Annotated in this window: 42 protein-coding genes and 1 tRNA gene (2 of these 43 only partly in view); 28 read left to right on the forward strand and 15 right to left on the reverse strand. The window is 40.6% G+C overall.

Translation table 11 applies throughout. The features are described 5' to 3' along the window. The 3 genes in view from G0Q07_RS02150 to G0Q07_RS02160 are tightly spaced (at most 58 nt apart) and all read left to right on the forward strand, a layout consistent with a single transcriptional unit that may run on beyond the window. On the forward strand, positions 1–136 hold the final stretch of the coding sequence (locus tag G0Q07_RS02150; protein ID WP_163344533.1) for an ABC transporter permease. 2,240 nt of this gene lie to the left of the window's left edge; 136 of the gene's 2,376 nt are visible here — the last part of the coding sequence; its start codon lies off the left edge, out of view; it ends in the stop codon at positions 134–136. A 58-nt stretch (positions 137–194) separates the two neighbouring features. Further along, positions 195–380, forward strand: a complete 186-nt coding sequence (locus G0Q07_RS02155) for a GxxExxY protein (protein WP_163344534.1) — start codon at positions 195–197, stop codon at positions 378–380. Between the two features lie 23 nt (positions 381–403). Then, on the forward strand, positions 404–1,069 hold the full coding sequence (locus G0Q07_RS02160; RefSeq protein ID WP_163344535.1) for an ABC transporter ATP-binding protein: 666 nt from the start codon (positions 404–406) through the stop codon (positions 1,067–1,069). Positions 1,070–1,296: 227 nt separating this feature from the next. On the opposite strand, the gene G0Q07_RS02165 is transcribed toward G0Q07_RS02160, so the two are convergent. The 6 genes from G0Q07_RS02165 to G0Q07_RS02190 form a co-directional block, all read right to left on the reverse strand. Next, entirely contained in the window at positions 1,297–2,160 is an 864-nt protein-coding gene (locus G0Q07_RS02165; RefSeq protein WP_163344536.1) for a helix-turn-helix domain-containing protein, read from the reverse strand. Between the two features lie 589 nt (positions 2,161–2,749). Then, entirely contained in the window at positions 2,750–3,679 is a 930-nt protein-coding gene (locus G0Q07_RS02170; protein WP_163344537.1) for a hydroxypyruvate isomerase family protein, read from the reverse strand. Positions 3,680–3,786: 107 nt separating this feature from the next. Beyond that, the gene (locus G0Q07_RS02175; RefSeq protein WP_163344538.1) at positions 3,787–5,361 is read right to left on the reverse strand and encodes a sulfatase; all 1,575 of its coding nucleotides are present in this window, start codon (positions 5,359–5,361) and stop codon (positions 3,787–3,789) included. A 9-nt stretch (positions 5,362–5,370) separates the two neighbouring features. Next, complete coding sequence (locus tag G0Q07_RS02180) at positions 5,371–6,807, reverse strand: arylsulfatase (RefSeq protein ID WP_163344539.1); 1,437 nt, start codon at positions 6,805–6,807, stop codon at positions 5,371–5,373. Between the two features lie 15 nt (positions 6,808–6,822). Then, entirely contained in the window at positions 6,823–9,261 is a 2,439-nt protein-coding gene (locus tag G0Q07_RS02185) for a DUF4982 domain-containing protein (RefSeq protein ID WP_163344540.1), read from the reverse strand. Between the two features lie 307 nt (positions 9,262–9,568). Beyond that, the gene (locus G0Q07_RS02190; RefSeq protein WP_163344541.1) at positions 9,569–11,653 is read right to left on the reverse strand and encodes a tetratricopeptide repeat-containing sensor histidine kinase; all 2,085 of its coding nucleotides are present in this window, start codon (positions 11,651–11,653) and stop codon (positions 9,569–9,571) included. A gap of 222 nt (positions 11,654–11,875) precedes the next feature. Here G0Q07_RS02190 and G0Q07_RS02195 point away from each other — a divergent pair, with 222 nt between their 5' ends. Then, positions 11,876–13,312 (forward strand): MltF family protein, encoded by a 1,437-nt coding sequence (locus tag G0Q07_RS02195; protein WP_163344542.1) that lies wholly within the window; start codon positions 11,876–11,878, stop codon positions 13,310–13,312. A gap of 200 nt (positions 13,313–13,512) precedes the next feature. Here G0Q07_RS02195 and fbaA read toward each other — a convergent pair whose 3' ends face one another. Next, positions 13,513–14,589, reverse strand: a complete 1,077-nt coding sequence (gene fbaA, locus G0Q07_RS02200; protein WP_163344543.1) for a class II fructose-bisphosphate aldolase — start codon at positions 14,587–14,589, stop codon at positions 13,513–13,515. A gap of 633 nt (positions 14,590–15,222) precedes the next feature. On the opposite strand from fbaA, the gene G0Q07_RS02205 reads away from it, so the two are divergent. Beyond that, positions 15,223–18,477, forward strand: a complete 3,255-nt coding sequence (locus tag G0Q07_RS02205; RefSeq protein WP_246223017.1) for a ligand-binding sensor domain-containing protein — start codon at positions 15,223–15,225, stop codon at positions 18,475–18,477. A gap of 97 nt (positions 18,478–18,574) precedes the next feature. Here the strand turns inward: G0Q07_RS02205 and hcp are convergent, their stop codons facing one another. Beyond that, entirely contained in the window at positions 18,575–20,230 is a 1,656-nt protein-coding gene (hcp, locus tag G0Q07_RS02210; RefSeq protein WP_163344545.1) for a hydroxylamine reductase, read from the reverse strand. A gap of 88 nt (positions 20,231–20,318) precedes the next feature. Then, entirely contained in the window at positions 20,319–21,200 is an 882-nt protein-coding gene (locus G0Q07_RS02215) for an ATP-binding protein (RefSeq protein ID WP_163344546.1), read from the reverse strand. A gap of 78 nt (positions 21,201–21,278) precedes the next feature. Here G0Q07_RS02215 and G0Q07_RS02220 point away from each other — a divergent pair, with 78 nt between their 5' ends. The 9 genes from G0Q07_RS02220 to efp all read left to right on the forward strand — a co-directional run bounded on the left by G0Q07_RS02220 (position 21,279) and on the right by efp (position 32,034). Then, complete coding sequence (locus G0Q07_RS02220) at positions 21,279–21,956, forward strand: Crp/Fnr family transcriptional regulator (RefSeq protein ID WP_163344547.1); 678 nt, start codon at positions 21,279–21,281, stop codon at positions 21,954–21,956. Continuing rightward, the gene (gene pgeF / locus G0Q07_RS02225; RefSeq protein ID WP_163344548.1) at positions 21,949–22,689 is read left to right on the forward strand and encodes a peptidoglycan editing factor PgeF; all 741 of its coding nucleotides are present in this window, start codon (positions 21,949–21,951) and stop codon (positions 22,687–22,689) included. The genes G0Q07_RS02220 and pgeF overlap by 8 nt, the downstream gene beginning before the upstream one ends. 103 nt (positions 22,690–22,792) lie before the next feature. Continuing rightward, on the forward strand, positions 22,793–25,870 hold the full coding sequence (locus G0Q07_RS02230; RefSeq protein ID WP_163344549.1) for a protein O-mannosyl-transferase family: 3,078 nt from the start codon (positions 22,793–22,795) through the stop codon (positions 25,868–25,870). Between the two features lie 27 nt (positions 25,871–25,897). Beyond that, positions 25,898–27,166 carry a phosphoribosylamine--glycine ligase gene (gene purD / locus G0Q07_RS02235; RefSeq protein WP_163344550.1) on the forward strand — a complete coding sequence of 423 codons (1,269 nt, stop codon included), beginning with the start codon at positions 25,898–25,900 and terminating at the stop codon, positions 27,164–27,166. A gap of 83 nt (positions 27,167–27,249) precedes the next feature. Then, complete coding sequence (locus tag G0Q07_RS02240) at positions 27,250–28,251, forward strand: DUF6427 family protein (RefSeq protein WP_163344551.1); 1,002 nt, start codon at positions 27,250–27,252, stop codon at positions 28,249–28,251. Next, a complete protein-coding gene (locus G0Q07_RS02245; RefSeq protein ID WP_163344552.1) occupies positions 28,244–29,893 on the forward strand; it encodes a carbamoyltransferase C-terminal domain-containing protein in 1,650 nt (549 codons plus the stop codon). The genes G0Q07_RS02240 and G0Q07_RS02245 overlap by 8 nt, the downstream gene beginning before the upstream one ends. 33 nt (positions 29,894–29,926) lie before the next feature. Next, positions 29,927–30,640 carry a tRNA (adenosine(37)-N6)-threonylcarbamoyltransferase complex dimerization subunit type 1 TsaB gene (gene tsaB, locus G0Q07_RS02250; RefSeq protein WP_163344553.1) on the forward strand — a complete coding sequence of 238 codons (714 nt, stop codon included), beginning with the start codon at positions 29,927–29,929 and terminating at the stop codon, positions 30,638–30,640. Further along, a complete protein-coding gene (locus tag G0Q07_RS02255) occupies positions 30,637–31,371 on the forward strand; it encodes a DUF3108 domain-containing protein (RefSeq protein WP_163344554.1) in 735 nt (244 codons plus the stop codon). The genes tsaB and G0Q07_RS02255 overlap by 4 nt, the downstream gene beginning before the upstream one ends. Positions 31,372–31,464: 93 nt before the next feature. Further along, positions 31,465–32,034 (forward strand): elongation factor P, encoded by a 570-nt coding sequence (efp, locus tag G0Q07_RS02260; protein ID WP_163344555.1) that lies wholly within the window; start codon positions 31,465–31,467, stop codon positions 32,032–32,034. A 216-nt stretch (positions 32,035–32,250) separates the two neighbouring features. On the opposite strand, the gene G0Q07_RS02265 is transcribed toward efp, so the two are convergent. Continuing rightward, complete coding sequence (locus G0Q07_RS02265) at positions 32,251–32,697, reverse strand: hypothetical protein (protein WP_163344556.1); 447 nt, start codon at positions 32,695–32,697, stop codon at positions 32,251–32,253. Positions 32,698–33,115: 418 nt separating this feature from the next. On the opposite strand from G0Q07_RS02265, the gene G0Q07_RS02270 reads away from it, so the two are divergent. Continuing rightward, positions 33,116–33,976 (forward strand): alpha/beta hydrolase, encoded by an 861-nt coding sequence (locus G0Q07_RS02270; RefSeq protein ID WP_163344557.1) that lies wholly within the window; start codon positions 33,116–33,118, stop codon positions 33,974–33,976. Positions 33,977–34,089: 113 nt separating this feature from the next. Here G0Q07_RS02270 and G0Q07_RS02275 read toward each other — a convergent pair. From G0Q07_RS02275 to gldA, 4 genes are all read right to left on the reverse strand, one after another. Beyond that, a tRNA-Met gene (locus G0Q07_RS02275) sits at positions 34,090–34,162 on the reverse strand. A 153-nt stretch (positions 34,163–34,315) separates the two neighbouring features. Continuing rightward, a complete protein-coding gene (gene metK / locus G0Q07_RS02280; RefSeq protein ID WP_163344558.1) occupies positions 34,316–35,569 on the reverse strand; it encodes a methionine adenosyltransferase in 1,254 nt (417 codons plus the stop codon). Between the two features lie 220 nt (positions 35,570–35,789). Beyond that, a complete protein-coding gene (locus tag G0Q07_RS02285) occupies positions 35,790–36,785 on the reverse strand; it encodes a glycosyltransferase family 2 protein (RefSeq protein ID WP_163344559.1) in 996 nt (331 codons plus the stop codon). A 28-nt stretch (positions 36,786–36,813) separates the two neighbouring features. Beyond that, on the reverse strand, positions 36,814–37,719 hold the full coding sequence (gene gldA, locus G0Q07_RS02290) for a gliding motility-associated ABC transporter ATP-binding subunit GldA (RefSeq protein ID WP_163344560.1): 906 nt from the start codon (positions 37,717–37,719) through the stop codon (positions 36,814–36,816). 88 nt (positions 37,720–37,807) lie between these two features. On the opposite strand from gldA, the gene ispG reads away from it, so the two are divergent. From ispG to G0Q07_RS02315, 5 genes are all read left to right on the forward strand, one after another. Next, positions 37,808–39,667: a (E)-4-hydroxy-3-methylbut-2-enyl-diphosphate synthase gene (ispG, locus tag G0Q07_RS02295; protein ID WP_163344561.1), complete on the forward strand. Its 1,860-nt coding sequence runs from the start codon at positions 37,808–37,810 to the stop codon at positions 39,665–39,667. Positions 39,668–40,266: 599 nt separating this feature from the next. Beyond that, positions 40,267–40,854, forward strand: coding sequence for a flavin reductase family protein (locus tag G0Q07_RS02300; protein ID WP_163344562.1), 588 nt, complete (start codon positions 40,267–40,269; stop codon positions 40,852–40,854). A 141-nt stretch (positions 40,855–40,995) separates the two neighbouring features. Continuing rightward, the gene (locus G0Q07_RS02305) at positions 40,996–43,086 is read left to right on the forward strand and encodes a M3 family metallopeptidase (RefSeq protein ID WP_203532652.1); all 2,091 of its coding nucleotides are present in this window, start codon (positions 40,996–40,998) and stop codon (positions 43,084–43,086) included. A 286-nt stretch (positions 43,087–43,372) separates the two neighbouring features. Continuing rightward, complete coding sequence (locus tag G0Q07_RS02310; RefSeq protein WP_163344563.1) at positions 43,373–43,798, forward strand: hypothetical protein; 426 nt, start codon at positions 43,373–43,375, stop codon at positions 43,796–43,798. A 98-nt stretch (positions 43,799–43,896) separates the two neighbouring features. Continuing rightward, entirely contained in the window at positions 43,897–44,415 is a 519-nt protein-coding gene (locus G0Q07_RS02315; protein WP_163344564.1) for a nitroreductase family protein, read from the forward strand. Positions 44,416–44,469: 54 nt separating this feature from the next. Here the strand turns inward: G0Q07_RS02315 and G0Q07_RS02320 are convergent, their stop codons facing one another. Continuing rightward, the gene (locus G0Q07_RS02320; RefSeq protein WP_163344565.1) at positions 44,470–46,851 is read right to left on the reverse strand and encodes a transglycosylase domain-containing protein; all 2,382 of its coding nucleotides are present in this window, start codon (positions 46,849–46,851) and stop codon (positions 44,470–44,472) included. Positions 46,852–47,064: 213 nt separating this feature from the next. Here G0Q07_RS02320 and topA point away from each other — a divergent pair, with 213 nt between their 5' ends. The 8 genes from topA to porK (G0Q07_RS02360) all read left to right on the forward strand — a co-directional run. Continuing rightward, positions 47,065–49,398: a type I DNA topoisomerase gene (gene topA, locus G0Q07_RS02325; protein WP_163344566.1), complete on the forward strand. Its 2,334-nt coding sequence runs from the start codon at positions 47,065–47,067 to the stop codon at positions 49,396–49,398. A 53-nt stretch (positions 49,399–49,451) separates the two neighbouring features. Next, positions 49,452–50,603 (forward strand): arginase family protein, encoded by a 1,152-nt coding sequence (locus G0Q07_RS02330; RefSeq protein ID WP_163344567.1) that lies wholly within the window; start codon positions 49,452–49,454, stop codon positions 50,601–50,603. A gap of 117 nt (positions 50,604–50,720) precedes the next feature. After that, a complete protein-coding gene (locus tag G0Q07_RS02335) occupies positions 50,721–51,665 on the forward strand; it encodes a PorP/SprF family type IX secretion system membrane protein (RefSeq protein WP_163344568.1) in 945 nt (314 codons plus the stop codon). A gap of 110 nt (positions 51,666–51,775) precedes the next feature. After that, positions 51,776–53,122 carry a T9SS ring complex lipoprotein PorK/GldK gene (gene porK / locus G0Q07_RS02340; protein WP_163344569.1) on the forward strand — a complete coding sequence of 449 codons (1,347 nt, stop codon included), beginning with the start codon at positions 51,776–51,778 and terminating at the stop codon, positions 53,120–53,122. A gap of 30 nt (positions 53,123–53,152) precedes the next feature. Then, positions 53,153–54,058 (forward strand): type IX secretion system motor protein PorL/GldL, encoded by a 906-nt coding sequence (porL, locus tag G0Q07_RS02345; protein ID WP_163344570.1) that lies wholly within the window; start codon positions 53,153–53,155, stop codon positions 54,056–54,058. 12 nt (positions 54,059–54,070) lie between these two features. Next, positions 54,071–55,681, forward strand: coding sequence for a type IX secretion system motor protein PorM/GldM (porM, locus tag G0Q07_RS02350; protein ID WP_262887986.1), 1,611 nt, complete (start codon positions 54,071–54,073; stop codon positions 55,679–55,681). A 6-nt stretch (positions 55,682–55,687) separates the two neighbouring features. Next, on the forward strand, positions 55,688–56,539 hold the full coding sequence (gene porN, locus G0Q07_RS02355; RefSeq protein WP_163344572.1) for a type IX secretion system ring subunit PorN/GldN: 852 nt from the start codon (positions 55,688–55,690) through the stop codon (positions 56,537–56,539). Positions 56,540–56,647: 108 nt separating this feature from the next. Continuing rightward, positions 56,648–57,671: the 5' portion of a T9SS ring complex lipoprotein PorK/GldK gene (gene porK / locus G0Q07_RS02360; protein ID WP_163344573.1), read on the forward strand. Its footprint extends 338 nt past the window's final position; the window shows 1,024 of its 1,362 coding nt (coding positions 1–1,024); its start codon is at positions 56,648–56,650; its stop codon lies beyond the right edge, outside the window.

The following is a 57,671-nucleotide window of genomic DNA, read 5'->3' on the forward strand; positions in this document are numbered from 1 at the left end:
CTACAAAACCAATGTGAGTTGGTGGATTTTTGCACTGGCAGGAATAATGGCTTTGGGAATTGCATTACTTACCGTTAGCTGGCACAGCTGGCGTGCTGCAACACGTAACCCGGTAGAAGCGTTAAGGTATGAATAGAAAATGTATGAATCAGGATATGCAGGATTTTAAGATTAACAAGATTTAAAAGAGGAAAATGACGAAGATAGATGATGACTTGACATACCTTGAAGATGTTCATCTTGCTCAGGGCTTAAATTACCTGTCAGCCTATAATCTTGAAACTGGTTTGTTAATTAATTTCGGTTCGACCAGCCTGCAAGCTAAACGACTTTTCAAAAAAACATTAATCCAGCTAATCTTAAAATCCTGCATATCCTGATTCTGACAATTAATTAAAATTATATGATACAACTTAAAAACATCGACAAATACTACGACGCAAAGTTTCAGCGTACGTTTGTTTTAAAAGGAGTAAATCTTGATATTAAACAAGGTGAATTTGTTTCCGTAATGGGCCCAAGTGGCGCCGGTAAATCAACTTTGCTGAATATTATTGGTTTTCTGGATGAACTCAGTGAAGGAGATTATTTGTTCCTTGATCATCCGGCTAACAAGCTAAAAGAGAAACAAAAAGTGCAATATCACCGTAGTCACATCGGCTTTATTTTCCAGGCTTTTCACCTTATTGAAGAAATGAATGTATACGAAAACATTGAAACACCTTTGATTTATCGTGGTGTAAAAGGAAAAGAACGCAAAGCCATGGTTGCCGATATGCTCGATCGCTTTAATATTGTTGCTAAAAAAGATCTGTTTCCAAGTCAGTTATCTGGGGGACAACAGCAACTGGTTGCAATTGCACGAGCCATTGTTGGTAGTCCCAAACTTTTATTGGCCGACGAACCCACCGGAAACCTGCACAGCGAGCAAGGACAAATGATAATGGAATTGCTGAAAAAACTAAATGATGAAGGAATGACCATTATTCAGGTAACGCACTCGGAAGAAAATGCAAAATACGGGAATCGTATCGTTCGTTTAAAAGATGGTTATTTGAAAGAAGATTAGCTGTTTATTGCATGTCATGCTAAAATTGTTCCGCATTTCCTGTAAACAAGATTTCGAAACAATTTAGGAATGACGTGTCTATGGTTTAAACCGGTGAAAATTAATTATGAACTTCAAAGTCGAACACAGGTTATTACAGACTTGCGCAGGCTTTTGAGTGCAACTGTTACTTTCATCGCAATTTTGCAGCTTTGGGAATGACACTATTTGCAGTTTAAGAATTTTCTTTATTCGATATTGGATTTGTGCTTTTCTCGAAATTTACCCGGAGTAGTACCTTCAATGTCTTTAAATACACGCGAAAATGATGCAACAGAGCCAAATCCGGCTTGTTGAGCAATATATTCCATGGTGTATTTATTATTGGTTCTGGCAAATAAAAGTTGCTTAGCTTTTTCAACCCGGTACTTATTTACAAACTCATTAAAATTCATTTCAAATTCGTCGTTAATCAACTTCGAAATGTAGGTACGGTTAGTATGAAGTGATTTGCAAACAGTGCTGATCCTTAAATCGTTCTGCTGGTATATTTTCTCCGATTCAAATAAATTCAAAAGGCGTCCTTTTAAATCTTCTTTAGAAGAAAACGTTATTTCTTCTTTTGATTTATCAATTTCCGGTTCATACAGGGGAACCAAAATTTGACGCTGCATGTTTCCTTTGTATCCAACCAGAAAAAATATTGTTGTGAAAAAAACAGAGGGTATTAGAAGTGAAAGGTTGTGATGTATAAAATAGCTCCTGCCAAGCAGTGCAAAAATAATCGCCGCAATCGATATGGCAAAGGCAATGACGCTTAGATTTCTTACCCAATTAATCTTCTTCCCTTCGGTGTTTGAAAAGTAGTTATTAATTACTTTATCGTGTTTAACGGCAATACGAATAATGAGAATCAGATAAATGATTGTTTGCAGAATAAAAATGATTCGGCTGAATAAAAAATTCCATCCTCTAATTCCGGGCAAAGTGCTAAAGTTAACTCCTTTCAGGTTTGTATCTATAAGAATATGTTCGACATACAAAATACGTTCTTCGGGCGTAAGTATTAGTGTTAAAATTAAAGTAGATAATCCAAAAATAATGCTCGGCAAGAAATGAAACAGATGTTGTGGGAATTTAAGACGTATGGTCGTTAATTGTAATATGTAGGTGTAAAAAATAGGATAAAGTGACAATGCGGCACATAAGTAGATGCTTTCGAAAAAAGCATAAAAGTGGTCGAATCGTGAGAAAAAAATAACATGAGAAACATATAATAAGCACGCAAAAAGTAAAAAAACACCAAGTGTCCAGCGAGGAAGATTAGCCGATTTTTTTTGAAATACAAAGTTTAAGCCCCAAAAGAGGGTGACGTAAACAGGCGATAATAATGCGATGGCTTGTATCATTATTAAATTGTAATAAAATGGCTTGAGTGTAAAATTACTAATTTATGTTACATATGTTTACTTTTTACAATTTTGAGTTTGCTTTTTACGATTTGCAGATACCATTAAAAATGATAACCCGATCTTCGCAAAACGTTCAGAGTAGTACATAGAAAAAATGAGTAGAAAATATTTGGCGGTTCTTTGGTAATATTTGTTGCCGAAAACTGCCCACCTCCTCTAAGAATAAAAATAACTGAAAAAAGGTGGTTTGCTAACAACCACCTTTTTCAGTTATTTATGGATTTTACTTTTAAGCTTCAAAAGAATCGGCTTTCCGGTACGCTTCAATAAAAGCTATTTCGCCTTCTTTTCCGGGAATACTTTTACCATGTTCGGCGCAAATTGTTCCGTTATATCCTTTATCGTACATATGTTTGAAGATATTGACAAAGTTAATCTCTCCGGTTCCGGGTTCTTTACGTCCTGGGTTATCGCCACAATGAAAGGCTCCAATATAATCCCAGCAGATATCCATATTCATAATGAGATTGCCTTCGGTAATTTGCTGGTGGTATAAATCATCAACGATTTTACAACTTGGATGATTTACGGCAACACAAATCATTTTTGCCTGTGGCATTTTTGTAAGGAATAATTTTGGATGGTCAACCTGGTGGTTTAGTGGTTCCATAACTAAATCCAGTCCGCTTGTTCCGGCAACATCACAACAAGCACGCATATTTTTAATTACATTAATGGTTTGATAGTCCCAATCCATTTTCTCGTCGTATATACCGAATGTTATCAATCCTGTTTTTGCACCTGTTCTTTTTTGAACGTCAAGAGCTTCTTCGGTTTTAGTTACCAACATTTTAGTAACTTCAGGATCGTCAGTAACACCGTATTTGGCGCCATGATCGGCATAAACGATAAACGGGCCAATATCGAGTCCAAGACGCGCTGCTTCGTTGCCAATCTTTTCCTGCATTTCTGCTGGTTTCCACATCAATCCGTTATCAAAAAATGCAGTGAAACCCTGATCGGCAATAAACTTCAGGTTTTCAATCGGATCTTTTCCAACATGTTCGCGGAAGGTTCCAAGTCCCGGCGCGTATTTCAACTTAAATTTAGCCGAATTTGATACTTTTGAATCAGAAACTGATGCAGCTGCAATGCCTGATATACTACTGAATGCCAGCGTTCCCGCTGCCGCGTTACGAATAAAATTTCTTCTTTCCATGGTTATGTGGTTTAAATTATTGCTGTTTTGTCTGTTGTCCTTTAGACATAAAAAAATATGTTCTCTTTAACATGACGTAAAAGATATGAAATATGACTATATTTTGCTTAGTCAATAGTGATTTTACTTCCCCACCAATCATTGCCCGGATTGAAATCCTCTGAGAGCATCCAAAGCCGTTCTTTTTCCAGTGCGGGCCATTTATTATCGATTACTTTTTGCCGATGCGCCTTTTCGCGCTCCGCTGTCCATGTTGGATCTTGTGTTGGATAACGAGCCCCCATTTCCTGCAGCATTTCAAAAAGTTGTCGACTCATGTCTCTCACTTTGTCGGGATTTTCAATAGCCAGATCGTTTTGCTCACCCAAGTCGTTCTTCAAGTTGTATAATTCCTCACGGCCATCTTCGTAATAATGAATGAGTTTCCAATCGCCCAAACGGATAATGGATGAGGGTTCGCCTCCCTGGTTTCCGTAATGCGGGTAATGCCAGATTAAAGGGCGTTCTGCAAGCGATTGGCCTTTTAAAAGTGGAACAAGACTAACTCCGTCCGTGTGTTCTTCCGGTTTTAAATCGGCTCCGCAAAGTTCAAGAATTGTGGGGTAGAAATCAGTTCCTGTAACAGGTGTGTTGCATTTCTGACCATTACCCACGTCGGGAACTTTGATAAAAAATGGTTCGCGAATACCGCCTTCAAATTGATATCCTTTTCCGCCACGCAGCGGTTTATTCGAGGTAGCAAATGCATCGCCGGCTGCCACGCCACCATTATCGCCGGTAAAACAGATTATGGTATTTTCGGCTAAACCTAGTTGGTCTAATGCATCCAGCACATAACCCACGGCATCGTCGGTGCTTTCCACCAGCCCGGCATAAATAGGGTTGTCCTGGTGTTGGCGGATGGGTAGAAAATGGCCCATTTCAAATCCTGTTTCCGCTATTCCCATTGCTTCTGCTTTGTCGCGGTATTTTGCCCATTTTTTCTGTGTGGTTTGTATGGGACCGTGCACGGCATAAAACGACAGGTAAGCAAAAAAAGCAGTGTCTTTGTGATTTTCTATAAAGTTGACGGTTTCTTTTGCCAGTCGCATGGTGAGGTTTTCGCCATCGGGGCCACTCGGTAAGTTTGGATTTGTCCATGGAGAAAAATAACCGCCAATTGGACTACCAACATCCCAGCCGCCTTTATTGATGTCAAAGCCATGATCTTCGGGCCACGATCCTTTTTCGCCCAAATGCCATTTGCCGGCAAAAAAAGTTTTATAACCAGCTTCCTTCATTGCTTCGGGCAATGTGGTATAACTGTGCTGAAGATGATGGACATACTCAGGAGGAAGCAGTTTTGTGGCCCTGCCTGTATTGCTCCATTCTTCGCCGGTTTTTGCGCCGATCCAGTCGGTAATACCATGCCGCGCCGGGAATTTTCCACTTAAAATACTGGCTCGCGACGGGCTGCAAACCTGACAAGCTGCATAGCCGTCGGTAAATAGCATCCCTTCTTGTGCAATACGGTCGATGTTGGGTGTTTCGTAGTATTTGCTGCCCATTACACTGCAGTCGGTGTAGCCATAATCGTCAACCAGAATAAAAAGAACATTGGGTAAGCCAACCTCTTGTTTTTTCGGTTCACATGAAAATAATGTAACCGCAATTATAACCAGAAAGGTGATTTTGTTATTCATAATGTTAGTTTATTCTTCATTTCCGAATTTGAAAAGATCAGATTTGGTGTGTGATTTCTCGATAAGAGCACTTAGCTCTTCGACCAACTCCGGATGATCGCTGGCAACATTGTTCTCTTCGCCCACGTCGGTGGTAAGATTGTATAATTCGGTAGTCGTCTTCTCGGGTGTAAAAACGTTGTAACGCACGAGTTTCCAGTCACCCTTTCTAACCGCCTGTCTTCCTCCTTTTTCATGGAATTCCCAGTATAAATAATCGTGTTGCTCCGCTTGTTTCTCTCCAAGCAGAGTGGGTAAAAACGAAATTCCGTCAATCGAATCGGGAGTTGAAATGCCTGTAACTTCCGCCACGGTTGGAAATACATCCCAAAATGCAGAAATGTGATCGGTTGAACTGGCAGCTTTAATTTTTCCGTCCCACATTGCAATCATCGGTACACGAATACCACCTTCGTACAAGTCGCGTTTGTAACCTTTCAAAGGTTCGTTTGAATTGAAATAATCAGGATCGGCTCCACCTTCCAAATGCGGACCGTTATCTGAGGTAAATATGATCAAGGTGTTTTCGTAAATTCCCAGCTCTTTCAGTTTGGCAACGATTTCGCCAACCTGCATATCCAGATAGTCAACCATAGCAGCAAATGCTGCGTGTGTCTCCTGTTGCGAACCGTATCCGCCTTGTTTATAATTTGGTCCATCATCAACTCCTATGTAAGCTTTTTCAGGCTCAAGTTTTCCTCTGTATTTGGCAATGTACTCATCAGGAGCAAACAATTCAGCATGCGGAATTATTGACGGATAATACATAAAAAACGGTTGATCTTTGTTGTTTTCGATAAAACGAATCGCTTCATTGTGGATCAGTTCCGGTCCGTAAGCTTCTGTTTTTTTTCCGGAATTACCTTCAAGAACAACCTTTTCCTGATTATGCCAAAGGTGATAGGGGTAATAATTGTGTCCCATTCGCTGGCAATTGTATCCATAAAACTCGTCAAATCCCTGCATGTTCGGATCACCTTCCGAACCCGGATAACCCAATCCCCACTTGCCAAAAGCGCCGGTTGTGTATCCGGCTTCTTTTAAGGCTTCGGCAATGGTGACTGCATCAGGCACTATTGGAAATTGTCCTTCAGGCTGCCACTCTTTGTTGCCTCTTATCGGTGTGTGCCCGGTGTGTTGTCCGGTCATTAAAGCCGAACGTGATGGAGCACAAACCGTTGAGCCCGAATAATGCTGAGTGAACAGCATTCCGTTTTCGGCCAGTTTATCGATATTGGGCGTTGAAAAATGAGTTTGTCCATAACAACTCAGGTCCCCATAACCCAAATCATCGGCCAAAATGTAAATAATATTTGGCTTGGCAGGCTGTGTCTCTGTCGTTTTTGTTTTTGGCTGACAAGCCAGCAGCAGTATGCCAAAAATAGTTGGTAAGATTAATTTTCTCATAGTTAGTTAATCGTATTAAATCTGTTTTGTTTTAATCGAAATTGTTGCAGGCTCAAGTCCTTCTCCACTTACTTCCAGTTGCATTTCTCCGGCCTCTTCAACCGATTGAACGGTTACCACCAGTTTGCCGCTAAAGGCTTTCATTGTCGGCAGGTGGAACAACTCGAGCGAAGTAGCATCGCCATTACAAACAGCTTTGTATTTTCCGGCACCGCTAACTTTAAAATTTAGTTGATTGGTGGCAGTGGGGCAAATGTTTCCGTCTTCGTCAACAACCGAAACGGTAATGTAGCTGAGGTCGTTTCCGTTAGCAGTAATCTCATCGCGATCGGCTGATAATTGCAGGTGATGAGGAGCTCCCGCAGTACGAATTTCCTGTTCTGCAACGGCATTTCCGTTGTTGTCGAAAGCAACAACTTTAACGGTTCCGGGTTCGTATTTTACATCCATCCACATCAGGCGGTTTCTGTTCAGCAAGGTCTCTTTGCTTTTCTTTTGAACACCCTGACTTTTGCCGTTAACGAACAATTCGGCACTGTTGTAATTGGTGTAAACAAAAACGGGCGTTGTTTCACCTTCGCGGCCTTCCCAGTTCCAGTGCGGAAGAATGTGCAGGGTTTCGTCTTCAGTGTTCCAACGGCTGCGGTACAGGTAGTAGCGGTCTTTGGGTAAACCTGCCAGGTCGCAAATGCCAAAATACGAACTGCGCGATGGCCACGCTTCGTTGTAAGGTGTTGGTTCGCCGAGATAATCGAAACCGGTCCAGACGAACTCACCAATTACCCAATCAAAATTATCCTGCCAGTAAAAATCTTCATCAGGAATGTTCGACCACGAGCAAGCTTCCAAATCGTATGATGAACTTTGGAAATCATCGTAACGTTTCATTTTCGCCTGTTCAACCGGGAACTTGTAAATTCCGCGGGAACTTACTGTAGAAGCTGTTTCAGATCCCAGAATAAATCCTTGCGGAAAACGTTCGTAAGCTTCATCGTATAGATGCAAACGGTAATTTAAACCGGGAATATCCATAATAGCGCCAAATCCGTTTTTCAGGGTGTTGCCAACCTGGTCCATTCCAACGGTAACAGGCCGTGTCGGGTCTTCTCTGTGAAAAATATCCTGCAACCATTTTGCCAGCTTAACGCCCTCGGTGCCCCACTGATCGGGAACTTCATTTCCCGAGCTCCACATAACAATGCTGGGGTGATTGCGAGTTGCGCGAACGAGATTTACCACGTCTTTTTCGGCCCAGTCGTTAAAATAAAGATTGTAACCGTTTTCAACTTTAGGTTTTGCCCATTCATCAAAACTTTCGGCCAGAAAAAGAAATCCCATTTCGTCGCAAAGTTCCAGTTGTTCCATCGACGGCATATTGTGCGACGAACGGATGGCATTACAACCCATATCTTTTAAAATGGTAAGCTGGCGTTTTAATGCCGCTTTGTTAACAGCTGCACCAAGTGGCCCCAAATCGTGGTGAAGACACACGCCTTTAAACTTGGTAACTTTGCCATTCAGCACCAATCCTTTTCCACGTTCGTATACCACACTTCGTACGCCAAAACGAATGTTTTGTTCGTCTTTTAACGTGTTGCCTTTGTACAATTTCATGTTAGCCGTGTATAAATAGGGCGATTCGGTATCCCAGAGTTTTGGATTGGGAATGGCTATGTTTTGTTCTGTTTTTGTACCAAAAACTTCGTCGGTGGTGTTTGTTGCCACTATATTTCCTTCGGCATCTCTTATTTCGGTAACTACGTTAATGTTGCTTCCGTTAACTTCGGCTTTTAAATTTACCTGCGCCAGTTCGTTCGATACAAAAGGCGTGGTAATAAACGTTCCCCATTGTTTAAAATTAACCTCATCTTTTACAATTATCTGCACTTTGCGGTAAATTCCGGCACCGGGATACCAGCGCGATGATGATTCTTTATTTTCAAGGCGAACAGCTAACAAGTTTTCTTCGCCGGCGTTCACGAAGTCGCTAATATCAAAATAAAAATAGCTGTAGCCGTATGGGCGGTTACCAACTTTTTCCCCGTTGATGTATACCTCGGCGTTACTCATGGCGCCATCAAAAACAAGGAGGGCTTTTTTCCCGGGGCCAAAATCAGGGAGTTCGAAAGTTTTTCGGTACCAGCCAATTCCAATATGTGGCAATGCCCCGGTGCGTCCGGTGCGCAGGCGGGCTTCGTCCTCCATATCTTGTGCAACCCGTACTTTCTGGGCATCAATTTGTTTGTCGAATGGTCCTTTAATGGCCCAATCGTGTGGAACTTTTACATCTTCCCAGCCATCAACTGCGGTTGCCGGAAGTTGAGCGTCAGTAACTTCCTGGTTAATGAACTTCCAGTCTTTTTCAAGTGTTTGTTTACTTCGTGTTTCGTTGTCTGTTTCAGCACAAGCCGAAAAAAGGAAGAGAATAATGAATAAAGAAAATAAAGATTTCATATGGTATTAATTGTTTGTTTTTAGCAGATTTTAATGCGACACCTATTCATACCGTTAAAACTTACACTTTAATGGTTATTTTATTTGCCATATTGTTTTGCCCTTTCATTAAAAGAATTTCAAATGGTACCTACTATTATAGATGCATTCATGTTTATTCATACATATGTTTTCAGTAAAATATTTGTTGCCGTAAGTTATAATTCTACTGGTAGGTACTGGTATGGTACAAATATGCAAAGAAAACCAATCATCTGTATCATTTCAGAACCTATCGTGCAACACAATATTTTTAGAAAAAGAGCAATTAAGATAGCGAGAGTGGCAGACTGAATTGAAAGCTGCTGCCTTTGTCTTTTTCGCTGTCGACCCAAATGTTGCCACCATTTATTTTAACAAATTCCTGGCAAAGAATTAAGCCTAAACCTGTACCTTTTTCTTTGGCGGTGCCTTCGCGTTGCACTGAATTTTCAATTTTAAACAGGTTTTCTATCATTTCCGGGGTCATTCCAATGCCATCATCTTTTACCGTAACAAGAAGCATTTCGCCATCCTTTTTGGCAAACAGTTCAATGTTGCCGTTTTTATTCGAGAATTTTATGGCGTTGTTCAGCAGGTTTCGAACAATAAAGTTTACCATATCGTAATCGGCATAAACCATGGCTTTCTTTTCAGACACCTCAATGGTGACTCCTTTTGCTTTGGCAACTTCAAGGGTTAGTTCTTTGTTGGTTTCAAAAACTTTATGAATAAAAAACGACTGTGGCTCGAATTTAATGGTGCCGGTTTGTGTGCGCGACCATTCTAAAAGGTTTTCCAGCAATTTGTATCCACTGGTGGCTGCCTGGTACATACCGTCGATAAGAACACCAAAATCATTGGAATTTTGTGCCTCCTTTTCATTTCGAAGCAAATCGGAAATACCTATTAGAACATTAAACGGATTTTTTAAATCGTGTGCAATAATCGAGAAGAATTTGTCTTTTGTAGCATTTAGCTTTTTTAAGTTTTTTTCATCCTCGGCAAGTTTCACGAGGTTTTCTTCGAGCAATAATTTTTGGCGGTTTATGGTGTTGTAATTGGCTTTTAGTTCATCGGTATGTTTTTTTCGGAGAATGAGGAAAAAACTAAGTGCCACCAGAATTATCAGTAGAGCAATAATTGCAAAGGCGGCTTTTACACGAAATTTAAACTGATCGCTTTCGGTTTTGGCCGTAGCCAGTTGTTGTTCAAGTATTATTTTATTTCTTTCGGCCCGACTGGTTTCGTCGGCTTCGAAATTTCCTAATGCTTCTACTATTTCATCCGGCTTTAATACCTCAAATGCTTCTTTTGCTTTTGAAATCATTTCGTAAGCTTTCTCGTATTGCCCAAGACCGGCATAGGCTTCTGCTTTTTCGTTAAAATAGTCGGAGAGGTAGTCGTATTTCTCTAGTTTCCGACTCAGCGCAATGGCCTTATCGTAGTAAATTATTGCTGTTCGGAAGTCTTTCTTTTTTAGGTGGTACTTTCCGTTTACGTAATTTATTTCAACGGCAAGCTTTGTAAATTCATTTTGATCGGTGTAATCGGTTATTTTATTACTATAAGTTTCTGCTTCCTCCAGATCTCCTGTTTCAAGGTAATAATTAATAAAACCAAGTATCACTTCAATTTCGCGTTGTTTATCGATAACTTGTGGCAAAAGTTTCCGGGCTTCGTTCAAATGGAAAAGCGCTTCTTCGTGCCGGTTTAATTTCAAGTAATTATTGCCTAGCGAAGTGTGGCTTAGGCTTTGGTTACCAATGTTTTCTGTTGCTTTGTCAACTTCCAGTGCTTTTTCGTAATAACGCAGACTATTGCGGTATTCTTTTAAGTATTCGTAGTACGAAGCAATATTGCCATATGCTTCAGAAAGGGCATAATTCTCGTTGGTTTCTTCGCAAATATTCTTTGCTTTAATAATGTATTTTAGCGCCTGAACCTGGTCTTTTCCGTAGGAATATAAAACGCCAAGGTTTAAATAACATCCTATCAATGAGAGTGAATCGTTGGTTGCGGTAAATATATCAATTGCTTGTTCGAGGTTGGATATCGCAGGCAGCCAATCTCCCAACTGGTCGTAAACATAACTGATTAAGAAAAGTGCAGTTCCTTCGCCGTATTTATAGTTTATTTTTTTTGATAGATCCAGGGCTTTTTCAGCATACTTAAGCGAGCTGTCGGCATTAAAGTAACCGTATAAATCAGACAGATTGAGGTAAATATTTACAACTATCTCCGCATTGGTTTCGGTTTTTACCAATGTTTTCAGCGAATCAATTTGGGATGTTTCGTTACCAAAAACAGATGAAAAACTAAAACTAAAAACGAACAATAAACTCAGTAATATATGTTTTTTATGAATTCTCATAGGTTTGCACAGTTATGCAAATATAATTAAATCAAAAGTATACAGTTAGAATTATAGATTAGATGTTCTTAATTTAATGAGTTATTTTTATGTTATATAGCTGGTTGTGTCGTTATAAAATGAATGTACATGAAGACAGGCCATAAAACTGATAAATTTCATATTTCTAATTCTTTTTATACCTTGTCGGCGTAAGATCAGACATTATAAAACCTAAAATGTATGTTGAAACATTCCTTTGGTATTATTTGCATCGTCTTGCTTTTTATGGTAGCGGCATGCTCCTCAAACAAAAATTCAAAAGACACAGACAAAAAAGATCACCCAATTATTGATCGTGATTTACCTGAGATTTTGGAAGATGGAGTATTAAATGTTGTTACCACATACAGCAGTACCAGTTATTTCTTGTACCGCGGGCAGCCCATGGGCTATGAGTACGAATTGCTAAAACGTTTTGCCGAACATATTGGTGTTGAATTTAGAATTGTGATCTCGAATGACTTTGAAGCCATGCATCAAATGTTGATGAATGGCGAAGTTGATCTCATTGCACATGGATTAACTGTTACCGGCAAGCGAAAGGAGTTGGTACAGTTTACCGATTACTTGTATCTGACACACCAGGTTTTGGTACAAAAAAAGCCCGATAACTGGAGGAGGTTAAGATGGAGCAAATTGCAAAAATCGTTGCTCCACGATGCTATTGATTTGATTGATGATACGGTTTCGGTGCGGGCCAACTCGTCATATTTAAACAGGGTAGAAAACCTGATGGACGAAATGGGCGGAAAAATATATGTAGATACCCTGCCAGGCGATTTATCGACTGACAAAATTATTGAAATGGTAAGTAACGGCGAAATCAAGTATACGTTTGCCGATAACAATATTGCCAGCATTAATGCATCGTATTATCCCAATCTCGATATTCGCGTACCGGTTAGTTTTTCGCAGCGTATGGCCTGGGCTATCAGGCCCGAGTCGGATCAGTTACTTACGGAGCTAAACGGTTGGATCGACTCGATGAAAGACGGGGTGGCTTATTACGTTATTTATAATAAATACTTTAAAAACGAACGGTCGTTTAAACGTCGAGAGAACAGTGTTTTCTATAGTATAAATCATAGTCGGATTAGTGAATATGACGACTTAATACAAACGTATGCGGATACACTGAATTGGGACTGGCGATTGCTTGCTTCGCTGATATATCAGGAATCAAGATTTAATCCGGTGTCCGAATCGTGGGCTGGTGCAAAGGGGCTTATGCAAATGATGCCACAAACAGCCGAGCGGTATGGAGTAAGCGACAGAACTGATCCCGAACAAAGTATTGAGGGAGGAACCACAGTGTTGAATGTGTTGTGGAAACGGTTTATTGATATTCCCGATTCTGTTCAGCGTATTAAGTTTACCATGGCTGCTTATAACAGTGGTTACAGCCATGTGGTTGATGCCCGAACGCTGGCAGAAAAGGAAGGAATTGACAGTTATCGCTGGGACGAATGCGTTGAAGAATCGATGTTGAAATTAAGCTACCCCGAAAATTATAACAAACCGTTTATAAAATATGGTTATGTGAGAGGGATTGAGCCTGTAAGTTACGTAAAACAGATTTTTAGTCGCTACGAGCATTATTCCCAGTTGTTGGAATAAAAATGTCATTCTAAAAACTCCTTGTTAGTTTTAAATAATTTCATTCAAACATTCATAATTTCTCGAAATTAATAACAGGGATGAAAGGAAAACCGCTTTTATGTTGCGCTACAAAAAATGGAGAGTGTTGAGGGACTTTCATAAAAAAACCGCTTCTCAATCGAGAAACGGTTCTTATTATTATTTATCGTAAATTGTACTTACTGAACGTCGATAGCATTTAAATCCTCGAATGCCACTTTCAAACGGGCAATCATTGCTTCTTCTCCTTTACGCAACCAAACACGTGGGTCATAGAATTTTTTGTTTGGTTTTTCGTCGCCCTCAGGGTTACCGATTTGTGCTTGAAGGTAATCGTGGTTGGCAGCTTCAAATGCACGAACGCCATCCCAGTATGCCCACTGTGTATCGGTATCGATGTTCATTTTAACAACACCGTATGAAATCGCTTCACGAATTTCTTCGTGTGTCGAACCTGATCCTCCGTGGAATACAAAGTTCACTGGTTTTTCATCAGTTCCCAGTTTTTCCTCGATGTATTTCTGTGAGTTATCAAGAATTTTTGGAGTGAGTTTTACGTTACCCGGTTTGTAAACACCGTGTACATTACCGAAAGAAGCGGCAATAGTGAAGTTTGGCGATACTTTGCTCAACTCTTCGTAAGCATAGCAAACTTCTTCTGGCTGAGTGTACAATTTTGATGCGTCAACATCGGAGTTGTCAACACCATCTTCTTCGCCACCGGTAATACCCAATTCAATTTCCAGTGTCATGCCCATTTTTGACATGCGCTCCAGGTATTTTTTGCTGATTTCTATGTTTTCTTCAATTGGCTCTTCGCTAAGGTCTAGCATGTGCGAACTGAAAAGTGGTTTGCCTGTTTCTTCGAAGTGTTTTTCGCTGGCATCTAACAAGCCGTCAATCCAGGGCAACAGTTTTTTTGCTGCGTGGTCGGTATGAAGAATCACACGTACACCGTATGCTTCAGCTAAAGTGTGAATATGTTTTGCTCCTGCAACAGCTCCTAAAATGGCCGCTTCATGGCCTTCAAGTTTTAACCCTTTACCAGCGTTAAATGCAGCTCCACCATTCGAAAACTGAATCATAACAGGAGCGTTTACCTCCTTGGCTACTTCCATAATTGCATTAACAGAAGAAGAACTCACAACATTTACTGCCGGCATGGCAAATTGATTGGCTTTGGCTTCTTCGAAAATAAATTGTACGTCAGCACCGGTAACAACTCCCGGCTTAACGTTTTCGGCTATTTTTCCCATAATTAAATCGTTTTACTTTTATATGAAATAGAATTAGAACACAAAATTAAGATTTGAGTTTAGGTTAACCAATTTTTCCTTGTTAATGATGATTAAAACCGACAAAATTATCTGAAAATTAACGCTGTAACTTTATCTTGTTTAAGGTTAAATATTGTTTTGGGTAATTATCCAACTTCTACTCAGGCATTGTTTTTTATTCATTATCATGTCATAAAAAATAAAAATCATTGATTAATACGCAAAACAAGGTCAGAAAACCAGGTGAGTTCTATCCAGGGAAATACTTGGCATTTGGCCGCGACTTGTTGAAAGAGATGTACAAGCATAAAAATTAAAACGTTTTGGATGAAGCAGAAATAGCTTAAGAAAGTTATTCTACCGACAGTAAAACGACGGTTTCAAACCATTGTTTTTTATTGCTTAAAAATGGTGATAAGTGGATTATTATGTTACGTGAGATAGTATAGGTGCAAAATAAATCAGCAAATTTATGGTGGGTAAAAATATATTTCTTAAGTTTGATTTCTCGTAATACCTCTGATACACAATAGGAAGTGAATTCCGGATCAATCATCTAAGTCGTCCTTGTTGAAGAATTGTGTTGTTGCAAATTTGGTTTTGTGAGTTGTGATGATAGTAGAACAAGGGTATATAGGTATTATCGGGGTCATTCTGATTTTTTCTTTTCAGATTAATTTTGCATTTGCTCAACCTGATTATCTTCCTTTAAATAATTTAGGAACCGATGAGGGGTTGTCTTCATCTATCATAACCTGTATCAATCAGGATCAGAACGGGTTTATCTGGATAGGAACAAGAAAAGGCCTTAATCGTTTTGATGGTAATCGTTTTAAAGTTTATCAGAAGGATGATAGTGAGGCTGGGAAAAATTCGTTACCCGATGATTTGGTTTTGGCATTATGTCTGGATAATAATAACCGTTTGTATGTTGGAACCAACGATGGACTAAGTTTTTATGATCCGGAGCTGGATAAATTTCACAACTTTAAATCCGATTCAACTTCTTGTTTATTCGATATTACTATTCAAGCCCGAGCTTTGGCTGTTGACAATAATGGCTCGGTGTACATTGCGTGCACTGATGGGATCATTTATTTTGATCCTAAAAAGAATATCATTCAGCATTTACTCGCAAATGAAAATGGCAAAAACAGATTGGTAATCGATGATGTATATCTTGACTCCGATAGGCGGCTTTGGTTTGGCTCTGCTTCCGGACTTGCTGTGCTCAACACTAAAACAAAAGAAATAAAGCAAGTAATAAAAGGTGAAAATAATGAAGATTATTCCAATGTCAGAATTAATAAAATAATTGAAGATCATTCAGGAACGATTTGGGCTGCCAGTTATTCGCAGGGGCTTTTTAAGGTTTTGCTGAACGATGATGGTGAAGAGCGGTTAAGGAACTTTAAACACGATCCGAACGATCCTGCTTCCATTTCGACAAACCGCCTGCTTAGCCTTGCAGTGGATAAAAATAATAACCTTTGGGTAGGGGCTGAAAATGATGGTATTTATTGCCTGGACAAAAATAGAGAGCGTTTTGAACACTATCTTTCCTCTAAAACCGATCCCTTGGTTACTAAAACCTACTCAGGCGAATGTCTGTTTATTGATAAAAGCAACAACCTGTGGATAGGTACTTATTCAAACGGAATACAAATAGCTCCTGAGAACGGTGGTGCCATAATTTCTTTCAGTCAGTTTAAAGGGGGAGATTTAAGCAATACCAATAATATGGTAAATGCTTTTTTTGAAATGAACGACAGCATAATTGTATTGGCTACCGATGGTGGCGGAGTTAATATAATGAATAAAGGAACAGGTTCTTTTACTAATTTTAATACCACAAACTCAAACTTGCCCAATGATTATGTGTTGTCGATAGCTAAAGGAGAAGATGGTGACATCTGGTTGGCAACATGGGGATCAGGATTAGTTCGTTACAATGAGAATAGTGATAAATTTACAGTCTATAATACAACGAATTCTTCTATTCCTGATAATAACCTACATCATATTTGTCGGGGAAATCAGTCAGATTTATTAATTGCCACATTTAGTGCCGGAGTGGCGCGCTTTTTTCCAAAAGAAAACAAGTGGGAAGTGTTCAATACCGGCAACAGCGATCTTTCCGTTAATAATGTTAATGTAATTCGCAGAGCTGGCGAGGAATCCTTTTTTGTGGGCACAAACTCAGGGTTGATGAGGTTTTACCCCGAAAATAATACAATTGAAGATTGCGCGTTGAAGAAAGAAATAGAGACACTTAGTACAGTACATATTTACGATGTTTTTGTTGAAAACCCAACTTCGGTTTGGGTGGGCAGCCTGTCTGGTTTATATCATTTTAATCCGAAAACAGGAGATAATAAAACCTATACCGTAAATGATGGTTTGCCAAACAACACGGTAAATGGCATTGTAAAAGACCCCGAAGGATTGCTATGGTTTTCAACCTCAGGTGGATTGTGCAGATACAATGTCAACCAGGATAAATTTGATTGTTTTTACAGTGATGACGGACTTCAGAGCAATGAATTCCGCCCGCGAAGTGTGCTGATCGACTCCGATAACAATTTGTATTTTGGAGGCATCAACGGCTTTAGTATTATTTATCCGGAAAAGCTGAAAAAGAATCTTCAGATTCCGCTTGTTAAATTTACCGAACTGGAGATCTTTAATAAAGTTGTATACCCAAATGAACCGGGCTCACCACTTAATAGGATAATTTCTGAGGTGGATGAAATAAAATTACCGGAAAAGAAAGCGGTTTTAACCTTTCATTTCAGTGTTTTGGATTATGCCAGTCCGGCAAAAAACCAACACGCTTATATGCTTGAAAACTTCGATGAAGAATGGATTTATTGTGGATCACGGCGGCAGACAACCTACACAAATCTTGATCCGGGAAAGTATATCTTAAGAGTGAAAGGAGCCAATGGCGATGGAGTGTGGAACGAAGCGGGAATTGCATTGAAGATAACCATCATTCCTCCATGGTGGAAAAGCTGGTGGTTTATGTTGATACTGTTTGTAGTATGTGTTGGTATATTTTTATTTGTCAACCATTTACGTATCAAATCTCTCGAACAACAGAAACAAAAACTGGAATTGGCTGTGGCAAAAAGAACAAACGAACTTGCAGAACTTAATGCGACCAAGGATAAATTGTTTTCTATTATTGCCCACGATCTTCGAAATCCGTTTAACGTAATTCTGGGTTATACTGATGTTTTAATTGAAGGGTACCATAAATTTGACAAGAAAATGATGGATCAGATTCTGGAAAATCTGAAAACGGCAGGAGACAATGCGTTTACCTTGCTCGAAAATTTATTGAACTGGTCACGGTCGCAGCGGGGAGTGATCGAGTTTTCTCCAAAATCAATTCTGCTGGATGATGTTATAGCAGTTGCACTTTTTGAGATTGAAGCAGTTGCAGAGAAAAAAGGAATTACGATTGAAAACCATATTCAAGACAATTCAATCCGAGTTTTTGCTGATTATAATATGCTTTTGCTCATCTTCAGGAATTTGCTCACCAATGCAGTAAAATTTAGTGATCCCAGAGGAACGGTTTCTTTTGTTAGTGGTGAGTTGAACAGGAATTTTATAACACTGGGAATTCAGGATGGAGGTATTGGAATAGACCCAACAAAAATGAAGTTTTTATTTCAGCCGGGGAAACAGGAAACGATGCAGGGAACAAAAGGCGAAAAAGGCAGTGGCCTGGGATTAATGCTTTGCAAAGAGTTTATTGAGAAACATCATGGGAAAATATGGGTGGAGAGCATGCCCGGTGAAGGTTCCGTATTTTGGATTAAAGTTCCCACAAGCAGTATGGTGTTTGACAAATTGTAGGTTTAAGAAATGGCACCCGCTAGAAAGCAGATGCCATTTTAATCCTCCAACCAATTTGTCCTTCAGCGGAAGAACTGTCCCTCTCTCACTTCAACTTCTATTCTGCGCTCATAAATTGTTCTAAATCTTTTTCAGCCTCAGTAATACCTGCAATTCCGAAATTTTCAACCAATACATTTACTACGTTTGGCGAAAGGAATGCGGGAAGTGTTGGCCCCAGGTGTATATTTTTAACGCCCAGTTGCAACAGTGCCAGTAATACAATAACAGCTTTTTGCTCGTACCAGGCAATGTTGTAGGCAATTGGTAGTTCGTTAATATCGTTCAGTTCAAATACCTCTTTCAGTTTTAAAGCAATTACTGCCAGCGAATACGAGTCGTTGCATTGTCCCGCATCAATTACACGTGGAATGCCACCAATATCGCCCAGTGGTAATTTGTTGTAACGGTATTTTGCACAACCTGCGGTTAATATTACTGTGTCTTGTGGTAATTTGTCGGCAAACTCGGTGTAATAATCGCGGCTTTTCATACGTCCGTCGCAGCCGGCCATTACAAAGAATTTTTTGATAGCTCCTGTTTTTACAGCGTCAACAATTTTATCGGCTAAAGCAAAAACCTGTGCGTGGGCAAATCCACCAGTAATCTCTCCGGTTTCAATTTCCTGTGGTGCAGCACATTTTTTGGCGTGCTCAATAATGGCACTGAAATCTTTCATCTTGCCATCTTTACGATCCGGAATATGGATAGCACCAGCAAGACCCGATGCACCGGTTGTGTAAATTCTGTTGGTGTAAGTTGCCGAATCTTTTGGCGGAACAATACAGTTTGTAGTGAACAAGATTGGCCCGTTAAAACTTTCGAATTCAGTGTTTTGTTTCCACCATGCATTTCCGTAATTACCTACCAGGTGTTCGTATTTTTTGAAAGCCGGATAGTAGTGTGCCGGCAACATTTCGCTGTGTGTGTACACATCTACTCCGGTTCCTTCGGTTTGTTTCAGCAACTCTTCCATGTCTTTCATATCGTGACCGGAAATCAGAATTGCAGGATTATTACGTACCCCGATATTTACTTTTGTAGCTTCAGGATTTCCGTAAGAACCTGTGTTGGCAGCATCTAACAATGCCATTACATCAACACCAAATTTACCGGTTTCCAAAGTAAGTGCAACAAGTTCGTCAACACTTAAATCTTCGGTCGTAGCAACTAACGCACGTTGCATAAATTGGAAAATCTCATCTTTTTGGCTGCCCAAATTGTAAGCATGTTCGGCATAAGCTGCCAGCCCTTTCACTCCGTAAATAATCAACTCGCGTAGCGAGCGAATGTCTTCGTTTTCAGTACTCATTACACCAACTTCTTCGGCTTTTGCTTCAAACTCTTCGGTAGTACTTCCTGTCCACGTTGCAATAGCCGGTAATTCTTCGGGTAAAGCTACACCTGCTTCTTTGCTCAGTACATGCAATTCGTTTCTCAACTGAAGTGCTTTTATAATTCGTTTTGTAAATACCGCCGCATCGAAATTGGCATTGGTAATGGTGCTAAACAAACCATCAAAAACAAGTTTATCTACTTTTTTAGGGTTGGCGCCAACATTTCTAAGTTTTTCGTTGTACCAGCAAATTCCTTTTAGCACATATAATAATGTATCTTGTAAATTAGCTACATCGCTGGTTTTTCCACATACTCCTGCAATTGTGCAACCGGTTCCTTTGGCTGCTTCCTGACATTGAAAACAAAACATGCTCATTTTTCTATTTTTTTAGTTTGTTATTACTTTTTATTTGAATGATTAGGGTGCTGATTTTATCACAACTTAATTGGGTAAGTTCGTCGGTTTATACCCACTCTTCGCTTAATACATCGCCCTTAATTCCGATCACAACTTCTTTAACGGGTACCTTTCGCGATGCCATTTGGGTGGCCATTTTTACCATTTGCGATAATCCTCCGCAACAGGGAACTTCCATAATTACTACGGTTATTGTGTTTACTTTCGATTCGTCAATTAGTTTTATCATTTTTTGTACGTAGATGTCTGTTCCCTGGTCGAGTTTTGGGCAGGCAATTACCATTTTGCGTCCTTTAATAAAGTCGTTATGGAAATTACCATAAGCAAAACCTGCACAGTCGGCAGCTACCAATAAATCGGCGCCCTGGAAATAGCTTGCCGCCGGATTAATCAAGTGCATTTGCACCGGCCACTGTGAAAGTTCCGATGGGGCAGCAGAAGCAGGAGCGGCCATTTTTAAACCACCCGCATCAAAAGCCATTGGTGCCGAGCCCGGACATCCGCCTGTGGAACAACCACCGCCAGCTGCATTTTCTTCTTTCGCTCCGTGGAGTAGTTCGTGCACTTCGCTGATTTCAAAAGGCATGTTCTCACGATTGGCTTTTATAAATCCTAATGCCTGTTGCAAATAATCGGTTTCATTATGATCCTGCAAATGTTTTAAGTGCGCAAACATCGTGGCTTTTCCTTGTTTTACCATTTGCGAAATGGTTGCAATTTCGTCGTAAGCATCGGCTTCGCGCTTTTCAATGGTAATTGCACCTTCCGGGCAATGACCAATGCAGGCGCCCAGTCCGTCGCACATTAATTCGCTTATCAGTCGTGCTTTTCCATCAATTATCTGGAGAGCTCCTTCGTGACAATTTGGAACACAAACTCCGCATCCGTTGCATAAATCATCATCTATTTTAATTATCTCTCGTATCATATTTCTTGTTCTTTTCTTTAAGTTTACGCAACAAAAATAGGGTGCCGGTGTTAGGCAAAATGTATCAATTGTTACAAAATGATAGATTATTCAGTTCTTGTTAAAAGTCCGTTGTTTCATGGTATTCCTGATGAGGAGTGCCGGGCGTTATTCTCAAAAATCCATTACCAGGTACGCAAGTTCGGGAAAGATGAGATTGTTGTGCAGGGAGGAGAGGAAGTGGCCAATTTGTTTATTGTGCTTTCCGGAAGTGTTAGGGGCGAGATGATTGATTACTCGGGGAAAACGGTAAAAATAGAGGACATTGAAGCACCACGTCCACTGGCAGCTGCTTTTTTGTTCGGAAAAGAAAATAAATTCCCGGTAACAGTAACTGCTAATAAAAAGGTTGAGTTGCTGGCTATTCCGGTTGTTGAGTTCCTGAAATTATTGCAACTAAATACCCGTTTGTTGCGCAATTATTTGAACAGCATTTCAACACGGGCTCAATTTCTATCGCAGAAATTACATTTTCTGAGTTTTAAAACGATTAAGGAAAAAGTTGCCCATTTTTTGCTTCAGCAGGCGGGCGATTTATATCATTCGTTTGAGCTAAAAAATACACAACAACAACTGGCCGAAATGTTTGGTGTAACCCGGCCATCGTTGGCGCGTGTACTTGGCGACATGCAAAACGAGAATCTCATAAAAATTGAAAAGAAAACCGTTACATTGCTCGATAAGCAGGGTTTAAATAAAATATTGAAGAATGAATAAAACGCCGGATTTGATCCGCTACAATATATTTCAACCGTTTACTCAACTATTTGCATTTACCACGACAAAAAACACATTGCCGATAGAACGGGTGCGCTACAGTAATGTTCCTGAAAATAAAGGAAAGCTGGCTGAGGCACTGGAGCTGGAAGCCGTACAAATGGTTTATCCCAATCAAACGCACAGCAGCTGTGTAGCCGATATTCAGGAGGTTCCCGATTCCGTTATTTCAGAAACCGATGCGCTGGTTACCAATCAAGCTGGACTGTGTTTGTGTGTGCAAACGGCTGATTGTGTTCCGGTGTTACTTTACGATCCGGAGGCAAAAGTTATTGCAGCCATTCATGCCGGATGGCGCGGTACTATTGGCGGAATCATTGAAAAGGCAGTGAGTAAAATGGCACGTAACTACGGCGTTTCAGTTGAAAATATAGTGGCTGCAATTGGGCCGTCAATAAGCCCCGAAATATACGAAGTGGGCGATGAGGTGGTAGCTGCTGCCCGAAAATCGATTCCCAACGTTGATTCAACGTTGTACAAAAACGGTAACGGCAAATTTCATTTTAACCTTTGGGAGGCTAACCGGCAGTTGCTGCTAAAACACGGGGTGCCGGCACAAAATATCGAGGTGTTGGGAGCGTGCTCGTTTTCCGAGGCAGAAAAGTATTACTCGGCTCGCCGCGAAGGAGTGGATACCGGGCGCATGGTATCGGGAATTATGCTGAAATCTTAATAAGGTTTAAATTGCCCTCCAACTCTCTGAGTTTTCATCAAAAGCCTTATCTTCGCAACTATTAAAAATTTCGAACTTTTACGCTTTCAGAAATCACTTGAAAATGAAGCAATATAGATTGTTTAATATCGTATTTGGCTGGCTTAGTTTTTTAATTGCAGCCATTGTTTATTTAATGACCATTGAACCCACTGTAAGTTTCTGGGATTGTGGCGAATTTATTACAACAGCTTTTAAATTTGAAGTCGGTCATCCACCGGGAGCACCGATTTTTATGATTGTTGGCCGCTTTTTTACCTTGTTTGCCGAACCTGAAGGAGCAGCAAAAATGGTAAACGTTCTTTCTGCCTTGGCCAGTGCCGGAACCATTATGTTTCTGTTTTGGACCATTACTCACTTGGCAAAAAAGCTGGTGGTAAAAGCTAAAGAAGCTACGCTGGGACAAACCATTTCGATTATTGCAGCAGGTTTTGTTGGAGCTTTGGCTTACACTTTTTCCGATACATTCTGGTTTTCCGCTGTTGAAGGCGAAGTTTACGCCAGTTCGTCGTTGTTAACCGCTGTGGTGTTTTGGGCCATTCTAAAATGGGAAAACGTAGCTGACGAACCTTATGCCAACCGCTGGCTGATATTTATTGCTTACGTAATTGGCTTGTCAATCGGTGTTCACTTGCTGAACCTGCTGGCCATTCCGGCTATTGTCTTTGTGTATTATTTCAGAAAATATGAAGTCACCCGCAAAGGAATTATCTGGGCGCTGGTAGCTTCGGTAATCATTCTGGGCGCTATAATGTACGGCATCATTCCGGGATTTGTGCGAATCGCATCGTGGTTCGAATTGATGTTTGTAAACGGTTTTGGCTTGCCTTATCACTCAGGCGTTTTCTTTTATGTAGCGTTGGTTATTGCAGCCTTAGCCTTTGGAGTTTATTATACCCATAAAAAACATAAAGTGGTTTGGAATACGGTGTTGCTGGGTATTGTGGTAATTCTTATTGGTTACTCGTCCTTTGCAATAATAATTATTCGCTCGTCGGCACAGCCGCCAATGGATCAGAACAGTCCGAATAATATTTTTGCAGTGTTGGGCTACCTGAATCGCGAGCAATACGGATCGCGCCCCTTGTTTAGCGGGCAATACTATAATTCGCCATACAAAGTGGGAGATCGGGTGTCGGAAGGAAGTCCGGTTTATTCGCAAATCGACGGGAAATACGTCATTACATATACGCGTTTTACTCCCAATTACGACGAAAAATTCACGACCGTTTTTCCACGTATGTGGAGCTCGATGGATCCGCAGCATGCACAGGATTATCAGCAATGGGGACAGATAAAAGGTAGGCGAATACAGCATCGCAACGAGCGCGGAGAAACTGAAGTTATTGTGAAGCCTACCATGGGAGAGAACCTGCGTTTTTTCTTTTCATACCAGGTAAACCATATGTACTGGCGTTACTTTATGTGGAACTTTGTAGGCCGTCAAAACGATATTCAGGGACACAGAGAGATATTGAATGGGAATTGGCTGAGCGGCATAAAATTTCTTGATGAAGCACGTTTAGGCGATCAGGATAATTTACCTACCAGTTTGAGCAATAATAAAGCCCGAAATACCTATTTCTTTCTGCCGTTAATTCTCGGAATTCTTGGAATTTTCTTCCAGTACAACCGCGGGAAAGAGGGCCGGAAAGGACTTTGGGTGGTATTCCTGCTTTTTGTACTTACCGGTTTGGCAATTGTAATTTATCTGAATCAGTATCCGCACCAACCGCGCGAACGAGATTATGCTTATGCCGGTTCGTTCTATGCCTTTGCCATTTGGATTGGTCTGGGAGTGCTGGCCATTTCAGAGACATTGAAAAAATATATTCCTGAAACGATTGCCGGTGGAATTGCGGGGGTGGTAACACTGATTCTTGTTCCCGGAATTATGGCGGCTCAAAACTGGGACGATCACGATCGTTCGGGGCGATATACTGCCCGAGATTTTGGTGCAAATTACCTGAAAACCTGCGAGCCCAATTCGGTAATATTCACCAACGGCGATAACGATACTTTCCCGCTGTGGTATAACCAGGAGGTGGAAGGTGTTAGAACCGATGTTCGCGTGTGCAACCTTAGTTACCTGCAAACCGATTGGTACATTAATCAGATGCGCAGACAAGCTTACGATTCGGAACCGATTAAATATACATTGAAGCCCGATCAATATCGTTTGGGAACCCGAGATGCCGTTTATTTACTAGATGATTCGCGTATAAAACGCGATTTCATTGGTTTGGAAGAAGCCGTTGATTTTATTGCGAATGAAAATCCGGCTACCAAATTGCAACAGGCCGACAATGCTTCTTATCTCCCGAAAAAGAAGATTCACTTTAAGGTGGATAAAGAAGCGGTGATCAGAAATAAAGTGGTTGCTCCGGAAGATTACGACAAAATTGTTGACGAGATTGTGATCGATCTATCAGGAAAAAGTATGTTGTCGAAAGATGAGATGATGATTCTGGATATGCTGGCAACCAACAACTGGGAACGTCCTATATACTGGTCGATTACTGTTGGGCGCAGCAAATACATGAACCTCAGCGATTATTTCCAGGTTGAAGGTTTTGCATTCCGTTTGGTGCCTATAAAAACCACGAGTAATCCACAGCAATTGAAGTTTGGCCGGGTGAATACAACTATAATGTACAACAACCTGATGAACGATTTTAATTGGGGAAATATGAATGATCCGGATGTTTACCTCGATGAAACCAATAGGCGCATGATGACTAATATTCGCAACAGTTTTAACCGCCTGGCATCGGCATTGGTTGAAGAAGGGAAGCACGATTCGGCCATAGCTGTTATTGACCGATGCAACGAGTTGATACCGAATAGTATTGTGCCTTACGAATATTTTGCACTGGAATTGGCCGACAGTTATGTTAAAGCTGGTGCTAACGACAAAGGGCTTGAAATGGTTGAAACAGCTTATAACGTATTTAACGACGAACTGAATTATTATTTCGCGTTACAACCAAGATTTATGGCCGGTCTTGGCGAAGAGATTCAGCGAAAGCTGTTTTATTTACAAAAAATGCAACGCTCGGCTCAAAATGCGGGAAATAGCGAATTAGCTGAACAAATTGGCGGAAGCCTGCAAAGCTATTTCGAACGATTTAGCAACATGTAATAGTAAAAAATTAAAAGCAGTATACTGATGAACATTTTAATTGTAGGTGCAGGAGGAAGAGAGCACGCTTTGGGATGGAAAATTAAACAAAGCGAAAAAATAGATAATTTGTTTTTTGCACCGGGGAATGCCGGTACATCCGAATTGGGTACCAACCTTGATGCAGGTGTTTCTGATTTTCAGAAAATAAAAACACTGGTGCTCGAAAACAACATCGATCTGATGCTTGTGGGGCCGGAAGTGCCTTTGGTAGAAGGACTTCATGATTTCTTTGCTGCCGATCCGGAATTGGCTTCAGTTAAAGTTGTTGGTCCGAAAAAAGCCGGTGCCGAGCTGGAAGGAAGCAAGGATTTTGCCAAAGCTTTTATGGCTCGCCACAATATTCCTACAGCCAAATATTTTACGGTAACTACTGATAACCTTGAAAAAGGAATTGAGTTTTTGACAACCATGAAAGCGCCCTACGTACTGAAAGCCGATGGATTGGCCGCCGGAAAAGGGGTGTTGATCATCGACTCGCTGGAAGAGGCGCAAAACTCCTTGAAAGAAATGCTCGATGGGCAATTTGGAGAAGCCAGCAGTAAAGTGGTTATCGAAGAGTTTTTGAGTGGCGTGGAAGTTTCGGTATTTGTTCTTACTGATGGGAAAGACTATAAAATTCTTCCCGAAGCCAAAGATTATAAACGAATTGGAGAAGCAGATACCGGCCTGAACACAGGCGGAATGGGAGCTATTACTCCCGTACCGTTTGCCGATGCTGTATTTATGGAAAAGGTTGAAAAACAGATCATCGCACCAACGGTTTCAGGTTTGGCAAAAGATGGAATTGACTACTGTGGATTTATCTTCTTAGGGCTAATTAATGTAAACAACGAACCCTATGTAATTGAATACAACGTTCGTATGGGCGATCCGGAAACCGAAGCTGTAATGTTACGCGTAAAATCTGATTTTGTTGATCTGCTTGACGGAGCTGCCAGTGGAACCCTTGGAGAAAAAGAGATTGAATTCGACGATCGTGCAGCAGTAACTGTAATGTTGGTTTCGGGTGGATATCCGGGAAGTTACGAAAAAGGAAAAGTGATTACCGGCACCGAAAAAGTAACTGATAGCATTGTTTTCCATGCAGGAACAAAACAAGCTGGCGAAGATGTGGTTACTGCCGGAGGTCGTGTGATTTCCGTAAGTTCGTACGGTAAGGATATGAAAGATGCCTTGGCTACGTCATTTAAAAATGCTGCTAAAATCGATTTCGAAGGAAAATATTACCGGAAAGATCTGGGATTCGATCTGTAATCGGAAACCAATAAATAGTAGTTTTGGTGAGAGGATCAAAGACCTGACCCTGAAAACCCTGAATAGTTGAGAAGCAAAATGGCATGATATTAAAAAAGTTGAAGTCGAACAGTTCTGTAAGTTTATTCCTGGTGCCTTTGGTAACAATAGCATTTTGGATAAAGAGCTTGCAGCATCCGTTTGCCTACGACTATTTCACGGGCGAACCTCAAAACATACTTTATTATTTCATTTATCGGCTGGTTGATGGCAAGCCTCTGGTACAGGTTGTTATCGGAATTGTGATGACCATTTTACTGGCTTACCTGATGCAGCTGGTAAACGACCGCTACATGTTTATTCGTATTAAAAGTAAACTGCCCGCTTTATTGTTTGTTATTATTGTTGGTGGTTTTGTTCCCATGCACACATTACATCCGGTGTATTTTGGTGCTTTTTTTATGCTAATTGCAATTTACCGGCTGTTTGCCATTTTTGAAACGAAAAAAGCGTATTCTTCCACATTCGATGTTGGATTTTTATTGGGTGTAGGAGCACTTTTCTATTTAAACCTGGTGGTGTTATTGCCTGCTTTTATTGTTGGTATTGCTTTACTTGGTCGCGAAACCGGCTGGCGTGAATTTATTACGCTACTCGTTGGTTTTCTGCTTCCATTTGTTTTTGCTACGGCCCATGCAATTTTGGCCGATCACCTTATCGGAAGCCTCAGTATTTTGAATGAAAATATCTTCACATCCGTAAATCATTTTCGTTCAAATATTCCTTTACAGGTTTACCTGGTTACACTAATTTTATTTACGATTACCGGAAGTATAGGTATGTTTGGGCAATACGATTCTAAAAAGATCAGCTCGCGAAAATACTTCATTGTGTTTTTCTGGATCTTTATTTTCTCGTTGGTAGGTTTTACTTTTATTCCGGTAACCTCGCAAGAAATGTTGGTTATTACTGCAATCCCCGTAACTTACCTCATTGCTAATCTCTTTGTATTTATGAAAAGCCGCTTTTGGAGCGAGTTGCTTTTTATTTTGTTAGTGCTTATTGTCGTTTCAATGCAGTTTTCATTCGATTTTTTCAATGGATAATAACAAGCCCACTTTGGCGATTTATGGTATTCAGGATCGGTTTGATTATGAACACCCGTTTTATGTGCACGATCATAATATGGCGTTGATGCAAAACGGGAAAGTGGAGTGGTTTTTACAACAGGAACGGATTTCGCGCCGCAAACGAGATAATACGCTTCATATTCATCTTAAAACGGTTTTAAAAGAAAAAAAACTACTGGGTAGGGATTACGACCTGCTATTTGTTGATAATGTGGTGGGCCGCACCTTTTTATTACAAAGTGGAGAGGTGCGTTTTGAAGCTCCACTCAATAAACAGTTGTCAATCGGGTTGGAAAAAGGAAAATGCTGGTGGTTTGGCGAGGAAAAAGAAGCCTGGGTGTTGAACCACGAGCTGGCGCATCTATTTTCATGCCTGCCTTTCTTTGGAAATTTTCGGGATAACAGTTTGCTGGTTCATTTTGATGGCGGCGCCAGTTTAAGCAATTTTTCAGCGGCAGTATATAAGAATAATCGTTTGGAGTGGCTGGAATACCACTGGGATTTAAAGCCGTATTCGACCTTGTTTAACGCGAATGCTTTGGTATTTGCTATTATCGGTGCCAGGCTGCCCGAGCAAAATGCTGTTCCCGGAAAATTTATGGGATTTTCAGGGCTTGGGAATTACCGACCCGAATTAGGTAAGTGGTTAAAAAGCAACAATTATTTTCAGGATATTTGGAGAAAAACCTCCGTGTTTTTCGAGCTTGCCAAAAAGGATTGGGGAGTAGATCTAAAATATTTTGATCAGAAAGATCCTTTTATTCAGGATGTAGCAGCGACCTTGCAGGAGCTTTTTACGCAGGAAATAGTAACAAAACTACAAAAGTTGCAGGAAAAAACCAGTACTGAAAATTTGTACTATACCGGCGGATCGGCATTAAATATTGTAGCCAATACACGAATTGTAAATAGAGGAATGTTTCAGCAGGTTTTTATACCGCCGTGCACCGAAGATTCGGGGTTGGCACTGGGAGCAGCAGCTTTTGCTGAGTGGAAGAAACATGGAAAAGTAGAAGAGAACTCAGCTTATTTAAACAATTGGGGAATTGAAAATTACAAAACTGATTTTTCGGAGGAAACGATAAATAAAGTGGCCGATCAACTGGCAACGAAAAAGCTGGTTGGTGTATGTAATAATTTTGGCGAAGCAGGACCTCGCGCTTTAGGAAATCGCAGTATTTTAGCTTTTGCCGGATCAAAGGAACTGGCAAAAAAGTTGAGTAGGGAAAAGAAAAGCCGCGAATGGTATCGTCCGCTGGCACCGGTTGCTTTGGAAGAAAATGTAAAATACTTTACGGGGCAGTCAACTGTTCATCCTTTGTCGAAATTTATGTTACTTGATTTTGCCGTTCTTCCTGAGAAACAACAGGAAATAACCGGAGCGATTCATGTGGATGGAACGGCACGTTTTCAAACTATTTCAGATGAGGCAGATAATCCATTTTTGCTTGCATTACTAAAACGCCTGGATGAAAAATACGGTATAAAAGCGCTGATAAATACTTCGTTCAACGCTGGTGGCGAACCCATCGTTCATACCGAAGAGGATGCATGGCAATCGGCACAAAAAATGCAGCTTGACGGAGTGGTTTTAAATGGAAAGTTTGTTCAGCTTTAACTATTTTTGCAGAAGTTTGTTAATAGAATTCAAATGGCAATTATTTTAAATATCGAAACATCAACCGAAGTTTGTTCGGTTTCATTGGCAGAGAACGGGAAAACGCTTGCTCAAAAAGAAAGCACTGAGGGTTTAAATCACTCGAAGTTACTGACTGTTTTTATAGAGGATCTTTTTAGCGAAAATAAGTTCGACATCAATAAAATTGATGCAGTGGCGGTAAGCAAAGGTCCGGGATCGTACACCGGTTTACGCATTGGCGTTTCGGTGGCAAAAGGGCTATGCTACGGATTGGGCAAACCGCTTATAGGTATTGGATCGATTGAGGCGATGGGGAATTATGTTGTGGAGAATGTTGGCGAATTCTACAAAGCCAAAGACGGCGAAGAATTGCTGTTTTGTCCGATGATTGATGCCCGCCGAATGGAAGTTTATACCGCTTTGTTTGATGAAACGGGAAAAGCGGTAAGCAATGTAACTGCTGAAATCATTGATGAAAATGCTTTTGCAGATCATCTTAATACAAAAAAGATATTGTTTTTTGGAAACGGTGCCGAAAAGTGCAGGGAAAAATTGACGCATGAAAATGTGTTGTTTAACGGGCCTGAGAAAACAACGGCACGGTTTATGCAAAATCTGGCAGAAATTAAGTACAACAAAAAGGAATTTGAAGATGTTGCTTATTTCGAGCCCTTTTATTTAAAGGATTTTGTAGCAACCATTCCGAAAAACAAAGTATTAAAATGAACAAGTTATTCTCCATATTGATTGTTATTGTTTTTGCAACACAATCGTTATCCGCAAAAGACATTTCGCTAAAATTCGACCTGAAGTTTGGTTTTGTAAAAGGTGGCGAAGCTGAAATGACAATAAGTGATACCGTTTTTAACGGTCGGCCAGCCATTCATTACCATGTGATGGGAAAAACCACCGGCCTGGCCAACAAGCTATATGGTGTTTACGATATTTACGAAACGTACGTAGATGCCGAAACACGGCTTCCGGTAAAGACAATCCGAAATGTAAAAGAAGGAAGTTACCGGCGCTATACCGAAACACTTTTCTATCACGATGTTGATTCTATAAATAGTACCCGAAGTGGCTGGCGTGCAGTTCCTAATGATTTGCTTGACCTGGTTTCGGTGTTCTTTTATTTTGTGAACAAAAATCCATTTGAGCTTCTTCAGCCTGGTGATGCAGTTATTTATCCAACTATAAATGCCGATAAAATATCTGATGTATCGATAAAGTACCTGCGCGATGATAAAGTTGAAACTGATGTTGGCGATGTTGAATGTTATGTATTAACACCAACCGTAAGAAAAGGAAAGGTTTTGAAAAAGTCGGACGGAGTAAGGTTTTATCTGGCAAAAGATGAAAAGGTGCCTGTTTTTATTGAGTTTGATATGCGGGTAGGTTCGTTGAAGGCAGAAATTAAACATTACAAGATAGATGGTGTTGAACAATCTTTAAAGTAGATTTCGGGCTTTTGAGTAAAAGCGTTTAGAAATGCTTGATTTTTAACGGATTTAATTATTTTTGCAGCGTTTATAAAAAGAAAAAGATTTATCATGGCTTCTACAGCAGATTTTAAAAATGGAATGTGTTTCATGTTTAAAGGTGATATTTACACCATTGTATCATTCCTTCACGTAAAACCGGGTAAAGGTCCCGCTTTTGTACGTACAAAACTAAAAAATGTAAAAAACGGAAAGGTAATCGAAAATACATTTAATTCAGGTGTTAAAGTTGATGATGTTCGTGTTGAACGTCGTCCTTATCAGTTTCTGTATCGTGATGATATGGGCTTGAATATGATGAATACGGAAACTTTTGAACAAATTTCAATTCCGGAAACAATGGTGGAAAACAATGATCTGATGAAAGAAGGTCAGATGGTTGAAATCCAGTTTCATGCAGAGGAGGAATTGCCTTTAACAGCTGAAATGCCCGATAAGGTTGAACTAACAATTACGGAAACCATTGAAGGTGAAAAAGGAAATACGGCAAGTTCAACAGCATTAAAACCTGCTACAGTTGAAACAGGTGCTGAAGTTATGGTGCCAATGTTTATAAACGAAGGCGATGTAATTCGTGTAAGCACTGCCGACCGTTCTTACAGCGAGCGTGTAAAACAGTAAACAAATTTACTTCTAATAGCGAAAGCGGGCTCTGGAATTTACAGGGCCCGCTTTTTCATTTTAAAACGGAAGATAACTGACAACTTTATACAAATTAAACGCGTATACTTAATGCTACATCGCAAAGGCTGTGTAGGCATTTTTTCATAGTAAACCCTTTTTGGTTAGGGCGAGTGTTCCGGTCTGATTAAAGACCGGAATACTTTTGCAACAGGCTTACTCTGTCGTTGGAATTTCAAATGCCAGTTCCGATCCTTTCATCGAATCATTAACATCCCGGTTTCCCGCATCGATCATCCAGTTTTCAAGTGGCAATGCCGGTTCAATTGCTTTTTCAACTACCAGACAGGTATTCTTGCTGATCATCCAGTTTTCGATCTCAAGACAGCTTTCCGTTTCTGTCACGAAACTGTAATTTTCATTCCTGATTTCATCGTTTGTCATCCAGTCTTCAATTTCCATGCTTGCATCTGTTTCCTGAACGAATGCATTTTTATTTGCAGTGCTCCAAATTGTTTCATCTGTCATCCAGTCTTCCAACTGAAGTGATGAGTCAACAGTCTCGCAAACTGTAAGTTTTGTTGCTGTTGCATTTATTCCAAATACCATTAAAGAAAGAACGATTACTGTTGCTGCTGTTACTTGTTTAATTTTTGTTTTCATGACTTTTGCTTTTTTAATTTGATTCAAATCTAAGTGCAAAACAGCGGTTGCGAAAATGTAATAGAAGAACCGTGCGATTTTATCGACAGATTGGTATTTTGTAAGGATGGTAAAGACAGAATTAGACTAGATTTTATTCAAATATTTGTCCTTTTCTTAGATGTGATGCCTATGAAAGAGGCTTAATTCATGCGAAGCCTCAAAATGAAGCCATAAAAGTTTCCGGGATACATCACAAAATTTTTATTGTCCTTGCCTCTGTATGCGTCAAATACAGTTTAACCGCATACTTCCACATCATTTGTGGTTGTTTTATAATAGGCGGTTTGAGGATCAGTAAAAAGAATTAAGTGCATTTTTATAGGTGGGTACGATTTAAAATAATAGTTTTAAACAAGAATTATGATTCCAAAAAACAATGAAAGAACTTAATTTACTTTTAATATTCACCATTTTTTCGTTTTTAAGCTTCGCCCAAGGAGGAAAAGTATTGGATAACCTCAAGGTAAAAAGCGAAATTTTGGGCATGGAGCGTAACTACGCTATTTACTTGCCAGCCGATTACGAGACCTCTGAAAGGAGTTACCCAGTGCTTTATCTGCTGCATGGTGCTACCGACAACCACACCGGGTGGGTGCAATTTGGAGAGATTAAGCACATTGCCGATAAAGCGATAGCAGAAGGCCTTGCCACTGCAATGATTGTGGTTATGCCCGATGCTGATACCAAGCAAATGGGCTACACCAATACACCCAATGGTTGGCGCTATGAAGATTTCTTTTTTGATGAACTAATGCCACATGTAGAGGAGAAATATCGTATAAGAAAAGAAAAGCGTTACCGGGCAATTTCAGGACTTTCAATGGGAGGTGGTGGCACCTTTTATTATGCATTACACCGACCTGATTTGTTTTCATCGGCTTGCCCATTAAGTGCTTCAACGGGGCCGTTAACCCGAGAAGATGTTGATAATCAATTGAAACGCCGTGGCATGGCTGAAGCTACCAATCAACAAAAAGATGAATGGTTTGAAAACTACAGCGTTCTTGAAATGGTTAAAACGAAACCTGAGAAAGAATTAGAATCGGTAAAATGGTTTATTGATTGTGGTGACGATGACTTTTTATACGAGGGAAATTCATTAGTTCATATTCAACTTAAAAAAAGAAATATTCCACACGAATATCGTGTGCGCGATGGAGCACATAACTGGACTTATTGGCGCGAATCGCTACCGGTTGTTTTAGGTTTTGTTTCCAATACTTTCCACCAACATTAATACTACTCTGGTAAAAAACTTAGGAATTCCATGTGATCCTGCAAACCGTATACATGTCAGGTGGATTTTAACTAAAAAAAAGCCAGAAGAAAAATTCCTCTGGCTTATCTGAGTAGCGGGAGCAGGACTCGAACCTACGACCTTTGGGTTATGAGCCCAACGAGCTACCAACTGCTCCATCCCGCAATATATTTTTATTTCAAATGAAATGTCTCTCTGAACGCGGATGCAAATATAATACCTTTTTTTGAAACTGCAACATCTATGCAAAATTTTGAGTAAAAAAAAGGACGGCACAAGTACCGTCCTTTAGGCGTATATTAATACTCACCCTCGGAACTATAATCCGAAAGTTTCTTTAATCTGGTCAACAAAATCGAGTTTCTCCCAGGTGAATAACTCCAACTCCCTGGTAACCTTCCCACTGTATGGCGATTCAAAAGTTTTTGTTACGGTTTGGGGTTCACGCCCCATGTGGCCATAAGCAGCAGTGTCCTGGTAAATCGGGTTGCGCAGTTTTAATCGTTCCTCAATGGCTGCCGGGCGAAGATCGAAAATAGCTTTTACTTTTTCAGCAATTTCGCCGTCGCTTACCCTTACATTCGAACGACCGTAAGTATTTACAAAAACACCTACCGGCTGGGCAACACCAATAGCATAAGCCAATTGTACAAGAATCTCGTCGGCAACACCTGCAGCCACTAGGTTTTTGGCAATATGGCGCGATGCATAAGCTGCCGAGCGGTCAACTTTCGACGGGTCTTTTCCCGAGAAGGCACCACCACCGTGGGCTCCGCGTCCGCCGTAAGTGTCAACAATAATTTTTCGGCCTGTTAACCCGGTATCGCCGTGTGGCCCGCCAATAACAAATTTACCCGTTGGATTAACGTGATAAATAATGTCGTCGCTAAATAAAGCCTGAACATTTTCTGATAATTGAGCTTTAACACGCGGAATAAGAATGTTGATCACATCCTCCTTAATTTTTGCCAGCATTGGTTCGTCGGCATCAAACTCATCGTGTTGTGTCGATACTACGATTGTATGCACTTTCACCGGCTCGTTGGAGTCGTTGTATTCAACAGTTACCTGCGATTTTGAATCCGGGCGCAAATAAGTCATCACTTCTCCTTCGCGACGGATAACAGCCAGTTCTTGCAAAATTTTGTGCGACAGGTCGAGTGTTAAGGGCATAAAATTTTCGGTGTCTTTACAGGCGTATCCAAACATCATTCCCTGATCGCCCGCACCCTGTTCGGTTTTTTCTTCACGGTCAACACCGCGGTTAATATCGTCGCTTTGTTCGTGAATGGCCGTTAATACGCCGCATGAATCGCCATCAAAACGATACGCCGCTTTAGTGTAACCAATTTGGTTAATTACGTTTCGGGTAACTTCCTGCACATCAACATAAGCCTGCGATTTTACCTCGCCGGCAACAACAACCTGCCCGGTTGTTACCAGGGTTTCGATAGCCACTTTCGAGTTGGCATCAAAAGCCAGTATCTGGTCGAGTAGTGCGTCTGAAATTTGGTCGGCTACCTTATCCGGGTGGCCTTCCGATACTGATTCGCTTGTAAATAAATAATTCATAAAATCCCATTTTAAACTGAATTTAATCAGCACATTAAACATTAAATATAAAACTGTGGGATGTTCGATTGATATTGAAAAATGCGATTGTTTTAGCGTTTTTTTCCTGTGGTTGCAATCAATCTCAAATCTTTCCACGTAGCGGCAACAAATGTAATAGGTTTATTTTGAATAAAAAAGAACTTGTTTAAAATTGTTCTTAATAACGAGATTGAGCATATTAGCCCATCAAAATAAAATCTTTCCCCTCACAATAATTTCTTTGATGGAGGAATTCTCTGATTTTTTCTCCGGCACCGGTGTTGGTTACCATCGACACAATAAACAGCTTCCCGGGTTGGGGAAGTTCTTTATAAAAAATAGCATCGGGTTTGGTTTTTTTTATGTCGATATAACCCTCAATATTCAGCCCGTGTTCTTGAAGGAAAGCGCTCCGTTGGCGGGTTTTACGACCGGCTCCCCAAATCCAAATGTTGGGGTGAAACGGATTGTTTTTCTTCGACCACTGTTTAAAATAAACGGCTTTGGTTTGAAAAAAAGCTTCGGTAGAATATCGCTTATCAGTGCGGGTTAGCCGGGTGGAGTAGTCGTGCCACTCCAGCAACTTTTCGGGCAGTTTAGCCATTATTGCTCCGTGGCTCAGGTAGCGCAATTGCATTTCGTAATCTTCGGGGAAATTGCCGTCGCGGCAGCCACCATATTTCTCAAATAACTGCCGACGAAAAAATATGGTCGGGTTAATTACCGGAATCTCAATAAACTGCTTTAGTTTAATTTCTTCAGGAGTATGAAACGAATTCACCCAATCTACAAATCGCCGAAAACCTTTATTCTCTTCAATGTGTGGAACATATTCAACTTCGCTGCCCACAAAATCGACTGACGGATTATTTTCGAGGTAGTTGTATTGTTTCTGTAGTTTTTCGGGATGAGCGACATCATCGGCATCCATTCGGGAAATAAACCGGCCACGGGCGTTTTTTAATCCGCAATTCATGGCATTGGCTACCCCGGGTGTTTTCTCGTTTAGTAAAACTATATGCGAATCGTTTTGCGCAGCCTGTTTTGCAATTTCTTCGCTTTTGACGGTGCTGTTGTTGTTTATCAAAAGCAGTTCGAACGTGGTAAAACTTTGTTGCAAAACACTGTCGATGGCACGCTGTAAGGAGAGTTCGGCGTTAAAAAAGGGTAGTATTACTGAAACTTCAGGATGCATTTATAGTGCCGTTGTTGTACGAATTGATTTACCGTGTAAGCTGATGGAACACGTTCTCGAGGTTTTGTTGTTTTTCAAAAAGGGTAAGCAATGTGAGCTTATTATCAACGGCAAACTGAAAAATGTGCTGACGGATATCTGCTGCACTTCCGGCTTCAATTTCCCAGCCCAATTCATTTATGGTAACGCTGTTTACGCCGGGTATTTGTACTAGCTGTTCTTCCGAGACCTTTTCTTTAAACCCGGCAATAACAACCTGGTTTTGGATATTGATTCCGGCTTTTACATCCTTAATATCGCCATCCGCAACAATTTTTCCTTTGTTGATAATAAGCACGCGGTTGCACACGGCTTCCACTTCTTGCATAATATGCGACGACAGAATTACCGTTTTCTCTTTGCTGATCTCGCGTATCAGTGCCCGAATCTCTTCCAGCTGGTTGGGGTCGAGGCCGGTTGTTGGTTCATCCATAATCAATATCGACGGATCGTGAATTAATGCTTGTGCCAAGCCCACACGCTGGCGATAGCCTTTTGAGAGGGCACGTATTTTTTTGTGCTGCTCAATTCCAAGTCCGGTTAACTCGATCATTTCTGAAACACGTTGTTTCTTATTTTTCAGGTGGTAGAATCCCGCTGTTATCTCCAAAAATTCTTTCACATAAAGGTCGGTATACAGCGGATTGTGTTCGGGTAAATAGCCAATTTGCTTTTTGTATTCGAGGTTTTGCCCCGATACTTTTTGCCCATCAATCAAAATGTCGCCTTTATCTTGTGGCAGAAAACCGGTAATGATTTTCATGGTGGTTGATTTTCCGGCGCCATTCGGACCCAAAAAACCTACCAGTTCGCCTTTGTTAACAGTAAAACTAATCGAGTCGAGTGCTTTCTGTTTCCCAAACAATTTCGTGATATTCCTTGTTTCAACTATCATATAAATAGAATACAAAACAAAAATAGACTATTCTTTTTATTTTAGAAGCATTAGCTTAAATTTGCAACTCAGCTTAACAGATTAATCGATGAAGGATCGTAATTTCAACTATATTAAAGATTTAACCCGCTATCAACGACAAGAAACTGCAGAAGTAAATATCGGGGGAGTTCCTGTCGGTAGCAATAATCCCATCCGCATCCAAACAATGACCGATACCAACACCACGGATACCGAAGCTACCATAGAGCAGATTATCCGAGTGGTTAAGGCTGGTGCCGATTATGTGCGGGTAACTGTAAAGGGGATGTCGGATGCTGAAAGCCTTAAGGTTATCAAGAAAGAGTTAGTTGAAAGAGGCTATAATACGCCTTTGATCGCTGATATACATTTCAACCCGAGATTAGCAGAAGTAGCTGCCAAATACGTATCAAAAGTGCGTATCAATCCGGGGAACTTCTATGATAAACGAGCGCAATTCAAAAATAAAATATACACCGATGTAGAGTACAATCAGGAGCTTGCTATAATTGAAAAGCAGTTTGTGCCTTTTCTTAAAATGCTGAAAGAAACCAAAACAGCATTGCGAATTGGTGCCAATCACGGCTCGCTTTCCGACAGGGTAATGAGCCGTTATGGCGATACACCGGCCGGAATTGCCGAATCGGTAATGGAATTCCTTCGTATTTGTAAAAAGGAAAATTTTAAAAATGTTGTAGTATCTATCAAGTCGAGCAACACACGGGTAATGGTTTATACCGTTCGTTTGCTTAACTTTAAAATGCGTCTTGAAGATATGAAATTCCCCATCCATTTAGGGGTTACCGAAGCCGGCGAAGGCGAAGACGGGCGCATAAAATCGGCCGTGGGAGTTGGCGCACTATTGAGTGATGGAATAGGTGATACGGTGCGCATTTCGTTAACCGAGGCACCATTAAATGAAATTCCGGTGGCTTTAAAATTGATGAATCATTTTAAACGCTACCAGAATCACGAGCCTATTTCGGCACCACTGATTGCACAAACCAATCCGTTTGAATACGAGCGCCGCGATACCCGTCCGGTATTGAACATGGGAGGGAAGCAACTGCCGGTTGTTATCGCCGACCTTGGCGACAGGAGTTTGCGCGAAATGATCCCGATCAGGGGGAAACTGGTTCCCGATTATTTTGTTTCGGGAAACAAAATTCTTGATATCGAAGGCGAAGAATATCCGGTAATTACGCTTGAGGAATACTTATTTGAAAGTACACGCTGGGGAAGAATGAAATTCATTCGTACCGACAAAGCGGAATTCGACCGTTTTATGGATATGCACCCCGAGATCATCATGAAACTGAAACAGACCCGGAAAACTGTCCTCATTCTTGAAAGCCACAACGCCAACCCAATGGCGGAGTTGCGAGCTTTCTTTATGTCGCTCGAAACGCATATCTGGAAAGTGCCTGTTGTGCTTTTCCGTCAATATAATGAGAGTCGTTTAGACGATCTTCAGATTACTGCTGCAGCCGATCTTGGAGGTTTGCTGATTGACGGATACGGCGATGGAATTTGCCTGTCGAACGATAACGAAAATATTACTTTCACCGAACTGAAAGATCTGAGTTTTGCTTTATTGCAAGCCAGCCGCATGCGCGTAACCAAAACCGAGTTTGTGTCGTGTCCGGGATGTGGGAGAACACTGTTTAATTTGCAGGAAACTACCCGCGCCGTAAAAGCACATTTCAAACATCTCGATCATTTAAAAATCGGTATCATGGGCTGTGTGGTAAATGGCCCCGGCGAGATGGGCGATGTGGATTATGGTTTTGTGGGAGCGGGCAATAATAAAGTGAATTTATATAAAGGCCTGAAACCAATAAAACGCCACATTCCTTACGAAAATGCTGTGGAAGAACTCGAACAGCTGATTCGCGAGAATGGCGACTGGAAAGATCCGGAAGATTAATAGATACAAATTATTATATGGAGAAGGATCCGGTCTTTTTAGAGGTTGGATCCTTTTTTTTGAAAGTCACTTGAACTATCTCTATTATAATTAGCCATGCATAAAAGCTGTTTTCCCTTGAAAGGGAAAATGTTTACAGACAAAAGGGTAGTGTTTTAATTGTAAATACATTACCCTTCACCCTGTTGGGAGCTCCCCTCGCGAGGGGAGCCCGTTCTGATAACGGTATTATGTTGCATTGTTAATTTACTTTCATCTCTGTTGGTGATTCCAGAGTATTATGAATGTTTTGTTTGGCATCGTACTCACTACGATCTCTGGAAAACCGCCATGTGAGGCAATGTACTAAGTACGTTTGGAGAACTCGGAACAGGTAGAGCAATGTACTCAGTACATTTGGTGAAAAACCTTTCGGAGAAGCAGTGTCAGGTTGACATTTGGGAAACTATCGATCGGTGACGCAACGTTATCATGAGGAATTAAGAACTATCGATCGGTGACGCAATGTCATCATGACGTTCACCCGGACGTGAAGTTAGAGTATTGCCAAAGCCCTGTATTTTCTATCTTTGGGTAGAAATTGATAAAATTAAAAGAATATGGCACGAACGTACTGGAAACCCGGAACCATTATTTATCCCTTGCCAGCAGTAATGGTAAGTTGTGGCGAAAATCCCGAAGAACACAATATTATTACCATTGCCTGGACGGGCACTATAAACAGCGATCCGCCCATGTGTTATATTTCGGTTCGCCCGGGGCGTCATTCGTACGATATTATTAAACGCACCGGCGAATTTGTAATCAACCTCACCACCGAAAAACTGGCAAAAGCAACCGACTGGTGTGGTTGTCGCTCAGGGCGCAAATACGACAAATGGAAAGAAATGAACCTGACACCTGCCCCCGCCAAAATGGTAAAAGCACCAATTATCGAGGAGTCGCCGGTAAATATCGAATGCCGTGTAAAAGATATCGTGGAATTGGGTTCACACCACATGTTTATTTCCGAAGTGCTTAGCGTTTCGGTTGATGATACCTATATGAATAAAGAGCAGGCTTTTAGCTTCTCAAAAGCAAATCCTTTGGTTTACAGTCATGGTCATTATTTCGGCATGGGAAAACGTATTGGCAAGTTTGGTTGGTCAGTCGAAAAAAAGAAAACGAAAAAGAAACGAAAAAAATAATCTTTACATCATTAGAGAGAAAGAGTTTAGTTCCCTATTTACAAGTGAAATAAATCATTCTTTTTAAACAATTTCCGCCCTTTTTTTGTAATCCTTTTAACTTTCTGAAGACTAGTCAGAATAATATTAAATTGTGATAAAATGAAGAGCATCTATTTATTAGCAGTAATTTTTTTAATGAATTTAGGAATGGTAACAGCACAAACAAATCCCTTACTCGGAGACTTTAATACACCGCACGATGCGGCACCTTTCGACAAAATTGAGAACGAGCATTTTATGCCGGCTTTCGAAGAAGCAATAAAACAAGGGAAGGCCGACGTTGAAAAAATTAAGAATAATCCGGAAACACCAACATTCGAAAACACCATCGTTGCGTTAGACGAGGTTGGCCGTTTGTTAACACGTACAGCAGGTATATTTTTTAATCTGATGAGTTCGGAAACCAACGACGAATTGCAGAGCATTGCACAAGAAGTATCGCCAATGCTTACTGCCTTTCAGAACGACATTTCGTTAGATCCGGTTCTTTTTGAACGCATTAAAGCAGTTTACAACAAAAAAGACGAGCTGGATTTAACCACCGAGCAAGAAACACTTCTGGAGAACAACTACATTGGTTTTGTTCGCAGCGGAGCAAATTTATCGGATGCCGATAAAGAGAAGTTCCGTGAGTACAGCACCGAGTTATCGAAATTAAGTCTCGATTTTGGTGAGAACGTATTAAAGGAAACCAATAATTACCAGCTCAATATCACCGACGAAAGCAAACTGGCCGGTATGCCGGAAGGCGCGTTGGAAGCTGCTGCCGGAAAAGCAAAAGCAAAAGACAAAGAAGGTTGGATTTTCGATATTTCGATGCCTAGCTATTTGCCGGTAATGAAATATGCCGACAACCGTGAATTGCGTAAAGAACTGTACATGGCGTACAATACCAAATCGTTTAAAGGCGATGAGTTTGATAACCAGAAAAATGTAAAACGTATTGCTGAGTTGCGTTTGGAAATGGCCAAGCTTTTGGGCTATACAAACTACGCCGATTACGTTTTGGAGCGCCGAATGGCAATGAATGCCGATGGTGTTTACGGCTTGCTTAACGATTTGTATGAAGCATCGTACAAAGTGGCAAAAGAGGAAAAAGCAGAGATTGAAGCATATGCCCGCAAGAATGGTTTTGAAGGCGATTTGATGCCTTGGGACTGGAGCTATTACAGCGAAAAGCTAAAGGTGGAGAAGTTTGATCTGAACGATGAAATGCTGAAACCTTATTTTGAATTAAGCAGTGTGGTTGACGGTGTTTTTGGTCTGGCAACCGAACTTTTTGGCATAACTTTTAAAGAAAATAAAGACATTCCGGTTTACAACGATGAGGTTACGGCCTACGAAGTTTTTGATGCCGACGGTACTTTCCTTTCGGTATTTTACACCGATTTTCACCCGCGCCCCGGAAAACGTGGAGGCGCCTGGATGAACGATTTTAAAGGCCAGTGGATGGATAATGGCGTTGATTCGCGTCCGCATGTAACCATTGTAATGAACTTTACCCGTCCGACTTCAAGCAAACCCGCGCTGCTAACGTTTAGCGAGGTGGAGACATTAATGCACGAATTTGGGCATGCTTTACACGGAATGCTGGCAAAATCAACTTATTCAAGTCTGTCGGGAACCAACGTATACCGCGACTTTGTTGAGCTTCCATCGCAAATAATGGAAAACTGGGCAGTTGAAAAAGACTTCCTCGATCGTTTTGCCAAACATTACGAAACCGGCGAGCCAATTCCTGCCGAGCTGGTTCAGAAAATCGTTGCCTCACAAAATTACCTGGCCGGTTATCTTTCAATTCGCCAGTTAAGTTTTGGTTATTTAGATATGCAATGGCATACACTTGAAAAACCTTTTGAAGGCGATGTAAAAGCCTTTGAAGTAAGTGCGTGGAAGAAAACGCAGATCTTCCCGGAAATCGATGGCGTTTGTATGAGTACACAATTCGGGCATTTGTTTGCCGGTGGTTATGCAGCAGGATATTACGGTTACAAATGGGCCGAAGTGCTGGATGCTGATGCATTTAGCGTGTTCAAAGAAAAAGGCTTGTTCAATAAAGAAGTGGCTGCCTCGTTCCGCAAAAACATTCTTGAAAAAGGAGGAACAGAGCACCCGATGATCCTTTACAAACGTTTCCGCGGACAGGAACCAAAGGTTGATGCACTGCTAAAGCGCAGCGGATTATTGTAAGCTTTTCAACACATGATGGACTCACTCGAAGTGAGCCTATCACTACATAATATTGAAAATGGTATCTCGTTTTGAGGTACCATTTTTTTGTGGATATGTTCTTGAACTGCTACTAGAATTCATTGGTGTTCAGAAGCAGAAAAATTGCAGGCATTAAAATGATGTAAGTTTATATCTTTATCGATAGCAATAGCCTATACAAACAATGAAAGCCAAAAACAAACAAATGCATCGGGGCCTTACTGAAGGCGACAAGAGGAATTTGAGAAATCAATGTAAAATGCGAATGAGTTTATCACTGCTCGTTTTTGTTCTGTCGACAATTATTGGAGTAGTGATTTACGAGATATTCTTTGATTTGAATCCGAATGGATTAAATATAAAAATGGCAGGTCTAATTGTTGTCGGAACATTTAGTATTTCGTTGCTCCTAAGTTTTCTGATGTGTTACAAATATTACCAGGATTTACAATTCAATGAAAAAGTTCAGGTAATAAAAACCTTGAGAAACAAATCAAAGTCAACTATTTATCATGCCTCTGCACTGGGCAGCAACATTTCTAAGGCTTATAATGAAAAGTTTGAGTTTGTAGTTGACGATATAAAGCTCGACGTTGATAAAGAATTGTTTGAGCATTGTGCCGAGGGGGATCAATTGATTTTAAATTATGCTCCAAAAAGTGAATATCTGTTGAGTATTGAAAAGAAGTAGTATTCGCAAGATTTAATTCTATTTAAAAATATGAAAATGGCATTTCGGATTGAGGTACCATTTTTTTATGCGTATTATTAGCTTTGCAAAAAAAAACAATGATCGAAATACTAAGAAACCGACGCAGCATTCGTAAATACACCGATCAGAAGATCGAACCCGAAAAAATAGAGTTATTAAAAGAGGCTGCTTTACGCTCGCCGTCATCAAAAAATATCAATCCCTGGGAGTTTATTTTTGTTGACGACAAAATGTTGATCGAGAAGCTAAAAAGCTGCAAGCCTCATGGTGTTGCACCACTTTCAACGGCACCGCTTGCCATTGTTGTTTGCGCCAACGAAACCCTTAACGATGTTTGGGTGGAAGATTGTTCCATAGCTTCTATTTTGTTACAACTAACCGCACAATCACTGGATTTGGGAAGTTGCTGGGTACAAATTAGAAAACGTATGCACGATGAAACAATTTCGGCGGAAAAGTACATTCAGGATTTGCTAAATATCCGTGAGAACTTCAGAGTGCTGAGCATTGTAACTGTTGGTTATCCTGAAAAGTGGAGAGAAGGCAAGCCATTTGATGAGCTGCAGTTTGAGAAGATAAAAATCAATAAGATGTAAGATGTAAAAGTCAGTGATACCCTCACTCTGTGTGAGGGTATCACTTTATAATGTTTAAAAGAAATCGTTGAATTCTTCCGGAGTTCTATTCTTTTTCTCCAGTTCATCGCAATCGAGGTTAATGTTAAATTCAGCAGGTTTTTTGAACTCCATCTTGTTTTCTTTGTATCCGATAGATTCGTCGGCCAAAACTTTTTTGTAGAAATAACCCCAAATTGGCAGCGCCATGTTTGCACCCTGCCCCGATCCAATGGTGCGGAAATGTATACTTCGCAAATCAGCGCCTGTCCAAACACCGGCAGTAAGTTTTGGTGTTGTACCAATAAACCAACCATCGGAGTGGTTTTGTGTGGTTCCTGTTTTTCCGGCAATTGGCATGGTAAATTGGCCATACTCTTTTGTTACTCTTTCGCGCCAAAGATTTGAACCACGCAAACGAGCTCCGGTACCATCTGGGCTTATTACTCCTTCCAACAAATTCAACATTAAATAAGCTGTTTCTTCGTCAATAGCTTCATGTTTTTCAGGATTAAAACGGGCAATTACATTACCATGTCGATCTTCAATTCGGGTTACAAAATACGGTTTGGTGTAAACTCCTAAATTGGCATAGGTATTGAATGCTCCAACCATTTCGTAAAGTGTTACATCCGAAACACCTAAAAACATGGAGTTTACAGCTTCAATCGGGCTATAAATACCCATGCGTTTCATCACATCAACCACAGCTTGTGGATTAAACTGCTTTAATACCCAGGCCGAAATACGGTTTTTAGAGTTGGCAAGGCCCCATTTAAGAGTGACCATTTTTCCGTCCATTTCCGGATCAACATCAGCATCTTTGGGTTCGTAAATACTGCCGTCCCATTGTTGAAATTGTTGACTTACATACGGCACTTTTGTGCAAGGTGTTAGTCCGTTTTGCATAGCGAGCGTGTACAAAAATGGTTTAACAGTAGAGCCAACCTGGCGTTTTCCACCTTTTACCATGTCGTACATAAAATGCTTGTAGTTGGGGCCGCCAACGTATGCTTTTACTTTCCCCGATTCGGTGTCCATAGCCATAAACGAGGAGCGGAAATAGCGCAGGTAATGTTTTATTGAATCCATCGGAGTCATCAAGGTGTCTACTTCGCCACTCCATTCAAAAACAGACATCTCAACGGGTTCGTTAAACGTTTCCTTAATCTCCGAAAAGCTCTTGCCAGCTAGATTCATTACCCGGTAACGTTCGCTTTTTCGGATTTCCCGGTTCAATAGGTTTTCCACCTCTTCGCGGCCCATGTTATTGGCAAAAGGAGGATTGTTTAGCCCCTCCATGCTTCCATCGAACAGGGGCTGCAGGTCGTAACGCAAATGTTGCTCAACGGCTTCAACCGCATATTTTTGCATGCGCGAGTCGAGCGTTGTGTATATCTTTAAACCATCGGTGTAAATATTGTAAGGTTCGCCATTGGCTTTTTTGTTTTTGTTACACCAGCCATATAGCGGATTGTTTTCCCATTCATCCAGATCTTCAATGTATTTTTGCTCTTGCCACGAGGCATAATTATCGCGCTCCGGTTTTTTGGCTGTCAGCGCTAAACGCAGGTATTCGCGGAAATATGGTGCCGGTCCGAGTTTGTAATCAACTTTATTATATTCCAGATCGAGTGGGAGTAGTTTAGCAGAATCGGCAACTTCGGGAGTGATGTAGCCATATTTTTCCATCTGAGCCAGCACTACATTTCGGCGTTGTAATACCATGCCGGGGCGACGAATAGGGTTATAAAGCGAAGAGTTTTTAGCCATTCCAACCAGCATAGCGGCCTGGTGAAGCTTCAGCGAATCCGGCTGAGCATTAAAATAAACATCGGCTGCCGAACGAATTCCAACGGCGTTGTTCAGGTAATCGTATTTGTTCAGGTACATCAGAATAATCTCTTCCTTGGTGTAACTGCGCTCAAGTTTTACTGCTATCACCCACTCTTTAAATTTTCGCAGTACCAACTCCAGGCTACTTGAAAAACCATCGCGCGGAAAAAGCATTTTTGCCAACTGTTGACTTAAAGTACTTCCGCCGCCTGAGCTGGTATCGCCGATAACAATTCCTTTTACAACACGAATTAGTCCACGAAAATCAATTCCCGAATGATCGTAAAAACGAACATCCTCTGTTGCAATCAACGCGTTTATTAAATGTGGAGGCAGATTCTCGTAGTTTACGTAGCTGCGGTTCTCCTGATTGAAATATTTATCAATGGAAGGACCATCTTCAAAATAGATCTCCGTTGCCAGAATATTTTGTGGGTTTTCCAGCTCCTTAAAACTTGGCATAAAACCCAGGTTCCCCTTGGCTATCAGGAAGAAAAGGAAAAAAGCCGAAACGAGCCCCAGGGCAACGATCGACCAAAAAATAATGATGTATGTTTTAAAGCTTTTTTTTGTTTCGCTCATGAATTTCACTCATTTTAATGTGGCAACAAATATATACCATTCTGTTATGGCAACAAGCTAATTAACGCCTCGAAATTGGATATTATTTTATTTTTTAAAAAATAAAATCGTCATTTTCAATTAAATAGAAAATAAAAAATAGCTCATTAAATTTTGAACTTAGCTCATCATTTTCTTTAATTTGCAGAATTTTTAGAACGGATTAGAAAGAATATGCACAAAAACCTGGTTATAGTCGAGTCCCCTGCAAAGGCGAAAACAATAGAAGGATTTCTTGGAGATGGATACGTGGTGACCTCAAGCATGGGTCATGTTAGAGACCTGGAAAAGAAAGACTTCGGGATTGATATTGAGAACAATTATCAACCCAGATATAAAGTTTCTTCCGATAAGAAGAAAATAGTAACAGAACTGAAAAAGTTAGCAAAGGAGGCCGAAACGGTATGGCTGGCTTCCGATGAAGACCGCGAGGGAGAGGCAATAGCCTGGCACCTGAAAGAGGTGTTGAAGCTGAAAGATGATAAAATAAAACGAATTGTTTTTCACGAAATTACCAAAGATGCAATTACGCGTGCCGTTGAAAATCCAAGAGATATTGACCAGCATTTGGTAAATGCGCAACAGGCCCGTCGCGTGTTAGACCGCATTGTGGGTTTCGAGGTGTCGCCGGTTTTGTGGAAAAAAGTTAAACCATCGTTAAGTGCCGGAAGGGTGCAATCGGTAGCGGTTCGTTTAATTGTTGAACGCGAACGCGAAATCCGCAATTTTAACTCGGAAACCTGGTTTCGTGTAAACGGATACTTTTTAGTGTCGGATGAAAAAGGGAATACCACCGAATTAAAAGCAGAACTTTCAAAACGTTTTAAAACCCGCGATGAGGCTAATGATTTTCTCGAAAAGTGCAAAACTGCCGATTTTAAAGTAAGCGATGTGGTAAAAAAACCGGGGAAACGATCGCCGGCGCAACCATTTACAACATCTACCTTGCAGCAGGAAGCCAGTAGAAAGCTGGGATTTTCGGTGTCGCAAACAATGGCGGTTGCCCAGCGATTGTATGAAAGTGGTAAGATTACCTACATGCGTACCGACTCGGTGAACTTATCGGGGCTGGCTATAAATACTTCGAAACAAAAGATTACAGAGCTTCATGGTGAAAACTATGTGAAAATCAGGAAGTTCAAAAATAAATCTAAAGGAGCCCAGGAAGCGCACGAGGCTATTCGTCCTACCTATATGGAAAACCAAACGGTTGACGGATCGTCGCAGGAGCAGCGTTTGTACGAGTTGATCTGGAAGCGCACGATTGCTTCGCAAATGGCCGATGCAATTTTAGAACGTACCAATGTTACAATCGACGTGTCGAATGCAACGGAGAAATTTCAGGCAACCGGTGAGGTAATTGTTTTCGATGGTTTCCTGAAGGTTTACATTGAATCGACCGACGATGAAAATACAAACGGAAGTGGGCAATCGCTTATTCCGCCTGTGCATGTAAACGATCCTCTAGAGATGACGTCGGTAATTTCAACACAGCGTTTTTCGCAACGTCCGCCGCGTTTTACTGAAGCATCGTTGGTTAAACGTCTTGAAGAGCTGGGTATTGGCCGTCCGTCAACCTATGCGCCAACCATTACAACGGTTCAGAACAGAAACTACGTTGTAAAAGAGGAGCGTCCCGGAGTGGAACGGAATTATAACGTTCTTACGCTAAAAGACGGAAAAATTAAAGAGGAAGAAAAGACCGAGATTACCGGTGCTGAAAAAAATAAACTGTTCCCAACCGATATTGGTATTGTTGTTAACGATTTTCTCATGGATAATTTCGATGAGATAATGGATTACAACTTTACCGCAAATGTTGAAAAAGAATTTGATGATATTGCCGATGGGAAAAGAGTGTGGAACGAGATGATCGATAAATTTTATCAGCCGTTTCATGGCAAAGTGGAGCACGCCCTTGAAAATGCAGAGCGCTCAAAAGGAGAACGTATTCTGGGTGTCGATCCAAAAACGGGAAAACAAGTTTCGGTAAAAATCGGACGTTATGGCCCGTTGGCTCAACTTGGTGAAACTTCGCAGGAAGAAGATACTGAGAAACCACAGTTCTCAAGCTTGCGTACCGGTCAGCATATCGAAACAATTACGTTGGAAGAAGCACTTGATTTATTTAAACTTCCGCGCGAGCTGGGTGAATACGAAGACAAAAAGGTAACCGTTGCTATTGGTCGCTTTGGTCCGTATGTGCGTCACGATAATAAATTTGTTTCGCTCGGAAAAGAAGATGATCCATATTCGGTAAAGCTCGACAGGGCGATTGAATTGATTGAAGCCAAACGTGAAAAAGATCGTAAAGCAGTTATTAAGATATTTGATGAAGATGCAGAACTTCAGGTGCTTAATGGCAGATGGGGACCCTACATAAAGCATAAAAAGAAAAATTATAAGATACCAAAAACAACAAAGGCTGAGGAGCTAACTTACGATGATTGTATAAAGATCATTGAATCGGCTCCGGAGCCTAAAAACCGACGTGGTAGAAAAAAATAAAGAATAAAGGCAGGTGATTTGATCATTTGCCTTTATTTTTAAAAGCAAAAAAAATGAATTTGTTTCCCTACTTTGATGCGGTTGATTTTTCGCAGTATGTCGACAATGTGCCTTTTGCCTGGAAATATTCGATGGGTGGCACCATTGAAAAGAATACGCATAAACTTCAGGAAGGCCGTTTGAAAAACATTGAGCTGGCCATTGTTGGTGTTCCGTTTAACAGTGGGCACGATGATTTTGAAAGAACGGCAACACCAGATAAATTGCGTAAGGCATTTTATCGTTTAGCAGATGTTCGGAAACTAAACATTGTCGATCTTGGTAATTTAAAAGCATCAACCAGTCACAAGGGGAACTATCTGGCACTGCGCGATGTGGTTGATTATTTGAATGAATTAGACATTGTAACCATTATTTTAGGAGGAAGCCAGGATTACAGCTACGGTGTTTGTCAGGCTTTCAGGTCTGATCCTTTTTTCTCGTTAACTGCTGTTGATGCCTTTTTAGATGTTAAAAAGGGTGTTGAATCGTTAAGCTCAACAAATTACTTATCGCAGGTTTTTAAAACCATGCCCGATCTTTTTCAGTTTAGCTTGCTGGCTTATCAAAGTCATTATGTTCCCGATATTTATTTTGAGAAGACCAAGGGAATTAATGCTCATTTGCGGCTGGGGAAATTACGAGATAATTTAAGTGGTGCTGAACCCGTTCTCCGAAACAGTGACTTTTTAACTTTTGATATGGCGGCTTTTAAGTATTCCGAAACAGCAAATAGTTTAAATCTTCCGAATGGTTTATATGCCGACGAAGCCTGCCAGTTAATGAAATACGCCGGAGCAAGTAACCGAATGAAAGTATTCGGATTATTTGGATTAAATATTGATTCGGAAACGGTGGAGTTGTCCGTAAATCTGGCAGCACAACTGGTTTGGTATTTTGTTCAGGGCTACTTAATAAGAGACAAGCGAAAACCGGAGCAGGGCGATGGTTTCTCCACCTTTAGTGTGGAAATACCAGAATTATCAGGGCCTCTGGTATTTTGCAAAAACGAAGATACCGGGCAGTTGTGGGTTCAGGTTCAAGCCATAAATAACGAAACCTTATATTTTGCCTGTTCAGAAAAGGATTATGAAGCAGCCAGTGGCAACGAAATTCCTGAGTTATGGTTGAAATATGTGCAAAAAACCGATGAAATATTAAAATAATACCCCTTTATAACCGTTCTTTGCATACCTTGTTAACAGTTGATTGTTACAAACAACTATATTTTGTTTCTTTGCCACAGCAGAGAAAAGGCTAAATTGCCCTATGAAAAGAGAAGTATGAGAAAGGCTGTATCTTTTTTATTTATTATAATGTCGGTTACAATAGTTACTCACGGTCAGCAAGATCCTCAGTACACCAATAATATGTTTTATAAGTTGGGTGTAAACCCAGGGTATGCCGGTGCTGAAGATGCAATTAATGGCATATTGTTAAACCGTTATCAGTGGTCGGGATTCGAAGGAGCCCCAAAAACACTGGTTTTTAGCGTTGATGCAGCAATTAATGCTTTTGGTTCTCCAGGAGGGATTGGAGTAAACGTGATTAGCGATGAATGGGGGTTTTATAAAAATACGTGGGTGAACTTAAATTATTCATACAAGGTAACAACCGCATTAGGAACGTTAGGACTTGGTATTTCCCCCGGAATTTTTAATTTTAACATTAGTCCTGAATGGGACGTGCCGCAGGGAGAGATGTATACACCGGCTGAATCAGATCCTTCTGTTCCAAATGAAGAAGCCAGCCAGATTACATTCGATGTAGGTTTTGGTGCTTATTTGTACACCAATAAATATTATGCCGGGTTTTCGGCAACACATATCAATCAGGGAGAAGTAATGTACGACGATGTAGCGGTTGATTTTTTGGCTCGACACTATTATTTTACTGGCGGATACAATATTAAACTATCCGATCCGTTATTTGAGGTGCGGCCGTCGTTCTTGCTAAAGTCAGATTTGGCTTCGTGGCAGATCGATTTGAACGCAAACGTGGTCTATAACGATAAATTCTGGGGAGGAATATCGTACAGAGTGCAGGACGCGGTAGCACTACTTATGGGAATGGAACTGTTTAATGGAATGCGAATTGGATATTCGTTCGATTTAGTAACATCGGCAATAAAAAGCAATGGATTTGCCTCGAACGAATTTTTTGTAAGTTATTCGATTGATTTAGAGAGAAATCGTAACCAAAAATACAAGAGTATTAGATTTTTGTAAAATATGTTTAAAGTAAATAAGATAAGGAACAGAATTAATATTTTATTATTTCATTGTTTCTACTTATTTTTAACGACCAATCAGAGCTCGAAAAGTATAAAAGACACATTATGAAAAAACTACTTTCAATTGCAACTGTATTCTTGCTTGCACTTATCCTATCCGGCTGCTTTGGTGGTGGCTCGGGAGGAAACGGAGAGTTGACAGGAGTACAACGAAGGCAGCGATTTAAAGAAACACAACCACTGGGAATGGTATATGTTCGTAGAGGGAGTTTCAATATCGGGCCAAGCGATGAGGACGCAAGTAGGGCCGGTGTTCCAACAAGAACGGTATCGCAAGAGCCATTTTGGATGGACGACACCGAGATTACCAATAATGAATATCGCCAGTTTGTTGACTATGTAAAGGAATCGATGGCACGTCGTATGTTAGGCGACCAGTATCCTGAATTCCTGATCACAGAAGACAGGGATGGGAATATCATCGATCCTCCACAAATCAACTGGGACGAAAAGATAGATTGGGAAGACCCTGATATGCAAATGGCCATGGAAGATATGTATATTCCTGAGAACGAACGTTTTTTTGGCAAAAAGAGCATTGATACCCGTAAACTGGTATACGAATATTGGTGGGTAGATTTGAATCAGGCGGCCAAAAGAAGTAACAGTTTTAACTACGAAACACAACGTTACGAAGGTAACGTGTACAATATTGAAGGTGATTTGGTGCCAATAGAAAACCGTTCATCGTTTATGATGCAAGATCAGGTTCATGTTTATCCTGATACACTTTGTTGGATCAGAGATTTTACCTATTCATACAACGAACCCCTGGCAACACGTTATTTCTGGCATCCGGGATTCGACGAATATCCGGTAGTGGGAGTAACCTGGAAACAAGTTAATGCTTTCTGTAACTGGCGAACAAAAATTCAATCTGATTACCTGTCAGAAAGAGGCGAGCCAACTTTGATGGCTTATCGTTTACCTACCGAAGTAGAGTGGGAGTATGCGGCCAGAGGAGGTAAAGATTTCTCGATGTATCCTTGGGGTGGTTATTACACCCGCGATGAAGACGGTGTATTTTTAGCTAACTTCAAGCCATTGCGTGGTAATTATGTAGAAGATGGTTCGATAGCAACCATAAAAGTAGGAAGTTACGATCCAAACGACTACGGACTATACGATATGTCCGGTAACGTTTCGGAATGGACAAGTACCGCATACGATGAAGCAGGATATAATTATTTCAGTGATTTAAACCCAACTTTTACATACAATGCCCGCAAGGATGATCCTCCCGTAATGAAGCGTAAAGTGATTAGAGGTGGTTCGTGGAAAGATATTGCTCAGTTTGTGCAGGTGTCAAACCGAAACTACGAATATCAGGACACAACCAAATCATACATTGGTTTCCGATGTGTTCGCTCTACATTTGGCGAAGAATTTTAGTACTATTATCAAAACTTTATACTAAACGATATGAATCTGGGAGAACTATTTAAAACTAAGCGCTGGAAAACATTCATGGGTTATGTTTATGGATGGGGAGCGGCAGTCGTTATGGTTGGAGCCTTGTTCAAACTTGAACATTGGAAAGGTTCCAGCGAGTTATTAACCGTAGGATTGCTAACGGAGGCGTTTATCTTCTTCCTCTCAGCATTCGAGCCACAACCTAATATCCCCGAATGGGAAAAGGTTTATCCGGAACTAAATGAAGATTATGAGCTGGAGGAAATGAAAGAGTTCAAAACCAACAAGAACAATGGTCTTGAAACACTTTTTGGTAGCTCAGAACTTACTCCGGAGTTAATGGATCGGGTTGGAAAAGGATTAGCTGAATTAAGCAATACTGCAAAGGGAATTAGCGATATATCTTCGGCAACACTTGCCACTGATATGTATGTTAAAAACCTGGGATCAGCCTCTGAATCTATGAATTCGTTTGCACAAATCAGTAACAAGGCAAACGAATCGATCAATAGTTCGGTGGACACCTTAATCGATTCATATTCTGTTGCGTCCAATCAACTTGCTGAAACCGGAAAAAATCTGTCCGCTGTTTATCAAAAGTCATCGGATGTTATATCGGGAGAATTGGAGAATATTGGAAGTAGTTCAAAACAATATTCGGGGAACCTGGAAAGACTTAATAAAAATTTAGATAGCCTGAACAGCAATTTCGAAAACCAATTAAAAGATACTCAGGATCAATTCAAAGCCAACCAGAAGTTTAATCAGGATCTTACTCAAATGAATAGCATCCTAAGCTCTTCAGTCGATGAATTGAAAAAGTATAAAGAAAATGCTGAATCACTCAACAAAAACCTTGAAGCCTTAAATAAAATTTATGGCAATATGTTGGGTGCAATGAGCTATAAAAAGTAAAGTCTTAAGCGTATGGGTGCAAAGAATTGTCCGGAAACACCGAGGCAAAAAATGATAAATATGATGTACATTGTACTCACCGCAATGTTAGCACTTAACGTTGCGGCTGAGGTACTTGAAGCGTTTCGCGTGGTAGACAGTAGTTTGCTGCAAACGCTCGAGGCAGTGGACATGCAGAACGAGCAGATTTATTCATCGTTTGAGCAAGCTTATATTGAAAATCCAACGAAAGTTGGAGAATGGAAAGAAAAAGCCGATCAGCTCAAGAATAAATCGGAGGAAATGATCACCTATGTCTCGGCATTAAAAGACGAGGTAGTAGCTTACTCCGGAGAGAAGCCGGTAGATGAAGACAATCCGATGTATGAAGAAGGATTTTATCATACAAAACTCGACGGATCAGTTGTTGAAGTTGCAAAAAAGGATGACTTGAACGGACCATCAGAATTGATGATAACCCAAAAAAGAGCAACTGATCTTAAAAATGAAATTAACGAATATCGTTCGTTTCTTTCTTCATTAATCAGTGAGGATGATAGTGAGCTTCGTGAGACCATATTAAGTGAGCTTAATACTGATGATCCTGAAGAAGGGGCAAAAGGAGAGGGCAACTATAAAACTTGGGAGTCAGAGCACTTTGAAGATAAGCCTTTAATTGCTGTTATGACATTGTTATCCAAAATTCAAATTGATGTCAAAAACTCTGAAGCTTACGTAGCAAAATACTTGTATGCCGAAATTGATGAAGGCTCATTTAAATTTAACCGTTTAGGAGCTCGCGTTATCGCCAATTCAAATGTTGTTTTAATGGGTGATGAATACAGAGCTGAAGTTTTCCTTGCTGCTGAAGATACAACGCAACAACCCGAAATTTTGATTAATGGTCGTGAGGTTGAAGTAGAAGATGGAAAGGCAACTTATATTGGAAATACGAGTGAGGCCGGTAAATTCACCTGGAGTGGTTTAATAAAATATAAAACGCCGGGAGGAATTATAAAAAGCTATCCATTTGAGCAGGAATACCAGGTATCGGAACCAACTGTAACCATGTCAGCCACAAAAATGAATGTGTTTTACAAAGGGCTGAAAAATCCATTCGATGTGGGTGGCGGAGCAATTCCAAATGAAGACCTGCAAGTCCAAATGACCAATGGTAACGTAACAAAGCAAGGCGATTCTTATATGATTGAACCAACCGAACTGGATGAAATGGGACGTCAAACGAAAGTTAGTGTTTACGCAACAATTAATGGTAGCCGACGTTTGATTGGTACAACAGATTGGCGCGTTAAACGTGTTCCCGATCCGGTAGCGCAAATTAATGGACAAGCGGGTGGAGAGATTCGTAAAGAAGTATTGAGTATACAAGATGGAATTTTGGCGGTATTGGAAGATTTCGATTTTGAATTTGGTTACACTGTTACTCAGTTTACAATGGAAACAACCGGGCAAGGGGGCTATATTAATCGTTATCCATCAAATTCAAACCGGTTTACTGCCGAACAGAAAAGAGCAATGGAGAATGTGAACATTAATAGTCATGTTTATATCGGAGATATTAAGGCAAGAGGTGATGATGGTACAATCAGAGACCTTAACCCAATATCATTTACAATAAAATAAGAAATTATGAAGAAGATAGTTGTTTATATTGGAATGCTTGTTATTGTTTTAGGTGCCGTGCATAAGAGTGCCGACGCCCAAATCGTAAACGGAGCATATAAACAAAACGATATTTACGAGAAAAAGCCAATGCCATTGGTATCGGTACGTGAGGCGGATGTTTTCTGGCAGAAAACACTTTGGCGTGTAATCGATCTGCGGGAAAAGATGAATATTCCGCTTTATTACCCGACTATACCGGTTGCTGATCGTACAAATCTGATATCGTTATTGCTGAAAGGGATTGATAACGGACAACTTACTCCTTATGATGCACAGGCTGATGACGATTTTAAAATCCCGATGAGCTATGCACAGGTAAAAGCCAGGTTTGGAGCCGAAGCTACAACAGAAGAGAAAATCGATTTTGATACCGGTGAACGTACACAAGTTCAGGTTCAGGGCGAAATTCGTCCAAACGAGATCAAGCAATTCATGATCAAAGAACAGTGGTATTTCGATAAGCAAACATCATCATTAAATGTGCGTATTCTGGGAATTTGCCCAATTCGTGAATACGTGCGTGATGGGGATACTTCAGGAGAAGTTCAGCGTCAGAAGGTATTTTGGATCTATTATCCTGAAGCACGACCTTTGTTGGCAACGAATTTGGTTCAAAATCCTTACAACGAAGCACGTCAGCAATCTTACGACGACTTGTTCATAAAACGAATGTTCAATAGCTATATCGTAAAAGAATCTAACATTTACAATAATCGCGACATTAGTTCATACCTGATAGGAAAAGAAGCGATGTTGGAATCAAAAAGAATTGAAGACGAGATCTTTAGTTTTGAACAAGATCTTTGGGAATATTAATTCGATAACAAGCATAAAAAAAGCCTTATGTGTTGTCATAAGGCTTTTTTTTGAAACAATTTTAAAATTGACAAGGCGTTTATTAAGGTAGTATCGAATATATACTTGATGAGAAAAACCATTACATACTTGTTTATACTTACGCTTTTTCTGGCCTCGTGCAGGAACGAAAGCAACAAGTACCTTACTTTGGGTAAAGGAACAAGTGAAAAATGGTTTGAGCCAACGCCTTTCGGGATGGTTTATATTGAGAGGGGTTCCTACAACCTCGGAGCTAATGACGATGAGTTATACGCCCAAACCGAAAACCGTACAGTATCAACAGAAGCTTTTTGGATTGACGACACCGAAATTACAAATGATGAATACCGTCAGTTTGTGTATTGGGTACGCGATAAAAAAGCACGAGAGCTGCTTGGTCAAACCTATACGGATTTCCTGATAACGGAAGATAAATACGGAGCTCCGCTTGAAGAGCCAAAAATTAACTGGGAAGAACGAATTGAATGGGACGACCCTGAGTATCAAATGGCCATGGATGAATTATACGTTCCGGAAAATGAGCGCTTTGCTTATAAAAAGGAAGTTGATGCCCGTAAATTGGTTTACGAATACTATTGGGTAGATTATAAACAGGCGGCAAAACGCAGTAATGCTTATAATTACGAAACCCAGCGTTATGAAGGTTCCGTTATAAATTCGGATGGAGAACTAGTGCCAATTGAAAACCGCAGTTCGTTTTTAATGCGTGAGTCAGTACCGGTGTATCCTGATACTCTTTGCTGGATTAGGGATTTTGCCTACACCTACAACGAGCCTTTCACCATGAAATATTTTTCGCATGTTGGATTCGACGATTATCCGGTTGTTGGAATAACCTGGGATCAGTCAAGAGCATTTTGTAACTGGCGCAACAGTTTGAAAGAATTTTCGGTAGACCGTTTTAATGAAGCGCCTGCACACGATTACCGCCTGCCAACAGAAAGCGAATGGGAAATTGCTGCACGTGGAGGAATGCACAACAATATGTACCCCTGGGGAAGTTATTATACCCGAAATGTAGACGGGTGTTTTGTAGCTAATTTTAAGCCCTTACGTGGAAATTATGTTGCCGATAGTCCAACTACCACAA

It is taken from the genome of Draconibacterium halophilum, assembly GCF_010448835.1.
In the GTDB taxonomy this organism is placed as follows: domain Bacteria; phylum Bacteroidota; class Bacteroidia; order Bacteroidales; family Prolixibacteraceae; genus Draconibacterium; species Draconibacterium halophilum.

What these genes read in the sequence shown, in the direction of transcription:
- G0Q07_RS02285 (WP_163344559.1), bottom strand. Translation starts at nt 36,785, where the DNA reads ATGCATCCTGAAGTTTCAGTAATACTACCCTTTTTTAACGCCGAACTC.
- topA (WP_163344566.1), top strand. Translation starts at nt 47,065, where the DNA reads ATGCACAAAAACCTGGTTATAGTCGAGTCCCCTGCAAAGGCGAAAACA.
- G0Q07_RS02240 (WP_163344551.1), top strand. Translation starts at nt 27,250, where the DNA reads ATGATATTAAAAAAGTTGAAGTCGAACAGTTCTGTAAGTTTATTCCTG.
- G0Q07_RS02255 (WP_163344554.1), top strand. Translation starts at nt 30,637, where the DNA reads ATGAACAAGTTATTCTCCATATTGATTGTTATTGTTTTTGCAACACAA.
- ispG (WP_163344561.1), top strand. Translation starts at nt 37,808, where the DNA reads ATGAAGGATCGTAATTTCAACTATATTAAAGATTTAACCCGCTATCAA.
- G0Q07_RS02160 (WP_163344535.1), top strand. Translation starts at nt 404, where the DNA reads ATGATACAACTTAAAAACATCGACAAATACTACGACGCAAAGTTTCAG.
- G0Q07_RS02155 (WP_163344534.1), top strand. Translation starts at nt 195, where the DNA reads ATGACGAAGATAGATGATGACTTGACATACCTTGAAGATGTTCATCTT.
- G0Q07_RS02245 (WP_163344552.1), top strand. Translation starts at nt 28,244, where the DNA reads ATGGATAATAACAAGCCCACTTTGGCGATTTATGGTATTCAGGATCGG.
- pgeF (WP_163344548.1), top strand. Translation starts at nt 21,949, where the DNA reads ATGAATAAAACGCCGGATTTGATCCGCTACAATATATTTCAACCGTTT.
- G0Q07_RS02305 (WP_203532652.1), top strand. Translation starts at nt 40,996, where the DNA reads ATGAAGAGCATCTATTTATTAGCAGTAATTTTTTTAATGAATTTAGGA.
- efp (WP_163344555.1), top strand. Translation starts at nt 31,465, where the DNA reads ATGGCTTCTACAGCAGATTTTAAAAATGGAATGTGTTTCATGTTTAAA.
- G0Q07_RS02175 (WP_163344538.1), bottom strand. Translation starts at nt 5,361, where the DNA reads ATGAATAACAAAATCACCTTTCTGGTTATAATTGCGGTTACATTATTT.
- porL (WP_163344570.1), top strand. Translation starts at nt 53,153, where the DNA reads ATGAATCTGGGAGAACTATTTAAAACTAAGCGCTGGAAAACATTCATG.
- G0Q07_RS02180 (WP_163344539.1), bottom strand. Translation starts at nt 6,807, where the DNA reads ATGAGAAAATTAATCTTACCAACTATTTTTGGCATACTGCTGCTGGCT.
- porK (WP_163344569.1), top strand. Translation starts at nt 51,776, where the DNA reads ATGAAAAAACTACTTTCAATTGCAACTGTATTCTTGCTTGCACTTATC.
- G0Q07_RS02315 (WP_163344564.1), top strand. Translation starts at nt 43,897, where the DNA reads ATGATCGAAATACTAAGAAACCGACGCAGCATTCGTAAATACACCGAT.
- porN (WP_163344572.1), top strand. Translation starts at nt 55,688, where the DNA reads ATGAAGAAGATAGTTGTTTATATTGGAATGCTTGTTATTGTTTTAGGT.
- G0Q07_RS02185 (WP_163344540.1), bottom strand. Translation starts at nt 9,261, where the DNA reads ATGAAATCTTTATTTTCTTTATTCATTATTCTCTTCCTTTTTTCGGCT.
- G0Q07_RS02335 (WP_163344568.1), top strand. Translation starts at nt 50,721, where the DNA reads ATGAGAAAGGCTGTATCTTTTTTATTTATTATAATGTCGGTTACAATA.
- G0Q07_RS02205 (WP_246223017.1), top strand. Translation starts at nt 15,223, where the DNA reads ATGATAGTAGAACAAGGGTATATAGGTATTATCGGGGTCATTCTGATT.
- hcp (WP_163344545.1), bottom strand. Translation starts at nt 20,230, where the DNA reads ATGAGCATGTTTTGTTTTCAATGTCAGGAAGCAGCCAAAGGAACCGGT.
- purD (WP_163344550.1), top strand. Translation starts at nt 25,898, where the DNA reads ATGAACATTTTAATTGTAGGTGCAGGAGGAAGAGAGCACGCTTTGGGA.
- G0Q07_RS02310 (WP_163344563.1), top strand. Translation starts at nt 43,373, where the DNA reads ATGAGTTTATCACTGCTCGTTTTTGTTCTGTCGACAATTATTGGAGTA.
- tsaB (WP_163344553.1), top strand. Translation starts at nt 29,927, where the DNA reads ATGGCAATTATTTTAAATATCGAAACATCAACCGAAGTTTGTTCGGTT.
- G0Q07_RS02215 (WP_163344546.1), bottom strand. Translation starts at nt 21,200, where the DNA reads ATGATACGAGAGATAATTAAAATAGATGATGATTTATGCAACGGATGC.
- G0Q07_RS02270 (WP_163344557.1), top strand. Translation starts at nt 33,116, where the DNA reads ATGAAAGAACTTAATTTACTTTTAATATTCACCATTTTTTCGTTTTTA.
- G0Q07_RS02300 (WP_163344562.1), top strand. Translation starts at nt 40,267, where the DNA reads ATGGCACGAACGTACTGGAAACCCGGAACCATTATTTATCCCTTGCCA.
- G0Q07_RS02320 (WP_163344565.1), bottom strand. Translation starts at nt 46,851, where the DNA reads ATGAGCGAAACAAAAAAAAGCTTTAAAACATACATCATTATTTTTTGG.
- G0Q07_RS02190 (WP_163344541.1), bottom strand. Translation starts at nt 11,653, where the DNA reads ATGAGAATTCATAAAAAACATATATTACTGAGTTTATTGTTCGTTTTT.
- gldA (WP_163344560.1), bottom strand. Translation starts at nt 37,719, where the DNA reads ATGATAGTTGAAACAAGGAATATCACGAAATTGTTTGGGAAACAGAAA.
- G0Q07_RS02170 (WP_163344537.1), bottom strand. Translation starts at nt 3,679, where the DNA reads ATGGAAAGAAGAAATTTTATTCGTAACGCGGCAGCGGGAACGCTGGCA.
- G0Q07_RS02330 (WP_163344567.1), top strand. Translation starts at nt 49,452, where the DNA reads ATGAATTTGTTTCCCTACTTTGATGCGGTTGATTTTTCGCAGTATGTC.
- porM (WP_262887986.1), top strand. Translation starts at nt 54,071, where the DNA reads ATGGGTGCAAAGAATTGTCCGGAAACACCGAGGCAAAAAATGATAAAT.
- G0Q07_RS02230 (WP_163344549.1), top strand. Translation starts at nt 22,793, where the DNA reads ATGAAGCAATATAGATTGTTTAATATCGTATTTGGCTGGCTTAGTTTT.
- G0Q07_RS02265 (WP_163344556.1), bottom strand. Translation starts at nt 32,697, where the DNA reads ATGAAAACAAAAATTAAACAAGTAACAGCAGCAACAGTAATCGTTCTT.
- metK (WP_163344558.1), bottom strand. Translation starts at nt 35,569, where the DNA reads ATGAATTATTTATTTACAAGCGAATCAGTATCGGAAGGCCACCCGGAT.
- G0Q07_RS02220 (WP_163344547.1), top strand. Translation starts at nt 21,279, where the DNA reads ATGATAGATTATTCAGTTCTTGTTAAAAGTCCGTTGTTTCATGGTATT.
- fbaA (WP_163344543.1), bottom strand. Translation starts at nt 14,589, where the DNA reads ATGGGAAAAATAGCCGAAAACGTTAAGCCGGGAGTTGTTACCGGTGCT.
- G0Q07_RS02195 (WP_163344542.1), top strand. Translation starts at nt 11,876, where the DNA reads ATGTTGAAACATTCCTTTGGTATTATTTGCATCGTCTTGCTTTTTATG.